Origin of the sequence: Oculatella sp. FACHB-28 (genome assembly GCF_014696015.1) — a bacterium.
Taxonomy (GTDB): domain Bacteria; phylum Cyanobacteriota; class Cyanobacteriia; order Elainellales; family Elainellaceae; genus JAAUTN01.
Map to the genome: position 1 here is coordinate 228,080 of NZ_JACJPJ010000041.1, position 50,338 is coordinate 278,417.

The following is a 50,338-nucleotide window of genomic DNA, read 5'->3' on the forward strand; positions in this document are numbered from 1 at the left end:
GCAGGGTCGTACAACCTCAGCCTTAGTGCGTCGCGGTTCGCAACCAGAAGACCTGCAGGCCACCATTGACGAACTTCGGGCAGAGGTTGCCCAACTTCGCGCCGAGCTGCAGCGCTATCGCAGCCGGTCGTCCTGATAGCTTAGCGTTCTAGCTCCACTGCACTTTAAAAATCTCAAAAGCTCACCCCTTGGTAGGCTTTAAGTAACTTAAAATCTTTCTCCTGAAGTTTCTTTAAGCACTTGAGTGTCTGTTCCTTCTGATGATCCCATTCAACCTGCACGGAGTGCGAGGCAAGTAATGTCGGCGCTTCCTTCTCAAGCTGAATTAGAGTCAAGTGACGCACTGGCCGGGTCAGACCGTGACCTGTCAGTTCGCAATCGATTTAAGCCCAATTCTGCAAAGGCTTATCGCTGGAGCCGTAAGAATTATTCTCGCCAGCGTCGCTTCATCGACATCTGGACCTTTGTGCTAAAGCTTTTAGCAGCCCAATGGTTCTACAAAAAATCATGGAGCTATCGAGGCGGAGCAACTGAGGAAAACAAGTCCCTCCGGCGTCGAGCGCTGGCAATCTGGATTAGAGAAACATTCCTAGATCTTGGACCCACATTCATCAAGCTGGGACAACTCTTTTCAACCCGCGCTGACTTGTTTCCAGCGGAGTATGTTGAGGAGCTAACCAAGCTTCAAGACAGAGTCCCTGCCTTCAGCTATGAGCAGGTTGAGGCAATCATTCAGGAAGATTTTGACAAAGCGATTCCAGGGCTTTATCGCAGTTTTGACCCTATTCCTCTAGCAGCCGCTAGTTTAGGACAGGTTCACCGAGCTCAGCTTCATTCCGGTGAAGAAGTTGTGGTAAAGGTGCAGCGTCCGGGGCTAAAGAAACTGTTTGAGATTGACCTGCGGATTCTCAAAGGAATTGCCCGCTACTTCCAAAACCATCCCAATTGGGGGCGAGGTCGCGATTGGCTGGGAATCTACGACGAGTGCTGCCGCATCCTATGGGAAGAAATTGATTACCTAAACGAAGGACGCAACGCAGACACATTTCGCCGCAATTTTCGGGGTGAAGATTGGGTAAAAGTTCCCCGAATCTACTGGCGCTACACGTCTCCAAGAGCGCTAACCCTAGAATATGTCCCCGGAATCAAAATCAGCCACTACGAAGCACTAGAGGCTGCGGGATTAGACCGCAAACTGCTTGCCCAACTGGGCGCTAAAGCCTATTTGTATCAGTTGCTTAATGATGGGTTTTTCCATGCTGACCCCCACCCTGGCAACATTGCCGTTAGCCCAGAAGGATCGCTAATTTTTTATGATTTTGGCATGATGGGGCGGGTTCAACCCGTCACGCGGCAAAAACTTTTACAAACCTTTTTTGGCATTGCTCAAAAGGATGCTGATCAGGTCGTAGCTTCCCTCATTGAGCTAGGGGCACTGGCTCCAGCAGAAGATATGGGTCCAGTGCGACGATCGATTCAGTACATGCTGGATCACTTCATGGATCAGCCCTTTGAGCACCAATCTATCAGCTCCATCAGCGACGACCTCTACGAAATTGCCTACGACCAACCCTTCCGTTTTCCCGCAACCTTTACCTTCGTAATGCGAGCGTTTTCAACGCTGGAGGGAGTTGGGAAGGGACTAGATCCAGAATTTAACTTTATGGAGGTCGCAAGACCTTTTGCGATGCAAATTATGACAAACGGACATTCTTCAGAATCCAGTGGTTTATTTAGCGAATTAGGTCGCCAAGCCGCTCAGGTGAGCAGTACAGCGCTGGGTTTACCTCGCCGTATTGAAGACACCATTGAGAAGCTAGAGCGGGGAGATTTGCGAATTCGGGTGCGATCGACTGAAACTGATCGCGCCCTACGTCGCCTCAGCAGCGTTAACATGGGGACTAACTATACTTTGCTGATCGGAGCCTTCACATTGTCGGCTACGATCTTGTTAGTAAATCAGTACGTTTGGTTGGCAGCACTATCAGCCATCGCAGCATCGGTTGTTGCAGTGGCTCTAGTTCGGCTCTTAATGAAGCTTGACCGACTTGAGCGTATGCTTTAAAGATCTAAATTCGCTTCCGATGCAAGCAGCTACTCTATGAAACGCCTCTTCACGGGTCTTACTGACCCTGGATTGATCCGATCCGTGAACCAGGATGCCTTTTATAACGACCCAGACGGGCGTTTTTTTATCGTGGCAGACGGCATGGGAGGTCATGCAGGCGGTCAAGAAGCAAGCCGAATTGCAACCTATGCCATCCAAATGCACCTGGATAAATACTGGGCTTCACCGGAGCAATCTAAGACATTGCTGGAGACAGCGTTTCTAGAAGCAAATCGGGCTATCCTAAACGACCAGGCGGCTCACCCAGAACGCTCTGACATGGGAACAACAGCTGTCGTGGTCATTTTTCGGGATGAGCAGCCTTACTGTGCCCACATTGGAGATTCACGGCTTTATCGCCTGCGAGGGGCAAAACTAGATCAAATCACGGAAGATCACACCTGGGTGGCTCGGGCTATGAAAGTAGGAGATTTAACTCCCGATCAGGCTCGAATTCATCCTTGGCGACACATCTTGTCGAAGTGTCTGGGACGAGAGGATTTACGTCAAGTGGATGTGCAGTCGTTTGATTTGCTGCCGAGCGATCGCCTCCTACTCTGCAGCGATGGCTTGACCGAAGAGCTCCCCGACCATTTGATCGCCTCCCACCTAAAAGGGATTCGCGCTTGTGACAAAGCAGCTTTAACCCTGGTAAACGCAGCAAAAGACAAAGGTGGGCGAGATAACATCACCGTCGTGATCGTTGGCAGCGACAGCTCCGCCCGTGCTGAAGAGTAACCCTAGTCGAGCAAGCTTCACCAAAATCGGATTGGGTTAAATTTAGTTTACTTTGAACTTTTTTACAATTCGTAACTTGCTAGAAATACCTATAACCTACGAGCAGAGGGGCTTTTGCAGATCCCCGTCTTTCGGATTATGCGGTTTTCGAGCAAAAGTACCCTTATGGGGATAGGCAATTTGTCAAACGATTGTTATCTTTTGTAATATAAAGCGATCCTAAAGCTTGTTCATGGGAAACCTGAAGCGTAACAACGATCGCCGAATAGATTTCGAGGAGCTTGCAATATCTAGTTAGATTTGCACACACCGCGAATTCACTCACTACCCCAAGAGGAGTCAATCATGAACCAACCAATCGAACTTTCTCTGGAACAACAGTTCAGCCTTCGGTCGTTTGAGACTCAGGTTGAGCGGATGAGCCGTGAACAAGCTCAGCAATTTCTAATCAAGCTGTATGAGCAGATGATGTTGAGGGAGACCATGTACAAGCAGTTCCTCAAGCATCAGTGGGGCATTGAGGCTGGTCCCCAGTTCTAAGTTCTGCTTTTGTCGCAGTGGGCGACCTCCCTCTCTTGCTAAGTTCCTGCTGGGAAAAGAGCTGGGGATGCTGGGGCGTCAACTCTTCCCTTGATACGGAAATTGCTTTCCTGATGTCACTTAGCTCCGTACAAGTCCGTTCGCTACAGTCTTCTCCTGGGAACCTTTTGACTGCATATCTGTGAAGACGGACGCATTACCACGCGAGTTTGTCTGTCTTTGAACCCTGTTGCGCTGTTTACGTGATTCTTGGCAATTGCTCACCTCTGCACAGCAAGCCGCTAGAATTCAATTAAAAATTTAACCGCTGATATTGCTTTGATTCTGGGATTAGGTAAAACTTTTAGATCTACTGTTGCTGCTACATGAATTGCCTTTGAGGTCAAGCAAGTACCGTATGTTGCTGCGAGACTCTACAGCGAGGATGTTAGGGTTAGGAGGAGCTGAATAATGTGCTAGACCTTCAACCCAGACCTTAACCTATGTTTCAGCGCGTCATCATTTGCACAGATTTTTCGGACGGCATATATCGCCTAGCAAATTGCGTTCCCAGTCTCGCTGCTGGTGGCGCAAAACAAATCATTTTTTTACACGTTATCCCCCTGTCTGATGAAAGGGAGATCCCTCGTCCTAATCCGGAGAAGATGCAGGCTGCACGCGATCGCCTCTCTGTGGCTCTAGAAAACGTGCCTAATGGCGTTGATGTCAAAGTTGTAGTTGAGTCAGGAAAACCTTCTGACCACATCGTCAGCACTGCCAAAGCCCACAATGCTGATTTAATCGTTCTGGGAATGCCCAGTCGTAACTTGCTTGCCGAAAAATTGTTTGGCAGCACAACGATGAACCTGTGTCAGCGAATGGCAATTCCAGTGATGACGCTGCGCCCCCAACTCGTTTCTACCTACACAGTGGAGGAGCTAGATCTGCGCTGTCGTCATTTGTTTCGCTATCTGCTGTTGCCCTATGATGGCAGTGCGCCCTCCCAGTACTTACTTCAGCAGGTCAAGCATTACGCTCAACAACCGGATAGCTCACTGGAGTGCTGCTTCCTCTTCTGGGTCGTTGATCCATCTGGGCGTAGCAGTGCAGTCTTAAAGGAATCTAGGGCAAAAGAGGCGGAAGCTAAGCTAGCAGAGGCTAAAGCTGACCTGGAGAAACTGGGATTAAGAGTTGAAACTGAGGTACGCATGGGCGACCCTATCCTAGAGGTGCTAAAAGCTGCTGAGGTGCATGATATTAGTGCGATCGCCTCCTCATCTGGCAGTTTGGGTAAGCTGATCGAGTGGTCAGTACCCAGCTTTACAGGCGAGATTCTACGCCGGAGCTGGCATCCAGTCATCTATTTTCCCCCTACAAGAGGGTGAGTCGGCGCAACTAGCAATATTCAACCCGACAGGTCAGTATCTTCCTCGAAGTAGAGAGATTCTAGCTTCATCAAGATTTTGGGCTTAATTTTCTCTAGTTCTGCTTTCAAAACGCTCTTGCTGATATGAGCTTGAGAGATCGACCCACGGGTTAACTGCCCCGTTGTTGCCCAGTCGAGCAATAGCTTGCACTGTGGCACGGCGATCGTTGAATTGACCACATTGGCACAACGCTTCGGTTCTTCTTGGGCAAAAAACAACACCCGATATTCCCCTGACTCGCCTAGTAGCCGAGTCATTTTTTGTCCTTGAGGGGTTTTTAAGTCTAGATAGCAGGGCAGCCAGCGGGGACCGTATTTCCGGTTATAGAGGACGGTGAGCCATAGCATCATGGGATGGGGCGCTTCTAAAAACAAAAACTGGTTGTAGCGAGTACCCGTTTCCCGCTTTTGAACTTCTTTTTTAGGCAACATCACCCACAGGGTTGCCAAATGACCTTTGCTGGTGCGAAGCGGATGGTGAAAGACAATTTCAGCGATCGGCTTATCGTCGGGCCAAGAAGCAAATCGACAGATTTCTATGACGGAGAGGGAGTTAGAAAGGCGCTCAGGCTTTCTGACGACTTCTTTTTCTTTGAGAATCTTGCTCCACTGTTTGCCTAGTTCTCTGCCATGACCAAAACGCTGCTCTAAAGGCTCCAGAGCTTTAATGATTTCAGCAACCGTTTGGGGGCGATCGCCTGGTGACTTTGACAAACAGCTCATCACCAGATTTTCTAAGGCTTTTGGTGGCTTTAGGTCCAGGTTGAACGACTCAAAGGTGCGGGGCTGCTGAAAATGATGGGTCTTATACCAACCGCCAAACGTGTGCGTGTCAGCATGAAGCGGCATTTTGCCGGTCAACATCTGAAACATCATTACGCCCAGGCTATAAATATCCGAGCGTCCATCTAGCTCACGCCCCTCCATTTGCTCGGGCGAAGAGTACGCCAGGGTACCCATAAAGCAGTTGGTCTGGCCGCTGTCTGCCTGAAGCATTTTGGCGATGCCAAAGTCCAAAATTTTGGCCATTTCTCCCAGACTGTCATCCTGAATTATCAGAATATTGCTGGGTTTGATATCTCGGTGAATCACGGGGCAAAGATCGCCGTCAACCTGAATCCCTTGATGGGCGCGCTGTAGACCGAGACAAACGTGACGAGTCAGGTTTAAAAATCGAGGCAAAGAAAGCGGCTGATGGGCAATTAAATCGCTCAGGCTTTCTCCGCGCAGATACTCCATCACGTAGAAAGGGATTTCGTCATCATTCACGCCATAGTCAGTCACTCTGACAATATGAATGCTCTTTTGCCCTAGCAACGCACAAGTTGTCGCCTCTCGCACAAAGCGATCGCGCATTTTGTCATTGAGCAGCGTCTGCGAGAGAAACTTAATGGCAACGGGCACCCCTCCCAACAGCACGTCCTTAGCTCCATAGACGCGGCCCATAGACCCCTGTCCCAGCGTCTCTATGAGCTGATAGCGGTTTGCTAACATGCAGCCAATGTTTGAGTCTGTCATCATGGGGCGGACTCCTCACACCAAAAGAATAATGGAGCCCGACTGATGAACAGCCTGCGGCATCAACTGCACTAGCTGAATCAGATTGGGTGCATTTGCAAGACTTACCAGAATCACCTGCTACCTCAAAAGCTAAGCAAAACGATTAGGAAACGAAAGAGAGGAATGCGATCAGCCTAATTTTTCATCAAAGTTATGAAATACATCAACTTGAGTGAATTAGTCTGATCAAAACAACAATCGGTTGCACCCGATGGAAGGTTAACTAGACCTACCGATAGAGGGCGATCATCGGCTCTCTAGACCCTGCATCAAACGTGAATTCGCGTAGTAACAGAGGGAATGAACAGTACCCAGATCAAAAGCCTATTTCTCGTACCAAGAGCTAAGTCAATTGAGTGATAAAGGTATCGTACTTTAGCTCCTAAGGCTGTATCAAAAATCAGGGAAACGGCTATTAGACTGTAGCTTTATGCAGAATTGCAAAGAAAAGTTAACTAGCTTAGCAGCAAAAGCCCAAATTTATGAGCGCTTGGAGTTATTTTAGCGATTCATACTACCTTATTATCTAGAGCAACTGTGCGATTCACCCCTCCCAGTGAGGCTGATTCGACTCGATCGTGCTGTTGTTTGATTCCATCCTTACTAACAATGCCCAAATGTGCCCGAAAAGCTACTGAAGTCAAGGCAATAACTTTATGTATTCATTGTCCTTGCGTCGGGCAATCGCTCCCTTGAAAGTTCCCTGAAGGTTACTGACCCAGATAGGCTTCTAGCACCTGAGTATTTTTTTGCATTTCGGCAGGTGTACCAGAGGCGAGGTTGCGACCTTCCGCTAGCACCCAGACGCGATCGCACAGAGACATAATCACGTCCATGTTATGCTCAATTACCAAAAATGATAATCCTTCCCGGTTCCACTGAACGATGTGTTCGCAGATTTTGTTAATCAGCGTTGGATTCACCCCGGCTGCGGGTTCGTCTAGCAGAATCAGCTTTGGACGCACCATCAAAGCTCTGGCAATTTCTAGCAGCTTACGTTGACCACCCGATAGGGCTCCAGCATATTCTTGGGCCATGTGTGATAGCCCAACTGACTCCAAGATCTCGCTGGCGTATTCCCGTTGCGATCGCTCCTCTTTAATCACTTGCCCTGGACGAAGCCAGACATTCCAAAAGTTTTCACCCGACTGATGCTGAGTCGCTAGCAGCATGTTTTCCATCACCGATAGACGAGAGAGCACGCGAGCGACCTGAAAAGTTCTCACCATGCCTTGTTGAGCAATTTGGTGAGGCTGTAATTGCTGAATCGGTTCGCCGTCAAAAATCACCTCACCGCTATCTGGACGGATAAAGCTGGACAGCAGGTTGAAAAGGGTTGTTTTGCCGGCACCATTTGGCCCAATCAGACCAGTGATGCTGCCTTGAGGCACTTCAATCGAAGCATTGTCTACCGCTTTGATACCGCCAAAGCTCTTGTAAAGGTTCTTAGCGGATAACAGAGCATTTGCATTATCGACCAAGAGTCAGCTCCTCCTTCTTGCCCAAAATTCCTTGAGGTCGCCAAACCATCAGCACCATCAGCAAAAGCCCAATGATCATGACGCGAAATGCACCGAGACGGGCATCATCCAAGGGAACAATATCTGCGAGGATAAAGCGAGTAGACGTTTGGTATGCCCAGAAAATAGCGGCACCGAGTAGCGTCCCGACGTTGTTGCCTGCGCCACCTAGCACCACAATGGTCCAGGCATTAAAGGTGACGAGCGGCTGAAAGTTGTCTGGGTAGACCGTTGTCAGTTGCCATGCATAAAGCGCTCCCGCAACTCCAGCGACCAGTCCCCCCAACATCAGCGCTTGCAGCTTGTACCAGAAGACATTTTTGCCAAGCGCTTTTGCTACTTCTTCATCTTCACGAATGGCTTTGAGAACCCGACCCCAGGGCGATCGCACCAACTTCTGCAAACCCCAAAAAATCACCGCTACCACCAAGACTGAGATAAACATCAGTCCCGTCTTAATCGAAGTGCGCGAGTAGGTGTAGATTGCATGGGCAGCAAATTGGTAAATCCACAGCCCTACTGCTAAAGACAGCAAGCAGGAAACGAGAGACAGTCCTATGAACCAATCTGGCAGACGAGGAATAGTTTGTTGCGCCAACCAGGTGTAGAGCGCGATAATGCCAACCAAAGCACCCAACAGAAACAAACCCAGCAGCCAGGGAGACAAATCCTCCGCTAGCTTGAGCTGACGGGCGATGATGACAGTTCCATAGAGCAGCAAACCCAGCGAACCGAGATAACCAGCTACAGCCAAAGAACTGTTAATCAGGGACTGACGCGGGACACCCTTGATTCGCTGACGCAGCCATTTCCACAACTGCCAGTACCCGATCGCGATCACTCCAGTAAAAATAGCCAGCATCCCAATTCGAGTCAGCAGAGTGGGGGCAAAACCCTGCAAAGGCAACGGAAACCCTTGCACACCAAACGCACCACGAGTTAGCCACTCTTCATTGAGAGCAACGAGGCGCACCATTTCTGAAACACCGATGGTGACGATCGCCAGGTAGTCTTCTCGCAGCCGCACGGTCGATAGCCCAATCAGTAGCCCCAGCATGGCTGCAAAGAGCGAGCCAACCAGCACACAAAACGGTATCCAGATCAGCAGCGGAATAGGCACATCAAGGTCGCTTAGCAGCACAGTGACATAGCCACCGACTGCCATAAATGCAACATGTCCAAAATTAATCAGTCCGGTATATCCCCACTGCAAATTTAGCCCTAAGCCAAACAGGGCGAAAATCGCGGTGAAAATTATCAGCGAAACAATGTAGCCTTCCATGCAGGTTGCGAAAGGGAGGTTGTGAAAGGGAAATAGCTTGGCGATCGCTGTTATCGCAGGCTCAGAGTTGCCAAGGCGATCGCCAACTGTTCTGTTCATTTAAGATTGCGTATGAATTGTACCGCATTCACAGAGACAGCCCGTATCAGGGGAGACGGAGACATTTACAGAAGGTAAATTATCGTGAAACCTAAACTCTATCCTTATGTTTCTCAACGGGTTGGACATGAGTCGCTAAACTGTGATTGACCCATTACGACAGGTTGAAATTTGCTATGGATGCCGCTGCACTCTGGCAACGTTACCAAGACTGGCTTTATTACCATGAGGGATTGGAGCTTTATCTCGATGTCAGTCGAATGCGGTTTGATGACGAATTTGTAGCAACGTTGCAGCCTAAGTTTGAGAAAGCATTTCAGGATATGGCGGATTTAGAGAAAGGGGCGATCGCCAACCCTGACGAAAACCGCATGGTCGGGCACTACTGGTTGCGTGATCCAGAGCTAGCCCCCACTCCAGAACTAAAGCAAGACATCCTCGACACGCTAGAGCAAATTCACACCTTTGCTCAGAAAGTTCACAGCGGCGAAATTCACTCGCCCCAGGCAGAGAAATTCACCGATATTCTCTCCATCGGCATCGGCGGGTCTGCGCTTGGGCCAGAATTCGTCGCAGAAGCCTTGTCTCCCATCTTTCCGCCGCTCAACATTCACTTCATTGACAACACCGACCCTACAGGAATCGATCGCATCCTGATCCAACTGCAAGACCGACTTGCGACCACACTGGTCATTACCATCTCCAAGTCTGGTGGTACCCCTGAAGCGCGCAACGGCATGTTAGAAGTCAAACACGCCTTTGAAAAACAGGGGCTAGATTTTGCTAAACATGCCGTTGCTACAACAGGCAAAGGCAGCAACTTGGACAAAATCGCGCAAACCGAAGGCTGGCTAGCCAGTTTTCCTATGCACGACTGGGTAGGTGGACGAACCTCCGAACTGTCAGCCGTTGGATTACTTCCCGCCGCACTTCAAGGAATTGGCATTGACGCAATGCTAGCTGGCGCAAAGGAAATGGATGCCGCAACCCGTGTGCCAGACATCAAAGGTAATCCTGCCGCACTGCTGGCGCTGTCCTGGTATTTTGCTGGGAACGGTAAGGGCGAAAAAGATATGGTGGTTTTGCCGTACAAGGACAGCCTGCTGCTGTTTTCTCGCTATCTGCAACAGCTCGTGATGGAATCTCTGGGCAAGGAAAAAGACCTGGATGGCAACACGGTCTATCAAGGCATCGCAGTTTATGGCAACAAAGGCTCCACTGACCAACACGCCTACGTGCAGCAGTTGCGAGAAGGCGTACCCAACTTCTTCCTTACCTTTATCGAAGTGCTGGACGACCGCGAGGGCGAATCTGTTGCAGTCGAATCGGGCGTAACCTCTGGAGACTACCTTTCTGGATTACTTCAAGGTACTCGTCAGGCACTCTACGAAAATCATCGAGACTCGATTACACTGACCATTCCTGAAGTCAATCCCTATACAGTCGGGGCATTGATTGCGCTATATGAACGAGCAGTTGGATTCTACGCTTCCCTGGTCAACATCAACGCTTACCATCAGCCGGGCGTTGAGGCAGGCAAAAAGGCGGCAGCGGCAGTGTTAGACCTGCAACGACGAGTTGTAGAGGTTCTACAGGAAGTAGGGCAGCCTATTAGGCTTACAGACTTGGCTGAGAAGATCAACGCCTCTGACGAAATCGAAACCATTTATAAAATCGCTCGGCATTTACACGCCAATCAACGTGGAGTGAGTCTGAGTGGCGATCCTGGTAAGCCTGAAACGTTGGCGATCGCCCCCAAGTCAGGAACGTGAATTTAGTTAAGTGAATCAAGCGCAGCATTTAGGCTGGGGGCTTGGCACTGCCAAGCCCGTACAGTTGAGTACAGTAAAGAGATTAGGCAGGTTAATTCATTCACGTTCTTCAACCCATTCAACCCTTTGGTATCCGATTCCTAATCTACAAACATGGTGGAACAACTTAAGCCCCGCTATTCCCTGGCTTGGATTAACAAGCTGTCTGAAGTCCCCCAAGTCGAATGGGATGCGCTGGCACTGCCACTCAAAACTCCATTTTTGGAGTGGGAATGGCTCAACAACATGGAAACCTCTGGTAGCGCTACCGCTAAAGCAGGTTGGTTGCCCAATCACTTAACGGTATGGCGCGATCGCACCTTAATCGCAGCCGCCCCCCTGTACCTGAAAGGGCACAGCTATGGTGAATTTGTGTTTGACCACCAGTGGGCCGATTTATCGCAGCGCTTAGGCATCCAGTACTACCCCAAACTACTGGGGATGTCACCCTTTACCCCAGCAGAGGGTTACCGCTTCTTGATTGCCCCTGATGAAGACGAAGACGAAATTATAGAACTGATGGTAGAGGCGATCGACCACTTCTGTCTTCGCAACCACATCTCCAGCTGCAATTTTCTCTATGCCGATCCAGAGTGGCGAAGCGTGATGGAGCGGCACGGCTTCGTTAGTTGGCTACACCACAGCTACATCTGGCAAAACCAGGGCTATCAAACCTTTGACCATTACTTAGGTGCGTTTAACGCAAACCAACGTCGCAACATCAAACGAGAGCGCAAGGCGGTCGAAAAGGCAGGATTACGGCTTCAGGTGCTGACCGGAGACGAAATCCCTAAATCGATGTTTTCACAAATGTATGCCTTCTACAGCGATACCTGCGATAAGTTTGGCTGGTGGGGCAGCAAATATTTGACTCGTCGCTTCTTTGAGCAGCTTTACCCGCATTACCGCCATCGGGTTGTATTTGTTGCCGCCTATGACGAGCAAAATGAGCAGCGACCCGTTGGTATGTCCTTTTGCCTGACCAAAGGCGACCAGCTTTATGGACGATATTGGGGTTGCTTACAGGAGTTTGACAGCCTGCATTTTGATGCTTGCTATTACACACCGATTGAGTGGGCGATCGCCCACAACATTCAAACCTTTGATCCGGGTGCTGGTGGCAGACACAAAAAGCGGCGTGGTTTCCCCGCTACCCCCAACCACAGTCTGCACCGCTTTTACGATAGTCGCCTTGCTCAAATTCTTAACTCATACATTACTGAAGTTAACCGAATGGAGCAACAAGAGATCGATGCCATCAACCTCGATTTGCCATTCAAACAAGGTACAAATGACGAATCATAATCCCTGACCTACACACAAAGACCTAGAAACAAAGTTGCCTGCCGCAATGGAGTTAGGTTTATCCAACCCCATCACGGCAGGCATATTGCTACTAAAACCAGTCCCTCATCAGACGAGCAGCGTTAGACCGTCTTCGAGGCTAACTAATCAAAACCTACGAGTTAGCAGTCTGGGTTGCGAGAAGCTGCTTCAGCTTTTCTAAATCTTGAGCCCAGCGTGGATCAGGCTGAACTGCTTCAGGATCAGAAGAGTTTGCCGCCGCAGGACGCTTAGATTTACCACCGCCACCACCACCGCTGCCTTTGCTACGCTTGGCAGAAACGGGAGCAACGTTGGTTTCAGCTTCACCTGCATCGCCTTCATCCTTGCCTTTTGACCGCGGCAGTGCCTTTTCGATCTTGAGAGCACTGTCTTTGAGGACAAAGCCGTTGAACTTCTCAATCAACTGGTCAGCCTGCTCGTCATTTTTGACGGTGACAAACCCGAAACCGCGACATTTGCCGGTTTTGCGATCAGTAATCACTTTGGTAGAGACTGAATCATCAAATTCGGCAAACACAGTCTCTAGTTCCTGGCGTTCCAGTTCTCTAGGCAGGTTGCCTACATAAAGACGAATAGACATAGAACAAAGATACCTCTAGACTTTGAGTCGAACAAATTTGCTAAAAAGTGCTGCTTTGGGACTGGCTAAGGATAGAGAGCTGGGGTCACTAAACTGAAAGACTCATGAGTTAATACTTTGACCAAACTTCAGCAACACATCATCTTAGTGGATACTATTGAACATCTCTTATGCGGAACTTCATGCTCAGGAGAGAGAAAGGGCTCTGATAAAGAATTCAGTGAACCTCAAACAACTGCTAGAGCGTAAAGTTTAGGAGTCTAACGTGACTCTTCCACCTCAAAATGTCTGCGCCATCCACTAAGTTACCACGACCTTAAGCTTGGGGCTAGCTTAAACCCTAGTTCCATCGGTAGATTTCGATTTCTGGAAGAAAGCTTGCAACCCATAAGCAGCAATTCTCGTGAAGAACTAAACAAAAGCCAGCCTAATTGTGTTGGGCTGGCTGAACTTGCTGTGTTGGGAGGATAGAACCCGATACCAGAGCAGTGCATCAGTGTCAGCCTGAAAAACTAGACCTGAAACCTGAGTCACGTCCAGGTACGTTTGGTTTCTGTAAAGAAATGTAACATCTGGGTTAGGATTTGTGCAACACTTCTTCATGCTACTCTGCCAGGCTGTAAGTGTGGGAATGGGAGTCAATGCAATACATTAACCCCTAATAAGAGTGGGGACGTAACGAGTTACGCCCCCACACCTTTACCCAATCGGCAGATGCAAATCAGAATATTTAGTGCCCAGAAGAATTTCTTTGCGATTTCTTCACTGATCTTCTGGATGGAGCGATCGCCTCTTAAGCCTCACTCTACCGGATGAATGCCTAAGCTAAGATTCCTTGAAACTAAACCTTTTGAAGCGTTAGTCAGGAGCGATCGCCTCGTTTGAAGTCCTAATAGTAGCTGAACTGCCTTAATCCTACAACCCCCATCTCAGCCATTCTTAATAATCAGTTTTGTCCCGGCTTGCGAATCGTAAACGAAATAGAGCGCTGAAGGGGAGCTGATGGAGCTTTTGAAGCGGTGAGGTTGGGAAGCTGCGGGGTAGGGCGAGGATTGGGAATTGAGGATTGAGGGTTAGAGGTTGGAGATTGGGAATTGGGGGATTGAGAGGTGGGAAGTGAGGAATTAGGTTGAGGGGGTTTGGGGAGTGATGGTTGGGAAAAATTTTGCCAAGGTAAGCCTGCCGGTTTGTTGCGGTTGGAGGCGATCGCCAGCAAAACTCCCGCCACAACCAACGTAGGCAGAGGCAACGTCAAGCCCTGTAACCATTGATAGAGTTCTATCATGCCTAAAAAGATAACGAAAAAAGCAGCCCAAACATGCATTGCTTTAGCTTAGGACTAACTACAGGCAGAATACCCGATGTTTGCAAATTAAAGTGATATTAGACTAGCTCTGATTGTTTGGAGCGATCGCCAGAGTGGAGAAGACTTGTGGAACACCCCACACCTAAAGTGGAACAGCTCGCCAATAAAATTAAACAGCCACCTGAAACTGAACAGCCACTTGAAATCAAACAGCGAGTTGAGGAACTGCGTCGCGTACTTCAGCAAGCGAGCTACGCCTATTACGTGTTAGATGCTCCCGACTTGGAAGATGCAGTGTATGACCAGCTTTATCGGGAACTTCAGGATTTAGAAGCCCAGTATCCAGAGTTAATCAGTTCAGATAGCCCGACCCAGCGGGTAGGAGAGCGCCCGGCCGCCCAATTCGCTTCGGTGCGACACAATATTCCCCTCTACAGTTTGGAGAATGCCTTTAACCTGGAGGAGTTTGCCGCATGGCAAGAGCGCTGGCGACGAGTTGCCCCCGAAGTCAAAGAATTTGAGTATGTCTGTGAATTGAAGATTGATGGTTCTGCGCTAGCGCTGACCTATGAGAACGGAGTTTTGGTTCGAGGCGTGACGCGGGGCGACGGGGTGATGGGTGAAAACATTAGCCAGAACGTCCGCACAATTCGCACGATTCCGCTGCGGTTAGCGACAGACAATCCCCCTGCGGTAGTGGAGGTGCGGGGCGAGGCGTTTTTGCCGCTAGACGTGTTTCAGCAGATTAATCAGGAGCGAGAGCAGGCAGGCGAGGCGCTGTTCGCCAACCCGCGCAATGCGGCAGCAGGAACGCTGCGACAGTTAGATTCCCGGATTGTGGCACGACGACGGCTTGATTTTTTTGCCTACACGCTGCACATTCCTGAACAGGGCGATCGCTCACCCAAAAATTCTGACGGTCAAAATCCAGAGAATCAAAACCCGATTACAGGAGAACTGCATCACAACATTTCTAGCCAGTGGGAATCGTTAGAATTCCTACAAAGCGTTGGCTTTCGGGTCAATCCAAATCGCCAGCTTTGCCAATCATTAGAAGAGGTGCAGGAATATTACGATCGCTGGTCTACAGAGCGATTGGAATTGCCGTACCTGACCGATGGCGTGGTCGTCAAACTAAATCCGCTGTCGCTGCAACAGCAGTTAGGGTTTACACAAAAGTTTCCGCGTTGGGCGATCGCCCTCAAATATCCGGCAGAAGAAGCCCCCACAATCGTAGAAGATATCACCATCAACGTCGGCCGCACTGGGGCACTGACCCCCACTGCAGAACTGCGTCCGGTGCAGCTAGCCGGAACGACCGTTTCGCGGGCGACCTTGCATAATGGCGATCGCATTGCCGAGCTAGACATTCGAGTTGGCGACACGGCGATCGTGCGGAAGGCAGGCGAAATCATTCCCGAAGTGGTGCGGGTGCTGACGGATCTGCGTCCACCAGGCACTCAGCCATTTCAAATGCCGACCCACTGCCCCACCTGCAAACAGCCAGTCGTGCGTCCAGAGGGTGAAGCCGTGGTGCGCTGCATTAATGCCTCCTGTCCGGCAATTTTGCGCAAGGCACTGGAGCATTGGGCGAGCCGTGATGCGTTAGACATCAACGGGCTAGGCGAAAAATGGGTACAGCAGTTTGTTGATCGGCAGCTAATTCGCACCGTTGCAGACCTCTATGACCTGACGGTTGAGCAACTCATAAACGTAGACCGCATGGGCAAAAAGTCGGCACAGAAATTAGTGGAGGCGATCGCCCAATCTAAAACTCAACCCTGGTCACGAGTGCTGTACGGGCTAGGAATTCGGCATGTTGGCAGCGTCAACGCCCAACTCCTGACGGAGCGGTTTTCCACTGTAGAACAGCTTGCTGAAGCCACCCCAGAAGCCATTGAAACTGTTCACGGCATTGGCGCTGAAATTGCTCAGTCAGTATATGACTGGTTTCGAGTGCCTGCTAACCAAACGCTAATCGATCGCCTAAAAACTGAGGGAATTCAGCTTGCAGGTGACACTTCCAACTCCGCACCCGCTTCTTCCAAACTGGCAGGTAAAACGTTTGTAATTACAGGAACACTGCCAACATTAAAGCGAGAGGAAGCAAAAGACATGATTCAGGCAGCAGGCGGCAAGGTCACCGGTTCGGTCAGTGCCAAAACCAGTTATGTAGTGGTTGGCGCTGAGGCCGGATCTAAGCTAGAGAAAGCTGAGTCACTTGGAATCACCCAATTGTCGGAAGCACAATTGCTAGAGTTATTGGCAGATTAGAAGGGGCAGACGTTTTAGCGTCTCGAAAGCATTCTGATTACGGCTATTTTTAGCTGTAATGGTGTAAAAATACGGCTATTTCACGAATATGAACTGTTCTGAGCCTGCCTCGTCCTTCACTGCCAGGCACGTGCGATCGCGTCCATTCGCGTTAACTCAACGATCCGCTCGTTGGTTTAAGTCCAAAATAAAGTCTATTTTAATTCCGGCAGTCTTACCCGCAGTTTTAGTTGCCTCTCCTGCGTCGGCGGCTGAGCGCATTTACTTTTCCTATGGCATTATCGAGCGCTCTATTTCTATTGATTCTTTAGAAATCTATGCCGAAGAAGGCACGATTGAGGCTGATCTGGAAGCTTACTCCCGATACGCCACCCCAGAACAGCTAGAGCAACTACGTACCCTCCTGAGCGCTAAAGCAGAACTAAGTCCAGTGGCGATCGCCCAGTTTCTTTACACCGACCAAGGGGAAATCCTGCTCAGGCGACTAGGCGCAATTATCCAAACTGAAGCCCGTCAATCAGGGTTTTACGCCATTCGCTCCGCTTTGATTTTGGCTGCGGACGATCCAGAAGGGCTAACGCCATTAAATGTTCTCAGGAAATTTCCAGTCACAGGCATTCGCATTGACCTCAGTCGCACCCTGTCAGTGGTTAGCAACTTAGAGCAACTGATCAATCAAACCACCGAAGCCGTCAATGCAATTGAACAACAATCCGAACTGGAAGCAGCATCCGATCCGATGACTGACTCCTCATCGCCGCCTGATCCTCGGCGATTAGGTAGCTTTACCTGGCAAAGACAAACCATCACGCTAAACGACCCTAGCCGCGATCGCACCTTTGTTGCAGATGTTTATCTTCCGCTTGAGGCAACGGGGGATCCGAATTACCCGCTAGCTCCTGTTGCCTCTGCCCGGGTGATCATCATGTCTCATGGGCTAGGGTCAGACCGTACCACCTATCGTTATTTGGGAGAACACCTAGCCTCTTACGGCTTTGCGGTTGCCATTCCAGAGCATCCAGGCAGCAATGCCGATCAGCTACAGGCACTGGTCGAGGGTCGAGCTAGCCAGGTCACAGAACCCGCTGAGTTCATCAACCGTCCGTTAGATGTGACATATCTGCTTGACGAGTTAGAAAGGCTCAACCAATCAGACTTTGCCTTTCAGGGGAGGCTAAATCTACAGCAGGTCGGCGTAGTGGGCCAATCCTTTGGCGGTTACACGGCATTGGCCCTAGCAGGCGCAAAAATTAACTTCCAGCAGCTTGCAGAAGATTGCGCTGCGGAAGAAAGCACGCTGAATTTATCGCTATTGCTCCAATGTCGGGCCGAAGAACTGGTGCCGCCCGCTATTGACCTGCGAGACGAGCGAGTGGTTTCAATCATGGCAATCAACCCAATTGGCAGCATCATTTTAGGTCCAGCAGGCTTTAGCGAAATCGACATTCCAGTCATGCTAGTTTCAGGCAATGCAGACACCGTTGCACCAGCCCTGTTTGAACAGATTCGCCCTTTCACCTGGCTCACCACGCCCAACAAATATTTGCTGATGATTCGCGGATCAACCCACTTTTCAACCATTGGCACTTCTGAAACTAGCAGCGAGATAGTGACTTTGCCGCCCGAAATCATTGGGCCAAGCCCAGCCGTTGCTCGGAGCTACATCGACGCAATGAGTACAGCCTTTTTTCAAGTTCATCTGGTCAAGGATGCAGACTACCTTGACTATCTCAGAGCTGCTTACACTGAACGCATCAGTGAACCCACATTGCCCATTGATTTAGTGCGATTTTTAACTCCTGCCCAACTCGCCCAAGCGCTGAGAGAACCGGTAGAATCTTCTAGCAGGTTGGACTCCAATTCATCATTAAACTAATGGCGTTGTAGCACCCTCTAAATGGTCGGTCACCCTTGGCAAAACCTACTATCGGCGCTGTCGGCAACAATCGAGTCTGTTTTACCGTCAAAAATGCGGCAGGGTGAAGTCCGTTTTTTAGTCATCTCTGGCACGCTACTTCAAATCAAAAACTGATTCTTTGCTTAGACAGTCTGTTGGGCTGCGTTTCGGTAAAACGCTTTAAATGGACAGATGCCAAACATTTGCCATTGTGGTGACACATAGATTTACGGTCCATCTTTTAAGATTAGTTCAGCTCGATTGAAGAATGTATACTGGGAATTTATTCGTGTTTCCTGTCAGTACGTCTTTTTAGCAACGCGCTGGAGCGTGTACTGCCTACCTACTGTTGTAGAAATCATCGATCTTGAAGGGTGAGCCAATTCAGGGAGCGATCGCCATCCAGCCTTCTAAACAAGTCGAGCGAATAGCAGGTATTTTCTATCGCTTAGACAAAATTTAGACAGATCAAGGTCCATCTCATCAGCATCACCACTCAATCCATTTGCTGGGAACGCTTTCAGCCAAATGTAGTGCTTTGCCTGAAGCATCCACCAACTCAGTTAATTCTTCATCTGTATAAAGAATCCCTGAAAAAATCCATCTCAGTGTACGGATGTTTAGACTACTCAGTGTGGTTGAATATTAAGCTTTAAAAGCAGGCTTTGTCCCTTGATTCAGCAATCGCTATGGCTATGCTAGGTCAATCCTCCTTTCGCCGAATTCTGCTATCGCGGATTCTCGTACTCAGCATCCCAATCTTGCTGCTGGGAGTAGGAGTGACTTTCCGTAAGGCGCGTACCAGCCTGCTATATACCGCTCGTCAAAACCTTGCCGAGAGCGCAATCCGCAAAGCAGATGATATCCAGGCATCAATCCAGTCCTTACAAACCAATCTAGAAACGGCCAGCCGTACCTCTATCTTGCAAGCTGGACAGCCAGAGGCGATCCAAACTTATCTAAACCAACTGTCCGCCGATTTGCCTACCGAGATTCACTGCCTTCAGCTGATTGACTGGCAAACAGGCAACATAACCGCTACGACCTGCGGTAATCAACCTCTTCTTTCCAAGGCTGACCTACCCTGGGCGACTCAGCAAAGTGAACTCAACGCCGACAGTTTTTATCTCAGTACGCTGCCGAGCAAACCCGCCACACCTGATGCACAAGCTGAACCAAGCAACGAATCTACTCAATCTGATCAAGCAGAACTTTCAACTGAATTAGATTTGCTCATTGGCACTCCCGTTTACGATCAAAACGGACAGCTCCGCTATACGCTAGCGGCTCAATCCGTTCTCACACAGCGGGAAAGCGGCAAGCCAGGCTCACTGCTAGGCTACACTACCATCATTGACCAAGATGGCGTTTTTCTGGCTCATCCATTACCTAGCCGAGTTGGGCAAAACATTAAAGACGGGACTGATGCCGATCGCTTCGAAAATATCATTAACAACGTTCAGCGAGGGGACGACCCAGATGTCCGTCACATCTTCAGTTTTGTAGGAGATGAGGAGGAGTGGCTAGCAGGCTACAGCCCCATTCAAATCAGTATTAGCCCGACCGAAGATCGCACCTGGACAGTTCTAGCCGTAACTCGCTTAGATAACGCCCTGCATGGTCTAGAAGATATTAAACGCATCCTGGTAATTCTAACGACAGGACTACTGGCTGCTCACCTTTTGGCCATGCTTTACATGGCGAGAGACTTGGCTCTACCCATTGAGCAATTGGGAAAGTACGCCCGTCACATCCACAAACGCGACCCGCTGCAACGCGCTCCCAAAAACTTTCGCATTCGAGAACTCAACCATCTAGCTGAAGTCCTCGACAACATGGTAAGGCGGTTAGAAGAGCGGGCTAAAGAACTAGAGGCAGCATGGCAAGAAGCCGAAGCTGCCAACCAACTCAAAAGTGAGTTTCTTGCCAATACCTCTCATGAACTGCGAACACCGCTGAATGCAATTATTGGCTGCATTCGCTTAGTCCGAGACGACTGCTGCGACTCGCCTGAAGAAGAGGTGGAGTTTCTTGATCGAGCAGATGAAGCAGCAATCCATTTGCTCAAAATCATCAATGATTTGCTGGACATTGCCAAAATTGAGGCAGGAACCCTTTCCCTTTCAATTGAGCTGATCGACCTGCGGCAAATTCTTCAGGAAGTGGTCGATCTGCAAAGTATGCAGATTCACGAGAAAGGATTGCGTCTGAGCGTACCAGAAATGTCCGAGCCAATCATGGTTCGCTCTGATCCGGCAAAGCTAAAGCAGGTGCTGCTGAACGTGATATACAACGCAATTAAATTTACTGATCAGGGTAGTATCACGATTGATACTCGCATTGAAACTGCTGTGAACTCGGTTCAAACAAGCCAGTTTAACGGACATCGGACTGTAGAAACTCCTGTCAATCCTGAAGCCTGGGTGATCATCTCGGTTCACGATACAGGCATTGGAATTGACCCCACACAGCAACATAAGCTATTTCGTCCTTTTGTGATGGTTGACGGTACCACCACGCGCAAATTTGAAGGAACGGGTCTAGGATTGGCTATTTCTCGAAACTTGATCGAGTTGATGGGTGGCAGCATTACGCTGCACAGCGCGGGTGTGGGTCAGGGCACTACTGTAGAAATTGCCTTGCCGATCGCCACTATTCAGCCTCCTGCGGCTGCCATTGCGGGATCTGACACTCAGGAACCAGCCTCAAAGACTATTACAGAGCATCCAGCCGTGCGGTAGTAGACCTAGAACGGATTGCACCCTATGGAACTGACACGATTTGACCACCCTGGTTGAGGGAGGTCGTCAGCGCTGAGAGAATCTGAACGAGTTTTGCCCCTACCCAACCGGAAGAAATTTCGGAGGGTCGATTTTGAGCCATGCAGGACAGGAAGTGGCCACAAACTTGTCGCAGTGGTTCAGCAGGTTCTAGCTCTAACGCTTCAACGCTCTGACCGGCAGGAATAAAGTATTGATCGGTCTGCTCCAGATATCCCCGTTGGAGGGTCAAAGGAGAAGTAGATAGCTCATCAAAAATGAGCGTCCCTTGACTACCAGCAATACAGAGTCGCCGCTGTTTATCAGGATTGAGCCAACAGAGGTGAACCAAGGCTTGAAAACCGCTGGGGTAAATGAGCTTTAGCCACACTAAATCTGATAACCCTTGAGGAAAAAACTGAGTATTGGGTGACTGAGACTGTAGCCAGACCGTGCCCTGTGCCTGCACTTGAGTCGGTGTCTCGTTTAACCAGTGGTTGAAAATAGCAATGTCGTGAATGGCTAGATCCCAGAGCGCATCCACGTCCTGACGGACGGGACCAAGATGGGTACGGGCAGCGTAGCCGTAACGCAACTCTCCCAGGGTCCCAGTTTGAAGAGTTTTTCTGCCTTGCCGCACAGCCGGATGAAACAAATAGGTATGGTCAATCACAAGCTGTCGCTGATGTTGCTCTGCAAGCTGACATAGCTTGATTGATTCTGCTCCGTCTAGCGTCAGCGGTTTTTCTGAAAGAACGTGGTGTCCTTGCTCCAGTGCAGCCTGAATCAGTAGGGCATGAGTTGTTGCTGGAGTGGCGATCGCCACCCCCTGCACGTCTTGAAGCTGCATTACCGCTTCCCAATCCGTACTTAACTTGACATTGTCCAGAGGAAACCGCTCAGCCAGGGCATTTAGGCGATCGCCCTCAGTGTCTACCACTGCAATTAACCGAGCGTTAGGATGCTCCAAAAAATTGCGAACCAGATGCACGCCCCATCGCCCTGCCCCAAATACCGCAATTCCAAGTTTTTCATCCCTCATCCTTTATTCCTCTCAAACAGCCTTTATTCCCCTCGAACAGTAGGTATAGCGGAAGAACGAAAGTTTGCCTTCATCCCTTCTCCCTCTTCATCCTTCCCTTCCTTCTGTTTGCTGCAACGCCAAAAAGGCAATTCTTGCTGCCGCTTGCTCTGCCGCTTTCTTAGATTGCCCCTTGCCTTGGCCCCACTGTTGTCCTTTGAACCAAACCTCTGCCATAAATCGCTCGCTGTCGCCATAGGTTTGACCAATCTCAGTGACGCGGTATTCAGGCAGCATTTGATAGTGAGTTTGCGTCCAGGCTTGCAAAGCGCCTTTGTAATTTTGCAGGGTGGGATCACGCAGAACCGTTTCGGTCAACTCGCGCAAATGAGAGTCTAGCCAGGGATGGATTAGCTTCAGGTTGTGAGTGCTGAGGTAGAGTGCTGCTAAAACGGCTTCTAGAGAATCTGCTAAGCGTGTTTCCTGTCCAACCTTGTCCCGTGAGGCGCTGCTGCCCACGAGCAGATAGCGATCGAAGCCATAAGAATCAGCGATCGCTGCTAGAGAGCGATCGCTCACCAATACTGCCCGAATTGCCGAAAGCACCCCTTCGCTGGACTGGGGATAAGTTTCAAATAAAAATTCTGCTGCTGCCAGCTTCACGACCGCATCGCCGACAAATTCGAGCCGCTCATAATTTGCTTCAGGCGAAGCAGTCGGATGGGTCAACGCCAAATCTAATAGCTCCCATTTAACCGGAGAGTCAGCCGGTAATCCAAGCCTTTCTACCAATTGACGGAGCTGCTTTGGACGACGGGGATCAATCAGAGACATTCAACCTAAACCTGGACGCATTGCTGCTGGAAACCGATAGCCCAATTAGCTCTGGGAAAGGAATTGGGAAAAGGGAAGAGCCGGACATAAGCCGGGTTCTGTTCTTTCAACAGAGAACTGCTGAAAGGGCAGTTATCTATCTGGGATGCCTGTTGCCAGACACCTCTAGCGGGTTTCGCAGAACCGGATTAACCGTTTCTACCCGGAGCCGGGAAAAGACCAACCGTTGCTCCTTCGACCTTGCTCCCAACCGGGGTTTACCGAGCCAGCGCCTCTCGACGCTGCTGGTGCGCTCTTACCGCACCCTTGCAACCTTACCTGTGAGTCTGAGACTCCATCGGCGGTATGTTTCTGTGGCACTTTCCTCACGGTCGCCCGCACTGGGCGTTACCCAGCAAGTTTGGTCTTTGGGGAGCCCGGACTTTCCTCAGACTTTCGTCCGTAACCACCTGCGCCTACTCTTCCCTTGATTCAAGTCTATAGCAAGCGACGAATAGGTTGTGAGTGCACTTCTCGAGTGCACTCACAACCTGATCTGGATTACGACAAAAAAGGAGGGCGGGGCAAAACTCATCCTCCTTTTCTAGAACACCTTCTAAGACACTGCACTAAACACTGTGGCTATACTCTGCCTCTACTTCCATCCAGGATGAAGAAAGATCTTCAATGATGCTGCCTTGAACTGCGCCTGAACCTTTTAGCAGATGAACTTTAAGCGTGGGTAGATATGTACCGTTGAGCATTAGGTGTCCGTAGCCCGTAACCTTACCAATCCATCCAGTTTTGCGATGAACTGCGTAATCTTCAACGTTTAGCATTGCTCTGACTCCTAGTTTTGACGTTTTCTGCCCTAACTTTTTGTTAGCCGATCAAAAGCAACCACCCAACTAAATTCCTAAACTTCGAAATTCACGGTGTCTCACGCTACGCGATCTTTTTTGGGCGCGATCGCTGCGGGAACAACGGATTTCGCTGGAATCGCAGTCGCCTGAGCTAGCAAGCTGGTGTAAAGTTGACCCAGGTTTGCCGCGACGCTTTGCCAGCTAAAGGCGATTTCAACTCGTTGCCGAGCCGTTTCACCCAGCTGGTTTCGCCAAGCGGGATCGCTAAGAATGCGATCGATCGCCGTGGTAAACCCTAGCTCATCTTTGGGTGGTACCAATAATCCGGTGACTTCAGGAACAACAGTAAACTTCAGTCCGCCAACGTTGCTGGCGATGACTGGAGTACGGCTAGCCATTGCCTCCAGGGGCACCAAGCCAAACGGCTCATAGTGACTGGGCACAACGCACACATCCGCAGCGGCATAGTAGAACGGCAGGTTTGAGTCGTCTAGACGACCAGGAAAAGTCGTGATCGAGTCGAGTCCTAGCTCTGAGACGATACCGCCAATGCGATCGCGCTCTTTGCCATCGGACTGTCCGGGACGGCTGCCGCCACCAATGACCAACCTCAAATCACCCTGATCTCGCAAGCTAGATTTAGCAACTGCTCGCACTAAGGTTTCGATCCCCTTACGGGGGTCAAATCGACCAACATAGAGGACAACCTTAGACTTTGGATCAATTCCTAACTGCTGACGCGCCTCAAGTTGACTAATGTTGCCAAACTTGTCTAAGTCTGTGCCACAGGGAATCACTTCAATTCTGCCTTTCTTAGATACCAGCGTCCTCATGTGCTCTTGCTCTTGAGGGCTGGTGGCGACAACGCAGTTAATTGTCTCTAGACAAGCTTTTTCGACCTCTAGACGCTGAGTGGCGATCGCCGGAACATCACTCACCGTGTTGTACTTGATCGCACCGAGTGAGTGATAGGTATGCAGTTGAACCAGGGGTTGAGCCTGCTTGAGCTGCATTCCGACCCACGCGGCCAACCAGTAGTGCGTATGAACCAGGGAGTACTGCACCCCCTCCCGTTGCTGAAACCGCTGGAACTGGTCTACAAACTCCGGTAGATGCTCAAATAGATGATCTCGATGCATGTAAGTCGCAGGTCCAGCACTCAGGCGAATCGTTCGACAGTTAGGCAAATGCTGAACAATTGCAGCCTGCTCAGGATCGTTACGGCGAGTGAACATATCCACTTGCCAACCCTGCTGAGCTAGTGTTTGTCCGACCTGACGGACATAAACATTTTCCCCTCCAGCCTCTTCCTGCCCAATCTCAGCAGCAGGATCACCACAAACAGAAATCAAAGCAACTCGCTTTTCTTGAGTCAGGAGCATGGTAGATTATTTCACCCTAAACAACTAACCCGACCCTAAGCTCTGAATCTAAGGCAACACAACTTTCTCCTCAGAGCCAAGGGCAGGTACAAGGACATGACTCGATACCAACCAGGAACACTGACGAGAGCAGGATACTGCTGTAATAGCACTCATAAAAATGCCAAATTTGCAGACTTAATACCAAATGCCAACGGAGCTAGTTGACGGGCAAAGACTTAGGAAAGTCCTCTCTATCGATGCATCAAATTAAATGTGAAATACGCATACATCGAGCAGAGATGTGCCCCAATTAAACCCCCCGTCTCAATATCATCCTTATAGCAAGTAGCTAATAGGAGAGATTGAATCTGGCTAAGCTTTGGTAACTGTAAAAATACCGTAAAGTTACGAGTAGGTCAATCTTTTTTTCCTACAAGAGTTTTTTGACTGAGACACTCAAGCACTATGGCCTATTAAAGACCTGATGACCTCAAGTTAAAGGCTGTTGGGTCGCGATAATGTGAAGGTCAATGTCAGGAAGCGATCGCATTAGTCGCTGCACAATCGATCCTTTAATAAACAGCTCCCAGCGCGATCGATGTGTCTCCCCGACTACAATTTGGGTAATTCGTTCTCGTTGAGCAATTTCGGTAATCTTAGATAGTGGGTCATGCCCCTCAACTCGTAAAAACTCGCCCCCAAACTCGCGACAGAGCTTTTCACAAGTTTCTACATGTAGGCTTTCAGCTTTCGTTAAAAATTGTTCTGGATTGTCTACAAATAGGGCATAAAGTTTCGCATTCATGTAGCTTGCAATTCTTGCACCACGACGCAACAGCCGAATTGAATTGGGATAAGTTGAAAGGCAAACCATGACCTGCTCATGAATATTGCAATGGCGTTTTTCTGCAACTGTTGTGCCATTATTTTCTTCAATATTGTCAGCAACCTCTCGCAATGCAAGCTCTCGTAGTGCAATTAGATTGCGCCGCTGGAAGAAATTTTGCAGCGCCTGATCGATCTTTTCGGGAGCATAAATCTTTCCCTCAATCAAACGTTCTTCAAGTGTTTCGGGCGTTACGTCCACAACTACAACTTCGTCGGCTTCATCAAGCAGGCGATCGGGAATGCCCTCGCGCACGACAACGCCCGATATCTGCAACACAAGATCATTTAAACTCTCTAAATGCTGAATGTTGACGGTAGAAGAAACATCAATTCCAGCCGTGAGGGTTTGCTCTACAGCCCGATAGCGTTTCTCGTATTCATGCCTCTGGTTGACTGACAAAACTCCTAAAGCTAAGGGTATATCGTAGGTTACGTGAAGCGAATGCGTAATCCAACAGCATCCAGGCAAATGTTGGGCTTCACGTTCAGGAGCCAAACAGGTCTTTAGCCTTGACCAGATCGATTCTTTACAAGGCACTGTTTCTAAACCGATCGCTTTTTGAGCTGGCAGCTAGAACGGCAGGGGCGATCGCCAGATTCAAGCGCAGTGCCAGAAATAGCCAGAGGGGCGATCGCCACCAATCCCACAAACAAAACAAACACCATCCCAAAGGTTAGTCGCCCCTGTTTCGGGTTGCCAGCCATGATTCCATAAGTGAAAATCAACGCCGCCGGAATGATTAGCATCGTCACGGTCTCTAGCAGGTTGCTAAACCCATTGGGATTTTCAAACGGATAGGCTGAGTTAATGCCAAAGAATCCGCCGCCGTTTTCGCCGAGCTGTTTAATGATTTCAAAGTGAGCAACTGGTCCTCTGGCGATGTATTGGGTTGCGCCTTCGAGCGTGGTTGCAGTTGCAGGGGCAGCCAACGTCTCGGGCACTCCGGCAATGAGGAGGGCGATCGCCCCCACAACCGAAATGGGTAACAAAATGCGCGTAATAGATAGAGTCAGATCTCGATAGAAATTGCCCAGCGGTTGCCCCGTTAGACCCCGAATGAAGGCGATCGCCACTGCAATTCTGGTTGCGGCTGAAGTAAACATCAAATACCCCAGTGCTAGCACCTGACTCGCATAGCTAAACGTCGTTTCGCCAGAATAATGCTGCTGATCGGTATTGGTCGTAAACGAGATAGCAGTATGCAGCGCCAAATCTTAGGAAGGTGCCGATAAATTGGTTGGATTGAACGGCAAAATCGCTTGAAGCAAAAAGATTGAATAGACCAGAACGCCCATAACTAGATTGCTGTAAAACACAGCACGGGCATAATGCCATCCTGTCATCGATTCCTGATAGCGAAGCCCACCCAAAGCGTAAATAAACTGTTCTAAAGGAGAGGCAAATCGGTCAAGCCAAGACCGTTTTGCTTGGAAGACTTGTGCAATATATTTACCCAGAAAAGAAGACACAACTGCAAGAATCAGCAGTATTAACGAAACTTGTAGAAGCCCTTGCCACACCATAAATTAAATGCAATTGTTGCTTTACGAAACATACTTTGCTTGCTCTAGGCACAACTTCAGTTCGGGCAAAAACATCGGATTGATAGCGACAGCAATCACAAGGTCATTGCTACAAATAATCGGATCTTCATTTGCTAAAATGACTTCTTCCTGACGAATCAATCCCATAATCTGACATTGCTTAGGCAGATAAACCTCAGAAATTTTGTGACCACAGTGCTTGCTGTGAGGCTGAATCCAAACTTGAACGAGTTTTGATTTGTAGTAAGACATATTTCAATGGCAGTGTTTCTACAGCTACCGCTCTGAAATTCAATTACTCCTAATTGTGCAGAAGATTTTGTGCACTTAAAAGGTATAACCGGCGTTTATTCAGGAAATAAATTTCTTACTCTAAACATGAGTATATGAATGCGTTTAGAAAAATCAGAAATATCTATACTTGCAGATATAAACTTCCTCTAAACGGTATTTTTTGTCTAAATTAATGCTTGAATTACGTTCCAATTTAAGAAGATGCTTAAGAAATTCAATCTATAGATCAGGAGAATGTAGGGGCATAGCATTCGGGCAAAAACTTTTGATTTATTCAAAAGATTATCTGCCGAATGCTACGCCCCTATAGGAAATATTCACTACTGCTCAAACGTTCTTTAATTTCTAAAATTTAGATTTTGCAATGTTAAACCGATCGCCAACTCACAAACCGGACCCTTTTCACAAACCACTAAAATCTCAATGGTTGATTGCGATCCTGTTTCTTATCGTGATCATTCTGGAATATTCCACACCGCCGCCTTATGTATTTGGCTATCTGTATATCGGCGCAGTTTTGCTAGCAGATTCGCGGCTCAGTCGAGCGAATCGAACTTGGGTGACAGCGATCGCCATCAGCCTCACCATCCTCAACCTATTCGTACCTGGAGTAGAGACAATTACCTTGGACACAGTTGCTAATCGAATAATTGCAGCAATGGCGCTGATTGTTACGGGTTGGTTGAGCGATCGCAATCGTCGATTTGAGCAGGCGATCGCTCAGCAGCAAATTAAACTCCAGACCCAGGAGCATCTCAACCAGGTGAGAGAAGATTTTGCCTCGACCCTGACCCACGATCTAAGAACACCGTTGTTAGGGGCGATCGAAACCCTAAAAGCTTTTCAGCAAGAAAAATTTGGTGCAGTCACAGCCCCTCAGCGCCGGGTTTTAGAAATTATGGCTCGTAGTCATCAAGCCAGCTTGCAGTTGGTTGAGACCCTGCTTGATGTTTATCGCAACGACACCGAAGGGCTAATCCTTCAGCGGAAACCCGTGGATCTTAGAGCATTGGCAGACGAGGCGGCGGCTATGCTGACCGATCTGGCGGTTAGCCGTCGAGTCCATTTGCGGTTGAGATGTGGAGATTCTGACTTCCGTCAATCTTTCTGGGTCAATGGAGATGCACTTCAGATCCGGCGCGTTTTTGTCAACTTATTAGAAAATGGAATCAACCACTCCCTGCGAGGTGACAAGGTTGAAATTGTGATTACCAATACGAACACTCACCATGTGGTGAAAGTGATCGATAACGGTCAAGGTATTACATCGGACGAATTGCCTCTGCTATTTGAACGGTTTTATCAGGGGCATGGCGATCGCCAAACCAAAGGATCAGGACTAGGACTTTACCTTACCCGACAAATCATCGAAGCTCACGGTGGAACAATCTGGGCAAACAACAATTCATCTCAAGGTGCCGTATTTGGGTTTTGCTTACCAGTGCTAGTTCCTACTGCGTCTGTCTCACCATCCCTGATATGAAATCTAGTCCTTTACGCATTCTCCTGGTAGAAGATGACGAGCTATTTCGCCTCGGACTTACAACCCGGCTTCAACAAGAAGAAGGACTGGATGTGACAGCAGAAGCCGAAGATGGAGAAACCGCTATAGAAATTGCCTGCGATCGCCTGCTTGATTTAGTGTTGCTAGACATTGGGCTACCCGGCATCGGCGGCATCGAAGCTTGCCGCCAAATCAAACAACAGCAGCCTAATCTCCCCGTGTTAGCGCTCACCTCTCATTTTCAAAAACCGCTAATTGCTCGTTTGATTGAGGCAAAGGCCCAGGGCTATTGTTTGAAAGGAATTGCGGCTGAATCTCTAGTTTTGGCGATTCGTTCCGTTGCAGCAGGTGCTTCATGGTGGGATTCTGCTGCAACCCAAGAAATTTATGCGGCATTTCAAACCGACAGCTCAACTCCTGCTTCAGAACAGGCGTTAGAAAACCCCTTAACCCGACGAGAACAGGAAATTTTGGCGCTGGTGGCGAAAGGACAAAGCAATCAGGAAATCGCCAAAATTCTCTACATCGCACCAGGAACGGTCAGAGTTCACGTTCACACGATTTTGCAAAAGCTAGATGTGCGCGATCGCACCCAGGCTGCTGTCCTAGCGCTGCAAAAAGGATTAGTTGCCTCCGACTTTCTCTAACAACCTCACTGATAGGGCACGCCAAAGCTTCCTAAATCTGCAAAACACAGCTGCTATAGGAAGTGGAGTGGCTGTGCTGGGTAAGGCTGCGTGGAAAACCTATGCGTAGTGACATTTTGAATAAACCACAGATCTTTGCAGGGGCAGTTCGCGAACTGCCCCTACGCTACGGGTTGGACTGTCTAGACCATCCCTAACGCTCAAATTCACTTTGGAGGGTTAGATCCAGGTCAGTTTCAGGCTCAACAACAACGACCTCAACCTCCTCTTCGCCACCTCCCAGAAGCAGCGAACCCAGAGCACCCAAGCCAGCACCAGCCAACACTTCACCAAAATCAATCGAGCCGAAGATTTCTGATAAAACTGCTGCCGCTGCTGCGCCAATCACCGCCCCTCGAAGAAAATCGGGGTCAGTGTCTTCTGTAATAACCTGGGTATCGGTGATCACCTCAGATGTGGCATCAATGGGCAAAGTTTGACCCGATGTGAGCGTGATTTCTTCGGACACAAACTGAGTACCACCGCCGTTGGGCTGTAGTTCTCCTTCAATTTCACTACCAGCAGGAATCAACACCGTTCCGGCAGAGGAGCGCACGTCTTGAGCCACAACTAGGGTCACGGAAGCCGTTTCATTGGGCGTGACGATGATTCTTTCAGCTTCTTCGTAGCGCACTGGAATCACCGTCCCAGTAGGTACAACAAGCCGGGTCGTATCGGAGGGAAATAGCTGCCCCACCAGATATGGCTCATTTGCAACGGCTGGGGTCGCCAGCAAAGTGGGCAAGGCTGACACTGAAGCCATTCCCAACGCCATAAACAAAGCAGTTCTAGATTGCCAGCGTTTTGAAATTAACATTGTTTTTCTCCTGATCCCTGATTGTTTACAACCATTGAGTTTCAAAGTCTTTTTTGCTTTTCTTTTGCCCTAAAGACTTTTTGTTGAAGCAGGGAGCATTGTGATCCGGATACCCTACAAGCTACGACGAGAAGCGATCGCCTTACTTCATTCTCTCGATTCACCCGATGGGATGATTTTTGACGAATTTGAGCAAGAAATGTCGTGTTTTAGTCAGTTTGAAGCTCCACTGCTGAATTTACTGACTTCGGTAGAATTTTGAATGTTCCTGGAATTCAAATAAGTGTATTAAATTTTACAGAGTTTGCGTAAGATCGTCAGCTCTTCGCTCGTTAAGTTGCGCCATTGTCCAGGTTCTAGCCCTGTTAGCGTGAGAGTGGCGATCGCTACCCTGACCAACCGCAGCGTTGGAAAACCGATCGCTGCTGTCATTCGTCGTACCTGGCGGTTGCGCCCCTCAGTTAAGGTAATTTCCAGCCAGGCGGTTGGTACATTTTTACGAAATCGAATTGGCGGATCGCGAGGCGGCAAAGACGGTTCCTCGACTAACAGCTCAGCTTTTGCTGGACGAGTTCGATAGTCTTGAATCACCAGTCCTTGCCGTAGCGGAATCAAGTCTGCCTCAGTCGGAATCCGCTCAACCTGCACCCAGTAGGTACGAGGATGCTGAAATTTTGGGTCGCTCAACCGATGCTGGAGCCGTCCATTGTTGCTCAGCAGCAGCAGTCCTTCACTGTCTCGGTCTAACCGCCCAACTGGGTAAACATCTGGCACATCAATGTAATCTTTGAGGGTAAGTCTGGAGGTGCCACCCTCAGACGCAGCATCAGTGAATTGGGTTAGAACGTCGTAGGGTTTGTAGAACAGTAGGTGGCGATCGCGCACGTCAAATGGCTCATTTTATTAAAAAATCTTAGTTAAGTTGTCCAAATCTTTGGCTCGGCTTTACGCTTAGGTCAAAGGGCTTTGGAAGAGAATCTTATGGATAAACAAAAATATCGGTTCGTTTGCACGCTCTCCTTTGGTGATATCTACGGTCAAATCATCGTTTGGTTAATTGTAATCTTCATCAGTCTGGCATCTGCTTTGGCACTGATGGGTGCTAGCCGTCCAATCTATGCTTTGGCGACTGTCGGGCTAATTTTGGTGCTTTCCCTACCATTTCTGCTCTTCGCCTTCGTCACAACCTTGCTCAACCACATTGAGTTTTCTGAGGTTAGCCCTCAGACTGAGAGCCGAGCAGAACCTAGCGCAGTCTCTAGCCAGCGCCCTGCCCAAGCTGCGGGTTAACGAAAAGCTTCCTGGATACACATCAGATAATTTCTTAAGAAGTTCCCTGCCTTTAGGTAGGGGCTTTTTATTTGCGTCAGGATAGAGATAGGACAACTTCACGCAACAGTTTGAGCGCGATTGAGCATGATTGAACACGACGTAATCATTGTAGGCGGCGGTCTAGCAGGGACGCGGGCAGCAGTAGAAATTGCCAGAACAGATCCTCGATTGAGCATTGCCGTTGTCGCCAAAACTCACCCCATTCGATCGCACTCCGTCGCAGCTCAAGGCGGAATGGCAGCCACCCTAAAGAATGTTGATGATCAAGACACCTGGAAAGCTCACGCTTTTGACACGGTAAAGGGTTCCGATTACCTGGCAGACCAAGATGCCGTCGAAATTCTCACTCGGGAAGCGCCCGATGTGGTGATCGACTTGGAACACATGGGCGTATTGTTTTCCCGCCTGCCCGATGGACGCATTGCTCAGCGTGCTTTTGGCGGACATTCTCATAAACGCACCTGTTACGCCGCTGACAAAACGGGTCACGCTATTTTGCACGAGCTGGTGGCAAACCTGCGTCGCTATGGGGTCCATATTTATGACGAATGGTATGTGCTGCGACTGATTCTAGAAGAAGACCAGGTGAAAGGCGTGGTGATGTATCACCTGCTAGACGGACGCTTGGAAGTGGTACGAGCAAAAGCCGTGATGTTTGCGACAGGCGGTTACGGGCGGGTTTACAACACCACATCTAACGACTTTGCCTCAACGGGCGATGGGCTAGCAATGACAGCCCTTGCCGGACTGCCACTTGAAGATATGGAGTTTGTTCAGTTTCACCCGACTGGTCTGTACCCGGTTGGAGTACTAATTTCAGAGGCAGTGCGTGGTGAAGGGGCTTATTTGATTAATGCAGAGGGCGATCGCTTCATGTCTAACTACGCCCCCAGCAAAATGGAGCTAGCTCCCCGCGACATCACCTCCCGCGCCATCACCAAAGAAATTCGGGCAGGGCGGGGAGCACATCAAGACGGCAGTGCAGGCGGCCCGTTTGTTTACCTTGACCTGCGCCACATGGGACGAGAAAAGATCATGAGTCGTGTCCCCTTCTGTTGGGAGGAGGCACATCGCCTAGTGGGAATTGATGCCGTACATCAGCCGATTCCGATTCGTCCAACGGTTCACTACTCAATGGGCGGCATCCCGGTCAACACAGATGGACGAGTTCGTAGTGGTGCCGATGGCTTGGTCGAAGGCTTCTTTGCCGCTGGGGAAGCCGCTTGCGTTTCCGTACACGGAGCAAATCGATTGGGCAGCAATTCCTTGCTGGAATGTGTGGTTTACGGCAAGAGGACAGGAGCAGCGATCGCCCAATACGTTCAATCGCGCAAACTTCCCGAAATTGACGAGCAGCGCTATCTCACTCAGGCAGAGCAGCAAGTTCAGACCTTGATTGACCAGCCTGGTGAATATCGAATTGATCAAATCCGTCAGGCTTTTCAGGACTGCATGACCGACCACTGCGGCGTGTTTCGCACCGAATCAGTGATGAAGGAAGGGTTAGAAAAGCTGCAAGCGATTCGTCAGCAAGCGCAAAGGATTTACCTGGATGACAAAGCCAAACTCTGGAACACCGAGCTAACCGAAGCGCTAGAACTACAAAACTTGCTGATTGTCGGTGAAATTATTCTCACGGGTGCACTCAATCGTCAGGAAAGCCGAGGTGCACACTGCCGAGAGGATTTCGCAGATCGAGATGATACTAATTTCCTCAAACACACGATGGCTTATTATTCTTCAGCAGGTATTCAAATTGGCGATCGCCCAGTTGCCATTACTATGTTCGAGCCACAGGAACGAAAATATTAGAACGCTGTGTAAACCTAGTTTCCTGTGGAGCAGGCAAGAAGCCTGTAAAAAGCTGCACACCGTGTTAGTGCACACTCGTTAACCTAGTTTATTGCTTGGGAATACTGCTGTTTAGTACAAGACACGAGCTAGGAAATTGAGAAAATGCTGTTCACAGAGCTATTAAATCTGTCTCCAACTGTAATTGGACAAGTGGCTGATGCGTGTCCTGCTCCTAATCCATTTCAACTTGTAGCAATACTGGCTTTGGTCGGAGGAAGCGGAGTCCTTTTAGTCAGTACTGGTGTCGGGATCTGGGGTATCGCATCTACATTAATAGGACTGGTTACAGCAGGAGTCAGTATAGATGCTGTTCCAGCATCAATAACAGCTTTTCTCGGGTTGACTGGCAGCTCAGCAAATCTATTTACCTATCTAATAGGCGAAATTCAGAAGATTTTAGGGTGTTGATGCTATCTAACTTGGAAAGTATTTACTGGAAGCTACAAGTAATCGCAACACGCCTTGCTTGAGTGATTTCGTTCTCTAGCTCTTCTTTTGATTGCGAAGAAAACGGAGAAATTCCATAACTATCCATCAGGTCAGAAAGTTGCCAGCGATCAATATCTAGCAACTCTGCCGCTTTGCCAGAGCTGATATCAGAATGCTGCAATAACGTCATCACATACGCTTCTTTTGCTTTATATTCAGCCTCAACCTGATGTAATTCGGGAATATTCGGAATAGATACGGTGAATTTAACTTCTATTTCCGAGCGCTAAGTTTGCATTGCGTGTAGCCTTAAGCAAAGAGTCTTAGCACCCAGATCATAGCAAAGAGGATTTGTTACACCTGAACACGATCAAATTCGTTGGTAGAAATAACTTTTGCATACCCCTCTGCTAGTGCTCCCATAAAAGCCGCATGAACTTCAGCAGCTTTGACTGTTCCGTCCTTGTACTCCAGATCCCGCGTTGCACAAGCATCTTCAATCACGATGCACTGAAGCCCAAAATCGAATGCAGCGCGAGTTGTAGCATCAATGCACATGTGGCTCATTGCGCCACAAATGACTACTTCATCAACTTCAGAATCTTTGAGGTTACTCAGTAAAGAAGTATCTCTAAAACTATTAGGAAAATTTTTCACAATAATAGTTTCGTTGGGTTGAGGAGCTACACTTTCGTGAGTTTTAGCACCTTCTGTATCGGGTAGGAAAAATGTTGCTTCCGGTTCCACTGAGATATGCTGAATGTGGAAAATTGGAGATCCTTCTTCTCGAAACTTCTGTAGAAGCTTTTGAGCGTTTTTTACGGATTGTTCTACGCCAACAAGCTCCCAATTTCCGCCAGGGAAATAATCGTTTTGAATGTCAACCAGAATCAAGCCTTTCACATTAGCTCCTTGCATAAATTCATCCTGTTGTTACTCTTTTAAGTTGGTACTGCCAGCAAAGCTTGCTCATTGCTCTATCTAGCTGTTGCTTCGATAGCCTGAGTATGAGCGAAGTATCTCGCTATTTCAAGTACGTACAGTATGATTGGGAACTATCAAAAAGTATCGTTCACTAATCTGAGACTAAGCTTGGAGCCTGTTTTACAGGTGATGCTGAGCTGGAGTGAGAAGTGCCTGTGTATGACTGAGCAAAAAGCGGTTTGGTGGGAGGCAATTCGTAACGGTGATCAAGAATCAATTTCACCGACTAAATCAGCAAGCTAAAAAACGTACAAAAAGAGGTTGTTTAGCTCGGAAAATATTTGCTGAAAGCTAGGAGCGATCGCACATTTCCCTTTAATCGAATTTGACGACGCAACAGTGCCCAAACTAAGTTTTGTTCCTTTGCCAAAAACTTTAGCCAGGTGTTAGTGTCAGCCGTGATTTGCAAATTCGGCTATCTACAAGCCCGGTTTGAATATTCAGTTTCTTGTCGCGAATGGTGACGGTTGCCTGATGACTTTCTGCGCCCGTAAAAATAAAATGATAGACCGCATCTAGTCCCTCAGCTTGGTTGCGCTGAAACAAAAGCGGCATTCCTCGCAGAAACCCTTCAACCGTGCGGGGCGGCACTAAAGTGTTTCTCACCTGCTTGACTTGCTTGTGCGGAAATCGTCGTGCAACGTGCACTTCAGCGTCAGAACCAGGCACAACATAAATCGTTTCATCCTTGTCCTGTAAAGGTTTGACCACTTCCTGGACGAAGCCCACGCGATTCCTGAGAAATGGTCCGATCACATCTTCTCCAGCAGGACAAGCAGCCATGCAATAAGCCGCTTTGTAATTCGCCCCAAAGGAAAGGCTCTGCCACATGGAGGCAGATTCGGATGGGCTAACTTTTTGACGATAGTCCTTGAAACTGCGGCTTTCTGCTACTTCTCCAGCCCAGTCTCCAAAGCCACCCATAAATTCGCGGTAGTTGTGGGTGTAGCAGGCAGAGAAGTCAAAGTGTCCATCGGTGGCGATCGCCCCCACTGGGCAAGCCACCACACATAACCTGCATTCCAGACAGGGATTGTAGTCAATTGGGGCACTGTAGGCGCTTACTTCTGCATCGATCAGCACCGTGCCTAGCAGAATAAAATTGCCAAACTTGGGGTGAATCACGTTGCGATGAATGCCCATGTGTCCCAGTCCGGCTGCCACTGCCACTGGCTTGTGCGAAACCACCCAAACCTTGCCGGGAAAGCGATCCATCTCCATCGGAAATCCCATTGCTGGATTCAGAGCACGAATACCTCGTCGCTCCAGCGCTGTTACAATTTCGCAGCTAATGTCATTCACCTCATCTCCCGTATGGTGAAACTCGACATTGGCAACCGATCGCGCCGGACTGCGAACATTCTCTCGATTCATCCGACAGACAAAGCTGATCAACGCTTTGGTGGGCGGGAAGGCAGTTAAAATATCTCGTTGCTGGTCGGCGATCGCCAATTGCCCTACTTCGACAAACCCTACATCATCTGCGCCTGCGTCCAAACAAAGCTGACGCAGCCAATCTACATCCAGCGTAATCACAGATTCCTCACGAGTCGCTTCCTGCTCGCGAAACCACTTAACCGTCGGATGCTGTTCAAATTGAGACATAGGTTTCCTCGCTAGTTTTAAGTGTATATACACTTTTTGACGGACTTAACTGCTAAGACTATTCGACAAACGGGATTGGAAGCTGGAGGCTAGGAGCCAGGTGTATTTTTCAATTCCTTAAAACCTTTCAGCTCTTCCACCTCCTACTCCTTCGCGCTTCCTATATTTCACGAACCAAAGACACCGTGTTTGCCAAACTAAACAGCAGCACTTGCCACTGATCCTGACCTAATCCCTCAACGACTTGCTGCTGTGCTTCCTTCCAGAGGGGAAATGCCTTTGCTAGAGCAGATTGCCCAGTTGCAGTCAGGGTGACAATTCTCTCTCGCTGGTCTTGTCCGGGCTCAATGGCAACTAGCCCTTGTCGCTGGAGGGGTTTGAGATTACGAGTCAGGGTCGTGCGATCCATCACCAAAACTTGAGCCAGGGTCTTCATCGTGGGGGAACCCACTTGAGCTAGAGCCGTTAGCAGCGTGAATTGGTTAACCAGCAGCCCGCTCGGTTGGAGCTTTTCATCAAAAAACTGGGTGACGACGCGAGTTGCCTTGCGCAGGTTAAAGCAGGTACAACTTGTAGCGGCATCGGGATTGTGTGAACTAGGTTGTGATTCTTGTGAATGCATAATAGGTGTATATCCACTTAATTAGATCTTGTCAAGCGGATCACCTAGTTAAGAAATGTCAGAGAAGCTTAGCGATCGCCCACCTGTAGGTTGTTTCGCATTTTTTGCAGAGATATCATATCGACAAAAATCACCTGAAAAATCCATTTCAATTTGATATGCAACCTGAACTAGGTGTAACCCAATCGGGGTTAAATTATTCAGTTCATTCAATATCCCGTGTCCCTGCCTCTGCTTTAACTGCGTCTGAATTTTTTGAGCAGTACCAAAAACCAGGAGTGCCCGTAATTGTGGCGGGTTTGTTGGATGCTGAGTTGGACTGGAGCTTGGACTATTTGCGTGAAAAACTAAATACTTTTGTGCTTCCGATTCGGCGGTATGGGTGGAAGCGGTATGAGCAAGATAAGCGCACCTGGCAAAGCATCGGCAGCGGCACTGAAGCTCAGCGCGTTCCATTTATTCAATATGCTGAAATGCTAGAAAGCGGCGAAGCCCAGGAACAGGATATTTACCTAGTTAAACGTTCCCTCAAAAACACGCCACTAGAGCAAAATCTAGCGTCGCTCCAACAGGTCGGAGAGAAATTGGGTTTGGCTCCGATGAGCGACTTTAATCTTTGGTTAGGCACATCAGGACACATCACCTGTCTGCACTACGACCCGATGGACGGCACGTTGATACAGCTTCGTGGTGCCAAAAAAGTGGTGCTTTTCCCACCGTCTCAGCTTTACAACCTTTACCCATTTTCTTTTTGGGTACATTTGCGTCATGGCTTAAAGATGCGGGCTTCTTACAGCCAGGTGTATCCTGAGCGTCCTGATTTTGAAGCATTTCCTCGACTCAGGCAGGCACTCCAGCATCGCTATGACGATGTGTTACGGCAGGGGGAGGTGCTGTTTATTCCAGCAGGCTGGTGGCACGAGTTGACCACTGTAGGAAATGAGGCTGGAGATGTAATGGTTTGTTCTGTAAACCGCTTTTGGCAGGTTCCAGCAGTGCGATCGCTCCGTCTATGGAGCAAGTGGCGAGTGCATTTGGGCAGCGTTTGTGCGATTCCCCACATCTTGGGAGATGTAATCAGGGCGATCGCCAGCGGCAACGCTCAAGCGCTGAGTCAGATCTGGCAGAAAATCTAAGAAAAATAACGCATATTCCCCAGCTAGATTGTGTTAGAAGTGAGACACTATTCCCTTCGTTTGCGGTTATGCAGAGTAAGTTTGCGTATCCCATGGTGCTGATAAGCCTGGTTGCGGCATTGGCGTTTGCTATGCAGTGGGTACGTGAGCAAAATCGGACTCATCATTTAGTGATTGCGACCGCTAGCCGAGACGGAGAATATTTTGCCTTTGCCAGTGTGTTAGCGAAAGTAGTGTCTCGTCATCATCCTGAGATCAAAATCAGGGTGCGAGAAACGGCTGGCTCGGTCGAAAACATGTCGCTGCTGGCGCAAAACCAAGTTCAGTTGGCGATCGTGCAGAGTGACACGCCAGTCCATTCCTCGGTGAAAGCCGTTGCCTATTTGTTTCCAGAGGTATTTCACCTGCTCGCCACGGCAGAGTCGGGAATTGAGGGAATGGCTGACCTGCGCGGCAAACGGGTAGCACTGACCCCTGAAGGCAGCGGTTCTTATGCACTATTTCAAGCAGTTAGCCCTCACTATGGGTTAAACGAAACGAATTATCAGGCAATCCCTCTTCCTGCAGATCAGGCCTCTGCTGCTCTACAGGAAGGACAAGCCGATGCAATGTTTCGCGTCATTGCCCTGGGTAGCACCTCAGTCAGCCACCTGCTCGAAACCAGCCAGATTCGCCTGATTCCGATCGATCAGGTCGAGGCGTTGCGGCTTTCCCTACCCTATTTAGAAGCAACTCAAATTCCCAAGGGCACCTACAATGGGGCGGGTCCGATTCCACCTGAAAATATTCCAGTGGTGGCAGTGCGGGCAGAATTGGTTGCCCACGCTGGCGTTAGTGAAGAAGCCGTGCGGGAAATTACTCGCACCCTGTTTGAGCTACGCAGCGAACTTGTAGCACAATACCCCCGTGCCGCCAACATTCGTTTACCTGAATCAGCAGAAAACCTGGGGATTCCCCTACATCCGGGTGCCAGAGCCTATTACAACCAGGACAATCCTAACTTTTGGCTCGAATATGCTGAGCTGATTGGGTTGCTGCTGTCGGTTGCCGTTCTTTTGGTATCTGCGTTCTGGCAATTTCGTCTCTGGCTCTTGGCAAGCCAAAAAAATCGCGCCGATCGCTACAACCTGGAGATTTTAGACATTATTGAACAAGTCCAAACCGTTAACGACTTAGAACATCTCTACAAAATTCGCCATCAGCTTTTTGAAATTTTTGCTCAGGTCGTCGTAGACCTGGATAAAGACCGAATTTCACCCGAATCCTTTCAATCCTTTACCTTTCCCTGGGACGTAGCAATTACAACGATCCGCCATCGTGAGATGATTCTGCTAAATCTGCACCATAAATCCTGATGTCAACGCTTACTTTAGTCATTGGCAACAAAAATTATTCTTCCTGGTCGCTACGCCCCTGGCTGGCAATGAAGCAGGCAGGGCTAGATTTTGCTGAAGTTCGCATTCCGCTAGACACACCCGAAACCCACGCCAGGATTTTGCAATACTCACCTACGGGTAGAGTGCCTGTACTAATTCACGATGACCTAACCGTTTGGGACTCTCTCGCCATCTGTGAATATCTGGCAGAGCAGTTTGCGGGACACTGGTTGCCCGAAGATCGAGCAGCAAGGGCGATCGCCCGCTCCATCAGCGCCGAGATGCATTCCGGCTTTAGCAACCTGCGACAACACATGCCGATGGACTGCCGCGCCCGACTGCCTGGACAAGGTAGGGCACCCGGTGTGCAGTCAGACATCGATCGCATCACCGAAATCTGGCGCACTTGTCGGCAGCAGTTCGGCACTGGCGGCAATTTTCTGTTTGGTCAATTCACCTTTGCCGATGCCATGTATGCGCCTGTCGTATCTCGCTTTGTCACCTATGGAGTTGAGTTAGATGGAATTGCAAAAGCCTACGCAGATGCAGTTTGGGCACTGCTATCAATGCAAGAATGGGTTGCAGCAGCGGAAGCCGAGTCAGAGTATTTAGCAGAATCTAAGCTTTAGTAGAATTAAAAACTCATCCCACACCTGATTTGAGCGCACCATGCGGATTCTTCTAGTAGACGATGAGGTGGAATTAACAGACCCCCTGAATCTGGCACTTGCCCGCGAAGGCTACAGCGTCGATGTTGCTCATGATGGGGCAGAGGGGAGTCAATTGGCCGCCCAGGGTAACTATGAGCTACTGATCTTAGATTGGATGCTACCTCACCAGAGCGGACTGGAGATTTGCCAGGAATTGCGATCGCACGGTGACACCACCCCCGTTCTCTTCCTTACTGCCAAAGACACGATTGACGATCGGGTCAAGGGATTGGATGCAGGTGCAGACGACTACTTAATCAAACCTTTTGAGCTGCGAGAGCTGTTAGCCCGAGTGCGAGCATTGCTGCGCCGTCCGCCGATCCAGGAAACGCCCGTGCCCACTCCGCGACTACGGGTCCAGGATTTTGAACTAGATCTAGAGAATCAGCTTGCCTATCGGCAGAGGCGAACCATCGAACTGTCGGAGAAAGAAAGCCAGCTCCTGGCTTATCTGATGACCCACCCGAATCAGTTGCTCACTCACAGTCAAATTCACCATCACCTTTGGGCCGAAGGACAACCCAGCAGCAATGCTTTGGCAGCCCAGATTCGTCTGCTGCGTCGCAAAATTGAGGCTAGCGGTGAACCTCCGCTGATTCACACCGTCTACGGGAAAGGGTACCGCTTCGGCTCTTCTGAAGGCGGCGATCATTAGATTCCCTGGGTGAATAGCAGCGCGGCGCTGCCATTTACCCTTCAGAAGGTGGTTTTTGTAGAAGATCTATTAACAAAAAGAAAGCAACAGCTTCGTTTTTGTTACACATGTCTTGCAGTAAAGTCTTGCAATTTGTCGTAGGTTTAGTTCCGCAATTTGTGCAATTCATTCACTGCAATCTTCTAAATCATGAGGTGGCCTTAACTCAAATTGCATCTCTTATTTTGTTTCTAAATTTGCTGATTAGCTTGAGCAAAGTCTGCGTTCTACACGTGCATTAACCAACTTCAATCAACAGCAACCAGATGTTTGAAACTTTTGAGGACGAATTTGGTCTGCCTGTAGGTTTTTGGGTGCAAGCAACACAGAGTAGATCTGGCGCTCTTTTGCAGTCAACTCATTTGCAAGGCGATCGCCCTACCCCCATCCCAAACCGGTTCGACCGAAGAACTTAAAGGGGCGATCGCCGCGCTCTCCATTCCCATCGATTACTTCAGCAAGCACAGCATTTGTAGAACTAGAATCTAAACATCTTGATAGCATCATGGAATAAAAATTCTCAAAATTTTATTTCTTCGTCTTTTTACGATTAGTTCAACCTTTTGGGGGATCACTATCTTGCATTTATCGATTCGAATGAATTACTTTATTAAGATGCGTGACTAACCAAGCTTGGAATTGAGCAATCGGGATGGCACAAACACTCTTCAGTGAAGCAGATAGACTGGATGCCCTCAAGCGCTACAGAATTCTTGATACTGCTCCAGAGGAGGTGTTAGATGACCTCACAAAACTGGCAGCACGCACTTGTGGCGTTCCGATCGCACTGATCAACCTGATTGACTTAGATCGCCAGTGGTTCAAATCCAAAATCGGATGGGATACAGTCAGTGTTGCCAGAGATGTTGGCTTTTGCGATCAAGCAATCCTACAACCCGATGAAATTCTGGTCATTTCAGATACGCTAAATGACTCGCGGTTTGCCAGTGACCCACTGGTGACTGCATCACCCCACATTCGCTTTTATGCGGGCGCGCCTCTAGTCACGCCAGACGGCTTTGCGATCGGCACCCTTTGTACGATGGATTGGATTCCTCGTATCCTGAGTGACGATCAGCTTGATACTTTGCGGATTCTAAGCCGTCAGGTGATCATGCAGTTAGAGTTGAAGGCGAATGTCACGCAGCTAGAGCGCACCGTCAATCGCCAAAAACGGGTAGAAAATGCTCTACAGCGCAGTAATCAGCGCTTCCGCCAAACGCTGGAAGAACTTCAGCAAACCCAGACTCAACTGATTCAAACCGAGAAAATGTCAAGCCTGGGGCAAATGGTCGCAGGTGTTGCCCACGAGATTAACAATCCCGTAAGTTTTGTCTACGGCAATATCACTTACGTCAATCGCTACATCCAAGATTTGTTTGGTCTTCTGGATCTCTACCAGTGCCACTACCCTCAACCCGCTCCGGAGATTCAGCAGTGGAGCGAGCAAATTGACCTTGACTTCTTGTCAGAAGACTTACCCAAAATCCTGGCTTCGATGAAAGTTGGGGCAGATCGAATTCGACAGATCGTCCTGTCACTGCGAAACTTCTCTCGATTAGACGAAGCAGAAAAAAAGGCTGTTGACCTGCATCAAGGCATCGACAACACCTTGATGATTTTGCAGCATCGGCTGAAACCAGCACTCGACCATCCCGGGGTTGAGGTGATTAAGACCTATGGCAATATTCCACTCGTAGAGTGCTACGCTGGACAGCTCAATCAGGTGTTTATGAACATTCTCAGCAATGCTGTTGATGCTCTAGAACACGCTAACTCTAGCGCTGCTCCGTCAGACCCTGAATCTATTTCAGACCAAGAGGCTGTTAAGGGTCAAACTTCCAAGGGTCAAATTTCTATCAGTACAAGGTTTACCCACCGGGGCAAATTTTCTAAGCAACCCTGTGTGATCATTCGCATCACGGATAATGGTCCTGGCATTTCTCCGGCAGCGAAAGAAAAACTATTTGATCCTTTTTTCACGACAAAACCGGTCGGCAAGGGGACGGGGCTGGGGCTATCTATCAGCTATCAGATTGTAATAGAGCGCCACGGAGGCGTGTTGAAATGCTTCTCAGAGCCGGGGCAAGGTACAGAGTTCTGGATTGAGATTCCAACCTGCAACACCCAACCCATTAGCCTTGAAACTCATTCACTTCCTACATCTGCAAGCTTAGAAATAGCAGAGAACCTTGAAGCAAGAAGCAATCCTAAAGTTGGGGTCTATCAAGACGCACCTTCAAGCTAATCAACTCCTACTAAAATGCTATGGCTTGATAGAAGAGGCAGGGTGACACCCTGCCTCTTGTTCTAACTTCAGTGACTAGCGCTATAAACCGTGACGCTATTCGTCTGCCCACATGACATCCTGCCGTTTGGCATGAATGCTTTTGACGTGTTTTTTCACCGTGTCAACGGTGATGTGCAGCTTGGCCGCAATCGTTTTATAGGTGCAGTTTGCGCGACGCAGTAGCCAGACTTCTGATTCGCGATCGGTTAACCCAAAGCGTTGCCGTTCAGCGATCGCCATTTTTTTAGCAGATTGATATCTGTCTTCCAGCGCAACTAGTAAACAGGGGCGATCGCTATTTTCTAAATTAATCCACTGCACCCGAACTCGAATCGTATCAAATGCACCCATTTCAAGTTCATCTTCGATCATAAAAATATGGTCGGGATACAGTGTGCGACTATCAACCATTAACTGACAGATCCGCCAAACTCTAGAGGGAACTAAGCTAGAGCTTGAATTACGCTGGTTGAGGCTATCACAAATCTGGCGAGCACAGCAGTTTACACAAACGACTTCGCCTTGATCTGTCAGAATTAAAATGCCATCAATGAAACCTTCTATGATGCTATGAATGTCCATTAGAGGGGGGCTTGAATGAACAACATTTCACCTCTTAGAACAGGCAGATGTTAGGAAGCTAGGCTTACCAAACCATCTTCCATTTATCAAGAGGATTGAGTCCTATAGAAAATCAACTGAGCCTGTAAGCGAGATTGATTTATGACACTACAACAACTGCCCCTCAAATTTCGGCTATCTTCGCAAGATTACAGTTTGATAACCGATTTAGGTATTCAACCAGTCTTAAAATTGGTTGCTAGCCCAAGAATTTTTACTAGTAGCAAGCCTCACCCTTTAGGGTGAAAGAGTTAATAAAAAGTCAAATGAGTTTTGCCAAAAGCACCTTATCTCTACAGTATTGAACTCTTGTCAGTAAGGATCTTTTCAGAAAACAAACTTATCCCTTCCCTTTCACCTTCAGCGATTCTATAACTATTTCAAATCGGTTATGAGAAGCAACCTTTCCAGGGCTAAGGCTTCCATAACCAATCGGTCTTATAACTAATTTAGAACTGCTATATAGCAACCTGATTGAATTTATATTTGATCGATGAAAATAATTTGTGAAAGCAAATATCTTCCGTGTAGGTGCTCTCACAAATTATTCAGAAATTTAATAGAAGCAGACAATATTCTGTTACACAAATTTTGCTTGTGTAACAGAATATTGTCTGCTTCAATACCAACTGCTCCACTATATTGCCTACAAAATACTCCAAATGTAGGTTTCCAAATTTGGCAGATCCACTATGTTGGAGTTATTGGTAAAACTTTGCTTCGAGTAGATCTGCTGTGTTTCAATTTCTTTACTTCCTAACCCATTGGCTGGTTCAAGTCATCCAGCCTATCCTGGTACCGCTCTGTTTTGTATTTGCCTGGTCACTCATTCTCATGGCAGTTTGGAGTGTCTGGACTGCACTTCAAGATGGAGTCGCGAATGCTAAGCGAATGCATCAAATTCCCTGTGCAAACTGTCAGTTTTTTACAGGCGACTATCACCTTAAGTGCACAGTTCATCCAACTATGGCTTTGACTGAAGAAGCGATCGACTGCATGGACCACCAACCTGCAGCCGAAGCAAATCTTGTATTTCGCCCCTGAAATACTCCCTTAAAATACTTTGGATGCAATAGATGCAATAGTGGTTTGTGGAGAGAAGCGCACCGTCGTTTTCTTCAAAAACTGCTGTTTTGTCAATGATCCTAAAGCAAAAAAATTCAAATGCTAATCCGAAAGCTCAACGCTTGTGACGAGTTTGTTGCAGGGGATGGAACGTTGCTGCGCGAGTTGCTGCATCCCGATAAGCAACCTCTGGCGCTGCGATATAGTCTTGCCCATGCGATCGTCCCGGCGGGGCAAACGTCTTACCCCCATTCCCTCAAGACCTCTGAGGTTTACTACATTCTCAGTGGCATGGGTGAGATGCACATCGACGATGAGAGTCAGAGGGTTGAGCCAGGGGACACTATTTATATTCCGCCGGATGCCGAGCAATTTATCTACAACAGCGGCACCGAGCCATTAGTCTTTATTTGCATTGTTGATCCTGCTTGGAGACAGGAGGATGAGACGGTGTATGGCGATCGCCCATCCTCCTGAAATCAAGCCAGCACCAGCCAGGGAATGCGTTTACTTAAAAAACCGCTAAATTACTTCGGCTTTGGTGAAATCCCCCAAAAAGGCTATCTTTTTAGCCTCTCAAGCCGTGTGCGTGGATAAATGTATTCCCATATACAGAATTAGGCTACTCAGAATTGGTGCAATCGTCATGTTCTCTATGTTGTTCACCTGTATCCCTTCGACATCCAGATGTAGCTTTTAATCAAGCGATAGCGGAAATCAATGGAGCTACCCGGTGAACTGTAGATTCAGAATCTATCGCTCCGCTCAACGGAGTTCAAATTTAAGATCCTGACTGCTCCTCTTAAACCCAACACAAAAATCTGCGGCTCTCACTGAGTCGTTGGGCTTGCTTCATTCATTAAGGAACGTCCAGTGATGTCTAAACTGTTGCTCAAAAAAAGAAGAAGAAATAGGCGGTTCTCGCTCCGAGACACGTCAATGCCGCGCAACCGGCAGCTCAATTTATCTAATCCTGCGACTCTGTTTGAACAAATCAAAACCTGGGTAAAGCAGCTCTCTCCAAGCTGGCAAGCTTGCATTCCTCTAGCCTGCATTCTTGTCCTAGCCTGTGCTTTCAGTGCGACTGCTCAGGATGTTTCTCCTGAAGAAGCAGTTGCAGAACTGAGAGTTGGCTTGGATACTCTTTGGGTTGTGGTTGCATCAATCCTAGTTATTTTCATGAACGCGGGTTTCTGTATGTTAGAAACCGGGTTCTGCCGTCAGAAGAATGCAGTCAACGTTCTGGCTAAAAACCTGATTGTTTTTGCTCTAGCGACTATCGCTTTCTGGGCGATCGGGTTTGGACTCATGTTTGGTGACGGCAACGGCTTCATCGGTCTAAATGGCTTCTTCCTCAGTGGTGCAGACAATAGCCCTGCGACAGGTGATGCTTATCAGGGTGTTTTTGGTTCCCTTAACTGGACGGGTATTCCCCTTACCGTTAAGTTTCTATTTCAGGTTGCTTTTGCCGGAACCGCAGCGACAATCGTTTCTGGTGCAGTAGCCGAGCGAATCAAATTCGTTGACTTCTTGATTTTCAGCCTGCTGCTTGTGGGTATTGCTTACCCCATCACCGGACACTGGGTTTGGGGCGGTGGATGGCTATATGAATTTGGTTTCTGGGATTTTGCTGGTTCAACCGTGGTTCACATGGTTGGTGGTTGGGCAGCGCTCATGGGGGCAGCTTTCCTCGGTCCTCGGATTGGTCGTTATCAGGATGGCGGCACAACGGCTCTACCTGGTCACAACATGTCGATCGCAACACTGGGATGCTTGATCCTGTGGATCGGCTGGTTTGGCTTTAACCCTGGCTCTGTCATGGCTGTGAATGCCAGCATCGGACACATTGCTCTTACTACTAACCTGGCAGGAGCGGCAGGCGGAATTGCTGCAACCATTACATCCTGGATATTGTCTGGAAAGCCTGACCTGTCGATGATCATCAACGGCATTTTGGCGGGTTTAGTTGCAGTTACTGCTAGTTGTGCCTTCGTAGGCTACGTTCCTGCCCTTATCATCGGTACGATTGGTGGCATCCTGGTTGTCTTCGCTGTGTATTTCTTCGACAGCATCAAGATTGACGACCCCGTTGGTGCAACTTCTGTTCACCTAGTCAACGGTGCCTGGGGAACCCTGGCACTCGGTCTGTTTGCGAACCCAGCCATCCACGGGATAGAAGAAGGTCCTGTTGGCTTGTTCTATGGGGGTGGCATCAACCAGCTATTCATCCAGCTTGTCGGCATTTTGGCTGTAGGCGGTATGACTGTTCTACTGTCAACCATCTTTTGGTTAGCGCTGAAGGCAACTCTAGGACTCCGTGTAACGGAGGAAGAAGAGCTAATCGGTCTAGATATTGGCGAACACGGCATGGAAGCTTACAGCGGCTTCATCAAAGACACGAGCGGCATGGCTGGCAGCACAGCTAATGTTCCCAGTGGCTCAACTGGTATCGCTGGTAGCTCACCCAATCTCTAGGGTCTGTTTTTAATAGCACCTTTATTTGAGCCAGTTTGGTTCAGTACAATAGGCGGCGGTGGTGGTTCTTGAAGATTTGGGAGCCGCCCCTACCGCTTTTTTTATTAAGCTTAGTTGTCTGCTATTTCCTCCGGTTTAAACTAATCATTGAATATTCGTTACGCCATAAGAGTTCAAAAACCTGATGGGCGATCGCCGTCTTAAGCCAGTTGCGAGTCTCATCAAATCTGCTGTCTTCTGTCAGCACTTGGGAGATTTGCCAACGTGGGCACTTTTCTCTCTAATGACCAACAGTTTTTTGCTTGTATCAGTCGTATTGCTTTTGTTTCGTGATTACAGTGCGGGCATCAACTTAACCACCCGCACACCTGCAAGAACGTCTGCCCTAGTGGCTCAGTCCAGTTTGTTGCTTCAGCCTAATTTGGTAGATTCGGCTTACCCACTGGTGGCTCAGCTAGGCCCACGTCATCAGTTAACCTACCAGCAATGGGTGAATCTGCTAGAGCAGGAAGCTCAGGCAGCCGCCGCAAACCCACCCGATCGCCTGACGATTTTGGTAGGAGACTCTCTCAGCCTGTGGTTTCCGTCTCAGTTGCTCCTAGCTGAACGGGACTGGCTCAACCAAGGAATTTCAGGTGAAACCTCTGCTGGCTTGCTGAGGCGGCTGGACCTGTTTCGCACAACCAAGCCAGAAACGCTGTTTGTCATGATTGGTATTAATGATCTGATTCGCGGCGTGTCTGATGAGACGCTGCTAGCAAATCAGCGCCTGATCATACAGACCTTGAAAGAGCAACATCCTCAGGCTGAAATCGTTGTTCAGTCAATTTTGCCGCATGGGGCGGAGCAAGCGGTGTGGGAAGGGCGATCGCGGCTTTTAGAAATTCCCAACAGCTACATCCGGGAATTAAACCAGGAACTAGAGGCGATCGCCGTTCAAGAGGGCGTGCATTACCTTGACTTGCATCCTCTGTTTACCGACACCGCAGGCAACCTGCGCCCCGAACTCAGCACCGACGGACTCCACCTCAGCGCTCAAGGCTACCTGGTCTGGAGTTCAGCCCTGCAAATCTTTAGCCAAACAAAGCTTGAGGTGGAGGAGTAACAGTAGCAGAACCGTAGCGACGGGTAAATCACTATGTTTGAGCAACGGTTTAGTCCTTTAACCCGTTCCGCAACTGACTGAGAGTAGCTTTATAGCGAATTATCTTTGGGTGGAGTTTACAAAACTCATGAATCTGTCTTGCGTCTCTTGCAATTGCCCAAACTCTGCTTTAGTGTCAGGTATGTTTGAGCAAACTTGAGCAAGCATCTTTGAGCAAGTCTGAGCAAATAGGAGGAAATCGGCAACTCTGCTGTTAAGCGACAGCAAGTTGAGATATCCTTTAACAAAAGTTTATTTAAGCTGTTTCAAGGTGTCACTATGGATCCTGAAGTGAAGCAAGATATCAATTCCGAAGTCGTGACCGAGGTTGAAACCACCAAAGTCAGCCTTGATGGAGAGGATGCTGGAACCATTACTCAATTCACGACGACCAGTGAGTCGCAAGAGCAATGGCGGCAAATTGGAGAAAAAGTCTCTGGTTTTTTGGCTGATTTACCGGAGTATCTAACCGAGTTTTTCAGCGAATACAGACGGCCAATCATCTCAATCGGCTTGATCTTTGGGACAATTGTTTTGGCAAAGCTAGTTCTAGCAATTCTAGACTCGCTTGATGATATTCCACTGCTTGAGCCATCGTTGAAGCTGATTGGTTTGGGCTACTCTGCCTGGTTCGTTTACCGCTATCTGTTGCGGGCTTCTAATCGCAAAGAACTGGCTGATGATTTCAACTCTCTGAGAGAGCAGGTCCTGGGTCAAGGTTCTCCTAAAGTCTAGCGATCGCCTTTGAGCAAAATTTGAAAAGCGAGGGCAGGATTAGAATGCCTTCGCTTTTCTATTTTCTGGTGATGATAATCGGTAGGATTTGCAAGCTGCTCATACCAAACCCATCTGTAGAGTAGCGGTATTGGTAGATACTGTGCATGTAGGTTGAAGTCAAGCAGGTTGAGGAGTTATGTCAGTTTGGGGTCAAAGGGCTTCTGCGAATGCAAGACCCCGAAGACCCAACGAATGACCTTGTGC

Annotated in this window: 42 protein-coding genes, 1 other RNA gene and 3 pseudogenes (1 of these 46 only partly in view); 26 read left to right on the forward strand and 20 right to left on the reverse strand. The window is 48.7% G+C overall.

Annotated elements, in window-relative coordinates; all coding sequences use genetic code 11:
• The 5 genes from H6F88_RS05975 to H6F88_RS05995 all read left to right on the forward strand — a co-directional run.
• Positions 1 to 136, forward strand: partial view of a DUF6825 family protein gene (locus H6F88_RS05975; protein WP_190641820.1) — the end only. 191 nt of this gene lie to the left of the window's left edge; the window shows 136 of its 327 coding nt (coding positions 192-327); its start codon lies beyond the left edge, outside the window; the stop codon is at positions 134 to 136.
• Positions 137 to 298: 162 nt separating this feature from the next.
• Positions 299 to 2,065, forward strand: a complete 1,767-nt coding sequence (locus H6F88_RS05980) for an AarF/ABC1/UbiB kinase family protein (RefSeq protein WP_190641875.1) — start codon at positions 299 to 301, stop codon at positions 2,063 to 2,065.
• Positions 2,066 to 2,101: 36 nt separating this feature from the next.
• Entirely contained in the window at positions 2,102 to 2,845 is a 744-nt protein-coding gene (locus H6F88_RS05985; RefSeq protein WP_190641821.1) for a protein phosphatase 2C domain-containing protein, read from the forward strand.
• 345 nt (positions 2,846 to 3,190) lie between these two features.
• A complete protein-coding gene (locus H6F88_RS05990) occupies positions 3,191 to 3,385 on the forward strand; it encodes an NblA/ycf18 family protein (RefSeq protein ID WP_190641822.1) in 195 nt (64 codons plus the stop codon).
• Between the two features lie 482 nt (positions 3,386 to 3,867).
• A complete protein-coding gene (locus H6F88_RS05995) occupies positions 3,868 to 4,749 on the forward strand; it encodes a universal stress protein (protein ID WP_190641823.1) in 882 nt (293 codons plus the stop codon).
• A 20-nt stretch (positions 4,750 to 4,769) separates the two neighbouring features.
• Here H6F88_RS05995 and H6F88_RS06000 read toward each other — a convergent pair whose 3' ends face one another.
• The 3 genes from H6F88_RS06000 to H6F88_RS06010 form a co-directional block, all read right to left on the reverse strand.
• Positions 4,770 to 6,308, reverse strand: a complete 1,539-nt coding sequence (locus H6F88_RS06000) for a serine/threonine-protein kinase (RefSeq protein WP_190641876.1) — start codon at positions 6,306 to 6,308, stop codon at positions 4,770 to 4,772.
• Between the two features lie 752 nt (positions 6,309 to 7,060).
• The gene (locus H6F88_RS06005) at positions 7,061 to 7,831 is read right to left on the reverse strand and encodes an ABC transporter ATP-binding protein (protein ID WP_190641824.1); all 771 of its coding nucleotides are present in this window, start codon (positions 7,829 to 7,831) and stop codon (positions 7,061 to 7,063) included.
• Positions 7,821 to 9,152, reverse strand: coding sequence for a branched-chain amino acid ABC transporter permease (locus H6F88_RS06010; protein WP_190641877.1), 1,332 nt, complete (start codon positions 9,150 to 9,152; stop codon positions 7,821 to 7,823). The genes H6F88_RS06005 and H6F88_RS06010 overlap by 11 nt, the downstream gene beginning before the upstream one ends.
• Positions 9,153 to 9,427: 275 nt before the next feature.
• Between H6F88_RS06010 and H6F88_RS06015 the strand changes: the two genes are divergently transcribed.
• Both H6F88_RS06015 and H6F88_RS06020 read left to right on the forward strand, forming a co-directional pair.
• Entirely contained in the window at positions 9,428 to 11,023 is a 1,596-nt protein-coding gene (locus H6F88_RS06015) for a glucose-6-phosphate isomerase (RefSeq protein ID WP_190641825.1), read from the forward strand.
• Positions 11,024 to 11,176: 153 nt separating this feature from the next.
• Entirely contained in the window at positions 11,177 to 12,367 is a 1,191-nt protein-coding gene (locus H6F88_RS06020) for a GNAT family N-acetyltransferase (RefSeq protein ID WP_190641826.1), read from the forward strand.
• Between the two features lie 154 nt (positions 12,368 to 12,521).
• On the opposite strand, the gene H6F88_RS06025 is transcribed toward H6F88_RS06020, so the two are convergent.
• Positions 12,522 to 12,989, reverse strand: a complete 468-nt coding sequence (locus H6F88_RS06025) for an RNA-binding protein (RefSeq protein ID WP_190641827.1) — start codon at positions 12,987 to 12,989, stop codon at positions 12,522 to 12,524.
• Positions 12,990 to 13,935: 946 nt separating this feature from the next.
• Positions 13,936 to 14,313, reverse strand: a complete 378-nt coding sequence (locus tag H6F88_RS06030) for a hypothetical protein (protein WP_190641828.1) — start codon at positions 14,311 to 14,313, stop codon at positions 13,936 to 13,938.
• A 129-nt stretch (positions 14,314 to 14,442) separates the two neighbouring features.
• Between H6F88_RS06030 and ligA the strand changes: the two genes are divergently transcribed.
• The 3 genes from ligA to H6F88_RS06045 all read left to right on the forward strand — a co-directional run bounded on the left by ligA (position 14,443) and on the right by H6F88_RS06045 (position 21,207).
• A complete protein-coding gene (gene ligA, locus H6F88_RS06035) occupies positions 14,443 to 16,569 on the forward strand; it encodes an NAD-dependent DNA ligase LigA (protein WP_347277339.1) in 2,127 nt (708 codons plus the stop codon).
• An 88-nt stretch (positions 16,570 to 16,657) separates the two neighbouring features.
• Positions 16,658 to 18,445, forward strand: coding sequence for an alpha/beta hydrolase (locus H6F88_RS06040; protein ID WP_190641829.1), 1,788 nt, complete (start codon positions 16,658 to 16,660; stop codon positions 18,443 to 18,445).
• Positions 18,446 to 19,155: 710 nt separating this feature from the next.
• A complete protein-coding gene (locus H6F88_RS06045; protein WP_190641830.1) occupies positions 19,156 to 21,207 on the forward strand; it encodes a sensor histidine kinase in 2,052 nt (683 codons plus the stop codon).
• Positions 21,208 to 21,229: 22 nt separating this feature from the next.
• On the opposite strand, the gene H6F88_RS06050 is transcribed toward H6F88_RS06045, so the two are convergent.
• The 8 genes and pseudogenes from H6F88_RS06050 to H6F88_RS06085 all read right to left on the reverse strand — a co-directional run bounded on the left by H6F88_RS06050 (position 21,230) and on the right by H6F88_RS06085 (position 27,971).
• Positions 21,230 to 22,267, reverse strand: a complete 1,038-nt coding sequence (locus H6F88_RS06050) for a Gfo/Idh/MocA family oxidoreductase (RefSeq protein WP_190641831.1) — start codon at positions 22,265 to 22,267, stop codon at positions 21,230 to 21,232.
• Between the two features lie 87 nt (positions 22,268 to 22,354).
• Positions 22,355 to 23,080, reverse strand: coding sequence for a ribonuclease III (rnc, locus tag H6F88_RS06055; protein ID WP_190641832.1), 726 nt, complete (start codon positions 23,078 to 23,080; stop codon positions 22,355 to 22,357).
• 72 nt (positions 23,081 to 23,152) lie between these two features.
• An RNA gene (rnpB, locus tag H6F88_RS06060) (RNase P RNA component class A) lies at positions 23,153 to 23,542 on the reverse strand.
• Positions 23,543 to 23,688: 146 nt separating this feature from the next.
• Positions 23,689 to 23,898 (reverse strand): hypothetical protein, encoded by a 210-nt coding sequence (locus tag H6F88_RS06065; protein WP_190641833.1) that lies wholly within the window; start codon positions 23,896 to 23,898, stop codon positions 23,689 to 23,691.
• Positions 23,899 to 23,999: 101 nt separating this feature from the next.
• The gene (locus H6F88_RS06070) at positions 24,000 to 25,304 is read right to left on the reverse strand and encodes a glycosyltransferase (protein WP_190641834.1); all 1,305 of its coding nucleotides are present in this window, start codon (positions 25,302 to 25,304) and stop codon (positions 24,000 to 24,002) included.
• Positions 25,305 to 25,776: 472 nt separating this feature from the next.
• Positions 25,777 to 26,547 (reverse strand): annotated as a pseudogene (locus H6F88_RS06075) (sensor histidine kinase KdpD); the annotation flags it as partial.
• Positions 26,548 to 26,804: 257 nt separating this feature from the next.
• Positions 26,805 to 27,695, reverse strand: a pseudogene (gene kdpA / locus H6F88_RS06080) (potassium-transporting ATPase subunit KdpA); the annotation flags it as partial.
• 24 nt (positions 27,696 to 27,719) lie between these two features.
• Entirely contained in the window at positions 27,720 to 27,971 is a 252-nt protein-coding gene (locus tag H6F88_RS06085; RefSeq protein ID WP_190641835.1) for a TrkA C-terminal domain-containing protein, read from the reverse strand.
• A 406-nt stretch (positions 27,972 to 28,377) separates the two neighbouring features.
• On the opposite strand from H6F88_RS06085, the gene H6F88_RS06090 reads away from it, so the two are divergent.
• Both H6F88_RS06090 and H6F88_RS06095 read left to right on the forward strand, forming a co-directional pair.
• Complete coding sequence (locus H6F88_RS06090; RefSeq protein WP_190641836.1) at positions 28,378 to 29,496, forward strand: HAMP domain-containing sensor histidine kinase; 1,119 nt, start codon at positions 28,378 to 28,380, stop codon at positions 29,494 to 29,496.
• The gene (locus H6F88_RS06095; protein WP_190641837.1) at positions 29,493 to 30,164 is read left to right on the forward strand and encodes a response regulator transcription factor; all 672 of its coding nucleotides are present in this window, start codon (positions 29,493 to 29,495) and stop codon (positions 30,162 to 30,164) included. The genes H6F88_RS06090 and H6F88_RS06095 overlap by 4 nt, the downstream gene beginning before the upstream one ends.
• A gap of 193 nt (positions 30,165 to 30,357) precedes the next feature.
• Here the strand turns inward: H6F88_RS06095 and H6F88_RS06100 are convergent, their stop codons facing one another.
• Entirely contained in the window at positions 30,358 to 31,020 is a 663-nt protein-coding gene (locus H6F88_RS06100; protein WP_190641838.1) for a hypothetical protein, read from the reverse strand.
• 100 nt (positions 31,021 to 31,120) lie between these two features.
• On the opposite strand from H6F88_RS06100, the gene H6F88_RS06105 reads away from it, so the two are divergent.
• Positions 31,121 to 31,282 (forward strand): hypothetical protein, encoded by a 162-nt coding sequence (locus H6F88_RS06105; protein WP_190641839.1) that lies wholly within the window; start codon positions 31,121 to 31,123, stop codon positions 31,280 to 31,282.
• A 26-nt stretch (positions 31,283 to 31,308) separates the two neighbouring features.
• Here H6F88_RS06105 and H6F88_RS06110 read toward each other — a convergent pair whose 3' ends face one another.
• Complete coding sequence (locus H6F88_RS06110) at positions 31,309 to 31,905, reverse strand: pseudouridine synthase (protein WP_190641840.1); 597 nt, start codon at positions 31,903 to 31,905, stop codon at positions 31,309 to 31,311.
• A gap of 96 nt (positions 31,906 to 32,001) precedes the next feature.
• Here H6F88_RS06110 and H6F88_RS06115 point away from each other — a divergent pair, with 96 nt between their 5' ends.
• From H6F88_RS06115 to H6F88_RS06125, 3 genes are all read left to right on the forward strand, one after another.
• On the forward strand, positions 32,002 to 32,310 hold the full coding sequence (locus H6F88_RS06115; RefSeq protein ID WP_190641841.1) for a hypothetical protein: 309 nt from the start codon (positions 32,002 to 32,004) through the stop codon (positions 32,308 to 32,310).
• A 126-nt stretch (positions 32,311 to 32,436) separates the two neighbouring features.
• Complete coding sequence (locus H6F88_RS06120; protein ID WP_190641842.1) at positions 32,437 to 34,164, forward strand: succinate dehydrogenase/fumarate reductase flavoprotein subunit; 1,728 nt, start codon at positions 32,437 to 32,439, stop codon at positions 34,162 to 34,164.
• A gap of 144 nt (positions 34,165 to 34,308) precedes the next feature.
• Positions 34,309 to 34,614, forward strand: a complete 306-nt coding sequence (locus tag H6F88_RS06125) for a hypothetical protein (RefSeq protein ID WP_190641843.1) — start codon at positions 34,309 to 34,311, stop codon at positions 34,612 to 34,614.
• 22 nt (positions 34,615 to 34,636) lie between these two features.
• Here H6F88_RS06125 and H6F88_RS06130 read toward each other — a convergent pair whose 3' ends face one another.
• From H6F88_RS06130 to H6F88_RS06145, 4 genes and pseudogenes are all read right to left on the reverse strand, one after another.
• Positions 34,637 to 34,912 carry a UPF0175 family protein gene (locus H6F88_RS06130; protein WP_190641880.1) on the reverse strand — a complete coding sequence of 92 codons (276 nt, stop codon included), beginning with the start codon at positions 34,910 to 34,912 and terminating at the stop codon, positions 34,637 to 34,639.
• Between the two features lie 77 nt (positions 34,913 to 34,989).
• The gene (locus H6F88_RS06135) at positions 34,990 to 35,538 is read right to left on the reverse strand and encodes a cysteine hydrolase family protein (protein ID WP_199333463.1); all 549 of its coding nucleotides are present in this window, start codon (positions 35,536 to 35,538) and stop codon (positions 34,990 to 34,992) included.
• Between the two features lie 346 nt (positions 35,539 to 35,884).
• Positions 35,885 to 37,224: pseudogene (locus H6F88_RS06140) on the reverse strand (SCP2 sterol-binding domain-containing protein).
• A gap of 160 nt (positions 37,225 to 37,384) precedes the next feature.
• Positions 37,385 to 37,846, reverse strand: a complete 462-nt coding sequence (locus H6F88_RS06145) for a MarR family winged helix-turn-helix transcriptional regulator (protein WP_190641845.1) — start codon at positions 37,844 to 37,846, stop codon at positions 37,385 to 37,387.
• 158 nt (positions 37,847 to 38,004) lie between these two features.
• Between H6F88_RS06145 and H6F88_RS06150 the strand changes: the two genes are divergently transcribed.
• The 5 genes from H6F88_RS06150 to H6F88_RS06170 all read left to right on the forward strand — a co-directional run bounded on the left by H6F88_RS06150 (position 38,005) and on the right by H6F88_RS06170 (position 44,010).
• Positions 38,005 to 38,982 (forward strand): cupin-like domain-containing protein, encoded by a 978-nt coding sequence (locus tag H6F88_RS06150; RefSeq protein ID WP_190641846.1) that lies wholly within the window; start codon positions 38,005 to 38,007, stop codon positions 38,980 to 38,982.
• Between the two features lie 92 nt (positions 38,983 to 39,074).
• Positions 39,075 to 40,337 (forward strand): TAXI family TRAP transporter solute-binding subunit, encoded by a 1,263-nt coding sequence (locus H6F88_RS06155; RefSeq protein ID WP_242042376.1) that lies wholly within the window; start codon positions 39,075 to 39,077, stop codon positions 40,335 to 40,337.
• A complete protein-coding gene (locus tag H6F88_RS06160) occupies positions 40,337 to 40,987 on the forward strand; it encodes a glutathione S-transferase family protein (protein WP_190641848.1) in 651 nt (216 codons plus the stop codon). The genes H6F88_RS06155 and H6F88_RS06160 overlap by 1 nt, the downstream gene beginning before the upstream one ends.
• A gap of 40 nt (positions 40,988 to 41,027) precedes the next feature.
• Positions 41,028 to 41,723, forward strand: a complete 696-nt coding sequence (rppA, locus tag H6F88_RS06165) for a two-component system response regulator RppA (RefSeq protein WP_190641849.1) — start codon at positions 41,028 to 41,030, stop codon at positions 41,721 to 41,723.
• Positions 41,724 to 42,414: 691 nt separating this feature from the next.
• Positions 42,415 to 44,010: an ATP-binding protein gene (locus H6F88_RS06170; RefSeq protein ID WP_190641850.1), complete on the forward strand. Its 1,596-nt coding sequence runs from the start codon at positions 42,415 to 42,417 to the stop codon at positions 44,008 to 44,010.
• Positions 44,011 to 44,106: 96 nt separating this feature from the next.
• On the opposite strand, the gene H6F88_RS06175 is transcribed toward H6F88_RS06170, so the two are convergent.
• Positions 44,107 to 44,634, reverse strand: coding sequence for a helix-turn-helix transcriptional regulator (locus H6F88_RS06175; RefSeq protein WP_190641851.1), 528 nt, complete (start codon positions 44,632 to 44,634; stop codon positions 44,107 to 44,109).
• A 774-nt stretch (positions 44,635 to 45,408) separates the two neighbouring features.
• Here H6F88_RS06175 and H6F88_RS06180 point away from each other — a divergent pair.
• From H6F88_RS06180 to H6F88_RS06200, 5 genes are all read left to right on the forward strand, one after another.
• Positions 45,409 to 45,717: a hypothetical protein gene (locus H6F88_RS06180; RefSeq protein ID WP_190641852.1), complete on the forward strand. Its 309-nt coding sequence runs from the start codon at positions 45,409 to 45,411 to the stop codon at positions 45,715 to 45,717.
• 120 nt (positions 45,718 to 45,837) lie between these two features.
• Positions 45,838 to 46,215 carry a cupin domain-containing protein gene (locus H6F88_RS06185; protein ID WP_190641853.1) on the forward strand — a complete coding sequence of 126 codons (378 nt, stop codon included), beginning with the start codon at positions 45,838 to 45,840 and terminating at the stop codon, positions 46,213 to 46,215.
• A 462-nt stretch (positions 46,216 to 46,677) separates the two neighbouring features.
• A complete protein-coding gene (locus H6F88_RS06190; protein ID WP_242050417.1) occupies positions 46,678 to 48,213 on the forward strand; it encodes an ammonium transporter in 1,536 nt (511 codons plus the stop codon).
• A 283-nt stretch (positions 48,214 to 48,496) separates the two neighbouring features.
• Positions 48,497 to 49,318, forward strand: a complete 822-nt coding sequence (locus H6F88_RS06195) for an SGNH/GDSL hydrolase family protein (RefSeq protein WP_347277667.1) — start codon at positions 48,497 to 48,499, stop codon at positions 49,316 to 49,318.
• Between the two features lie 318 nt (positions 49,319 to 49,636).
• The gene (locus tag H6F88_RS06200; protein WP_190641856.1) at positions 49,637 to 50,092 is read left to right on the forward strand and encodes a CAAD domain-containing protein; all 456 of its coding nucleotides are present in this window, start codon (positions 49,637 to 49,639) and stop codon (positions 50,090 to 50,092) included.
• Positions 50,093 to 50,338: the final 246 nt, after the last annotated feature.

Coding starts and splice junctions, on each gene's coding strand:
- H6F88_RS06025 (WP_190641827.1), bottom strand. CDS start 12,989: ATGTCTATTCGTCTTTATGTAGGCAACCTGCCTAGAGAACTGGAACGC.
- H6F88_RS06095 (WP_190641837.1), top strand. CDS start 29,493: ATGAAATCTAGTCCTTTACGCATTCTCCTGGTAGAAGATGACGAGCTA.
- H6F88_RS05990 (WP_190641822.1), top strand. CDS start 3,191: ATGAACCAACCAATCGAACTTTCTCTGGAACAACAGTTCAGCCTTCGG.
- H6F88_RS06030 (WP_190641828.1), bottom strand. CDS start 14,313: ATGCATGTTTGGGCTGCTTTTTTCGTTATCTTTTTAGGCATGATAGAA.
- H6F88_RS06010 (WP_190641877.1), bottom strand. CDS start 9,152: ATGGAAGGCTACATTGTTTCGCTGATAATTTTCACCGCGATTTTCGCC.
- H6F88_RS06185 (WP_190641853.1), top strand. CDS start 45,838: ATGCTAATCCGAAAGCTCAACGCTTGTGACGAGTTTGTTGCAGGGGAT.
- H6F88_RS06120 (WP_190641842.1), top strand. CDS start 32,437: ATGATTGAACACGACGTAATCATTGTAGGCGGCGGTCTAGCAGGGACG.
- H6F88_RS05985 (WP_190641821.1), top strand. CDS start 2,102: ATGAAACGCCTCTTCACGGGTCTTACTGACCCTGGATTGATCCGATCC.
- H6F88_RS06160 (WP_190641848.1), top strand. CDS start 40,337: ATGTCAACGCTTACTTTAGTCATTGGCAACAAAAATTATTCTTCCTGG.
- H6F88_RS06065 (WP_190641833.1), bottom strand. CDS start 23,898: ATGCTAAACGTTGAAGATTACGCAGTTCATCGCAAAACTGGATGGATT.
- H6F88_RS06050 (WP_190641831.1), bottom strand. CDS start 22,267: ATGAGGGATGAAAAACTTGGAATTGCGGTATTTGGGGCAGGGCGATGG.
- H6F88_RS06155 (WP_242042376.1), top strand. CDS start 39,075: ATGGTGCTGATAAGCCTGGTTGCGGCATTGGCGTTTGCTATGCAGTGG.
- rnc (WP_190641832.1), bottom strand. CDS start 23,080: ATGTCTCTGATTGATCCCCGTCGTCCAAAGCAGCTCCGTCAATTGGTA.
- H6F88_RS06100 (WP_190641838.1), bottom strand. CDS start 31,020: ATGTTAATTTCAAAACGCTGGCAATCTAGAACTGCTTTGTTTATGGCG.
- H6F88_RS06090 (WP_190641836.1), top strand. CDS start 28,378: ATGTTAAACCGATCGCCAACTCACAAACCGGACCCTTTTCACAAACCA.
- H6F88_RS06200 (WP_190641856.1), top strand. CDS start 49,637: ATGGATCCTGAAGTGAAGCAAGATATCAATTCCGAAGTCGTGACCGAG.
- H6F88_RS06085 (WP_190641835.1), bottom strand. CDS start 27,971: ATGTCTTACTACAAATCAAAACTCGTTCAAGTTTGGATTCAGCCTCAC.
- H6F88_RS06020 (WP_190641826.1), top strand. CDS start 11,177: ATGGTGGAACAACTTAAGCCCCGCTATTCCCTGGCTTGGATTAACAAG.
- H6F88_RS06145 (WP_190641845.1), bottom strand. CDS start 37,846: ATGCATTCACAAGAATCACAACCTAGTTCACACAATCCCGATGCCGCT.
- H6F88_RS06150 (WP_190641846.1), top strand. CDS start 38,005: ATGCAACCTGAACTAGGTGTAACCCAATCGGGGTTAAATTATTCAGTT.
- H6F88_RS06070 (WP_190641834.1), bottom strand. CDS start 25,304: ATGCTCCTGACTCAAGAAAAGCGAGTTGCTTTGATTTCTGTTTGTGGT.
- H6F88_RS06125 (WP_190641843.1), top strand. CDS start 34,309: ATGCTGTTCACAGAGCTATTAAATCTGTCTCCAACTGTAATTGGACAA.
- H6F88_RS06195 (WP_347277667.1), top strand. CDS start 48,497: ATGACCAACAGTTTTTTGCTTGTATCAGTCGTATTGCTTTTGTTTCGT.
- H6F88_RS06175 (WP_190641851.1), bottom strand. CDS start 44,634: ATGGACATTCATAGCATCATAGAAGGTTTCATTGATGGCATTTTAATT.
- H6F88_RS06040 (WP_190641829.1), top strand. CDS start 16,658: ATGAACTGTTCTGAGCCTGCCTCGTCCTTCACTGCCAGGCACGTGCGA.
- H6F88_RS06190 (WP_242050417.1), top strand. CDS start 46,678: ATGCCGCGCAACCGGCAGCTCAATTTATCTAATCCTGCGACTCTGTTT.
- H6F88_RS06045 (WP_190641830.1), top strand. CDS start 19,156: ATGGCTATGCTAGGTCAATCCTCCTTTCGCCGAATTCTGCTATCGCGG.
- H6F88_RS06170 (WP_190641850.1), top strand. CDS start 42,415: ATGGCACAAACACTCTTCAGTGAAGCAGATAGACTGGATGCCCTCAAG.
- H6F88_RS05980 (WP_190641875.1), top strand. CDS start 299: ATGTCGGCGCTTCCTTCTCAAGCTGAATTAGAGTCAAGTGACGCACTG.
- H6F88_RS06015 (WP_190641825.1), top strand. CDS start 9,428: ATGGATGCCGCTGCACTCTGGCAACGTTACCAAGACTGGCTTTATTAC.
- rppA (WP_190641849.1), top strand. CDS start 41,028: ATGCGGATTCTTCTAGTAGACGATGAGGTGGAATTAACAGACCCCCTG.
- H6F88_RS06000 (WP_190641876.1), bottom strand. CDS start 6,308: ATGACAGACTCAAACATTGGCTGCATGTTAGCAAACCGCTATCAGCTC.
- H6F88_RS06115 (WP_190641841.1), top strand. CDS start 32,002: ATGGATAAACAAAAATATCGGTTCGTTTGCACGCTCTCCTTTGGTGAT.
- H6F88_RS05995 (WP_190641823.1), top strand. CDS start 3,868: ATGTTTCAGCGCGTCATCATTTGCACAGATTTTTCGGACGGCATATAT.